The following is a 57,671-nucleotide window of genomic DNA, read 5'->3' on the forward strand; positions in this document are numbered from 1 at the left end:
CTCCGACTCTTGGCACTTCCCATAGGCGTATTGCCATAGTTTGCAGTTGCTCCCGCTGTACGTAAGCAGCCAAGCGATCACGTAGTTTCCCCAACCCACACCCACGGTGGGTTGGGTCGTAACCACTAATTGAATCATCCCCAAGCCTCCGCCCCGGCTAGACCGGGGTGGTTTGCTTGGGGACTCATTTTCGCTTCCACTTTATTTTACTCATTAGGCTTAATAAGGCTTTATCGTGGCTTTTCCGAAGTCTCACTCTGTAGTGTCTTCCATTTCCTGAATAGTTTGTTGTTTATTGCCTCGTTTATTGAGGCTATATCTCTCGGAATGTCTATCAAGACCTCCTCATTCACGCACCTCGTGAACCTCCTCCCATAGATCAACCTCGCCAACCTACAATCACTAACCCTAACCGTTGACTTGTTCCTCCAAGCCCTGTAGGCGTTGGTTATGAATGACCTTATCGTGTCCGTGACCCTAATGCATATTGGGTGGAGCACCGCATCCAGCGCATTGCCCCTTTGCTTCGCGTAGTGTATTAGGGCTATGTAGGATAACTGCCACTCACTGTTTCCAACATAGTAGTTGCTAAATAGCCATGAGTAAATGGCTAGCTTGATGGCTGCCATTTTGATGAACGGCGTGTAGTCGCCGAAGGTTGGTGCCAACCTCAACTCAACAAGGCATGCCGATTTACCCCTCAAGTCGTGGATCAATAGGTCAGGCGAGCCGCATATCACCGCCCTCACCTCATCGATATAGGCGCAGAACTCCGTGAGTGATGGAATAAACCTACTCGATCTCACGCCCAACGCGGTTTCCTTGAGGAGTGCGTGGGCTGTCCTCGACAGTATGGATTCAATGGTTGATGGCCACCTATGGCCTTTCACATGCACAACACCCATTATCCTACTCACGGCATTACTAACCCTCCTGTTTATGGCACTCTTAAGCACGCGACTAGGCACATCACCATTAACTAGGTAATCAACAACCTCATTAATAATCGAGGATAGGAAGCCATCAACACCCGCAATGCAGGGTGAGTTCTCAACCACCACAAGAACAACCACACCAAAATATAAAACCTCACCTCGTAAAGTTAGGCACAGCCCTCACCAACCAAGGACTAAACGTGGTAGAAGAAGAGCCTGGCGATGGCACGCCTAAACGACTCACTCTTCAAGTCACAACACGCCCTGTATGCCTCAAGGAGCAACCTCGCGGGCAGCTTCTCGGTAGCATATGCAACCCCCATGAGTGCGTGTGCCTTGGCTAGTTCCTCGTTACCATCAATCAATGAATAAAGCATGAAAGCTAACTGAGCCCTTGGGTCTATGGGGGCGAGTAGTTGGACTAGGGACTCACAATCAAGCCCGCTTACTAACTTCTTAAATTCGCTAACCAAGGCATTATCATCAAAACCAAGTCCCCTAAACCAGCTTGACTTCTCTATTCTTAAGATTTGTTCACGAAAATCATTAATTAACTTCCTTCTTAACTGCTCAACGGCGGCACTATCTCCCTTGGCTGTCAAGACGGCATCTTTATAGTTCTCTTCCCCTGTTGAACCCATAACTGATTTGCACGCATTTTCCGCATTTTCAAGCCCCATAAACCTAAAGATAAAACTTGATGCGAACTCACTATCTATCCTGTCTTCAAACGCCACGATTAACTCCCAAGGCTCAACAACTAGCACATACTTAAGCTCACCGCCTAACTTATCCTTTGGACTAAGTAGGGCATTGAGTGTTAGCCTGGTCAGGACAGAGACCTCGTAATCAGTCTCCAGCACTTGCCAATGCTCCTTAAGCAGTTCGTGGATCTTCTTAACGTCGTTGATTAGGGCTAGGGATACGAGGTAATTACTAAGTATAAGCGATGCATAACTGAGGTATATAACCGTGAGTCTGAAATGCTCTTTACTAAAGGTCTCCTCGTACAATTGCTGAAACTTCTTAACCAACTCATCGCCAACCAACGAGCCCTTAATCGCCTCAACACGCAATGTCCAATTACGACTAGCTAGGTAGTTTTCATAGACACCGATTTCTCTATCCTCCTTGGCTACCTCATTAAATAGTCTCGCCGCTTCATCAAATTCATCGTTATTAAGTTTATAAAGCGCCAATGCGTGCTTAAGAAACAATGCAGCATCAAGGATTGCAGCCTCGATTGACATCTTAACCGCCCCCTCATTCTCCTCGTCAGTCCTTATTGACCTAGACTCTACATAACTCATGAAGACCTTATCACTCATTAACTCCCGAACATTTCCCCTCATCTTGTTTAGTTTCTCAAGGACCTCATTAACCTTATTAACCTTACTAACCACATCAACACTTAGCCCCCTCTCCATAAGCTCCCTCACATTCTCATGCACTAATGCTGGGGCTAACGCAAATGCCCAAGCAATGAAGCCTAGGCTGGGACTGAGTCTGCCCAACTCATTGAGTATATCAACAACCCTACCAGCCATATCCCTAACCTCCTCTCTATCGAAATACAAAAGATACCTCCCAATCAGGTTGCTGTAGGCGCGTATCGCATATACCATAGATGGGGCGTACTCCTTAACACTATTGCCGTAATTGTTTATGATTGTATTTAACTCATTAAGTATGTGCTTAACCGTATTACGGTCGAGGTTCTCTATATCCGATGCCAGGGCTAGTAATTCAAGATACCTCTGTGGTGCCTTACCGCGCAATGGCTCTAAGGCATGTAGTATTGATTTAACATAGTCTCTTGATGTGATAAATCGCATAGCGAATGATGCTAAGCGTAATGCCGCATCGGCATCAGCGGACTTGATGGGCTTGCCTGACTTAACGGCCTTGGCTATTATTGAGGCTAGCCCAAGACCATAAAACGCCTCAGCACCACTAATGCCCCTACCTCTGGCGGTGTCACGAACTCTACTCACCTCGTCAACAACCTCATCGTACTTCTCGATGAATGCCTCGGTCAAGTCACGTACATAATTATTCTTGATTAGGTACCATATTAGTAATGAGATTTCGTTATCGATGAGTAGGTAATCATCAATTTCACACCCATTTAAGGCATCACCGAGGGACTTAGCAACATTCTCAAGTAGGTCCTTAGGCAAGTCTTCGGGCTTAGGTACTGAGTCATATCCAGCCAGGGCGTGCCCAATGATTAATGCGGTTCTTTTCCAGCAGTTTGTGTATGGTTTTAGGGCGTTTTTGAGTCTCTCGCTAACGAAAATCAACAAGTTACTCTCAACCTCTTCAGGCTTTACCTCACGGCCCAATCCCCTAACCTCCTCTAGGGCCTTTTCATAACCCCAATCCAAAGCCTTAATGAAATCCTCAAATCCATGGCCGATGTACTGCTTCCTCGCCCCCTCTCCACGCAACCCAACCAACTCCTCAAGTGTCTCCTCGATCAAGTCCTCATGCCTTGTCGAGAGCCACTTGGCGATTGACTCTAGATCAGCCTCCCTCAAGTCCTCCAACTTCGACTTAGCTAGCCTATCCCTATCAATGAGTTTCCAACCCCCACCCTCAATCCCAGCCTTCGTTATGTACGTGATCCCCTCGGGTATTGGCCCGAAGGCTGCGTGGAGGATTAGTGATACAGAAACCCTCCTAGCCAGGTCCGTGCTCTTCCCGAGTATTGTGTTCCATACGTAGTTTGCGAAGAATAACTTGGGCTCACCAGCACTCTCCCTCAATGCCTCATTAACTTCCTTAATCTCGCACCTCCTCTCGCGTAGCCAGATGCCGGCGTACTTGGCAACAAGGGTGTAGGAGTCAAAGCCCATGACCCCCTTAACCAAGTCATCACTCACGTCATCACACCCGGAGTACTTCTTGATGACCTCCTTGAGGAACTCCTCATCCCTAAGGTTCATATCGATTATGTAACTTTTAATCTCATCCAGAATATTCCTTAACTCCTCACTCTTCGAAACCTCATCATAAAGCTCCTTCGGAAGGACCACGATCACCCATGTATTCCTTATCTTCAGGAGTTCCTTCAATGTCTTCATGATGCTCTTAATATCATACCCCGTCTCCCCCATGGATTCGGGCTCTATGTAGGCCTCGATTGGTGATGGGTCGTAAATCACTACAAACCTCCTACCAGTGGCCTCAACCAGGTTGTTTAACTTCGCTGCACTTATAGGGTTTAATGAGTCGACACGTATCACGGCATCCATCGACTTATCAAGAACCACGCTACCCAAACCACCGAGGAGTGATCTCCAAGCCACGTACGTGGCTAACGTCGACTTACCAATCCCCCTAGGACCAATAAGCACAACCCTACCATCCCTAACCAACCTACTGAACACGCCCTCGGCAACCTCACGAAACCTACCAACATCGATTAAGTCAGTCACTAGCTCATTTTTAGCGGTGCCCAGCAGGGTTTTAATCCTCGGGACCCCACCCTCAACAATGAAGTTGCCGTAGAGTAAGCCGTTCTCGACATCATTAAGGAAGAAGATACCTATGCCGATCTTTGAACCCTCAATCTTACTCTCAACCTTACGTAGTTTCTCTTCAATGTTCCTCTTGATATTCTCTAACTCCTCCTCAATATCCTCCAGCGCCTCCTCAATCATCTTCTTGACCTCGTCCTCGGTTACGGATTTGCCTGCGGCAGTCTTTACGAAGCGCCTGAAAGTGTCAACGTCCCAACCCCACTTACTGGCTACCTCCTCAACAACGTCCCTAAGCCCCTCATCATCAATGTACCTACTCGCCTCCCTAGCTGCGTTAACTATGTCCCTGAGGCACTCGATGGTTTCATTCTTAGCAATGCCCCACCTCTCCAGCAACCGCCTAAGCAATTTACTAACCAATTCAGCAATACCAGCACCCACTAAACTGCCAATGGGGCCGACACCAAAAAGACCCAGCAAGAAGGCGCCAACACGCTTATCAACCACACCACCAACAACACCCCCCAAATCAAGCAACCCACCCAAGCAAAGACTATTGGGACTAAGTTTTTGAATAGCCTTCTTAGCCTCCTCTAAATCCACGGTAGGGCCTTGCTGATTAGTCACTCAATTGCCGAAAACTCCTGGAGGTTAAAATGCTTAGTGCTGGGGGTAAGGAACGGCACAAACAACCCCGTAGGTACGCTCTCGATGTCTCACTAAAGAAATATAGGTAATGAGTCGAGCATAAAATACCTAGTGCATGAAATCATGCCCATGGCAATCTAAAATCCTTCAGTAATTCCATAAAAATTCATGATGAGTATAATGAAACACGTAGAGTAAGGGAAGGGATTTAAAATCATGATGCCCAACTCATTATAATGAGTTATGAGGAATTGTTCGTTAGACTACTGCTTGAGAATTTGAGGAATAAGCCACGCCAAGTCTCAGCCATCGCCTTCCAAATCTCCTCAGCATACATGATAGCATACGCATTTAGCAGCATTAAATCACCATATATGAACATACTCGTATTACCACTAACGATAGCGTTTTGGATGTGTACCTTGGTCTCTAATTGGTGGTTATTTAATAAAGTCTCGATTGATGAGGTTGCGAAGGACGTAGTCGGTATGTTGCCCGAAGTCATTAAGGAACTTAATGAAGATATCTCCATTGGGGCGTTCATTAATAGAGTTATTGAAAAACTAACATCACCCAACAATAAAATTAGTGTTGGGAAGGCCTTTGCATTATTTGCGGCTATTGCAATTCCTTACATGCTTGCCCTGGTATTCACCCTCCTATTTATTGAGCGTGTGCTCGACTTACCAATAATGAATTTGCAAGGTATGTATTTGGCTATAGCCGTATTCTGGATAGCACTTACTTGCGAGATCCTCAGTGCTTCACGTGAAGCTGAGGTGCGCGGGGGCATTATGGGTATTGCTAAACGTGAGCTTGTCAATAACGTGTTTGATGTTATTATGCCAAGGTTTACTACGTTGGCATCAATAGTGAAAGGAGCCTTTGGACGTAAATTGTCGAAATTTGGGCGTAGATTGTCGAAAATACTTATGATAATAGCGATAGTGATTAACGATTTACTTACACCATCGCCAATCATCAGCTTATTAACCCACGAAAATGAGAAGGATAATGAGACATCCATGGTCACAGCTTTAATTCCCTGTAATGAATTGGTGATTAAAGACAGTAGAGAAAACAGTGTAGACGCACTCGTTAGCGAGCTTATGACGCAATGCATCAAAAACCTACAAACAGCACTCTCAAGCCTTGGGGCTCAACCGCTTTGCGTGGATGAAGCAGTTATAGGTCGTATAGTGAATAACCTGAGGACAATACTGGGGAATTGCTTGGGGAAATGCCCAAATAGTATAAATGTGCGTGAAGAGGCTTGCGATGTCCGTGATGTTGCCGGTGTACCCCAACTCCTCAGCGCCAGGTTACTCCAATGCGTTGCGAAGGCGCTAATCGAATTTCCAGGTTGTATCGAAAATAATGGCTCATTAATAGTCCTTACGCTTTTAATGAAGAACTACGAAATTAAATACCAAGTTTCGAGAAAAATTAAGGTAAAAGGGTACATTTGTAAGCCGCGGAATACAGATACATTAAAGATCCCTATTATAGTGGCCACAGGAATCCACAGGATAAACCTAAATCTCATACTGGCAAAACAGCTCATTGCTGATCAGGCACAAGATGGTAATGCCGATAATGCGCGCAATAGTACTAAAGAGCGGATACAACCACAGCAAACGCCTAATACAACAGCACGTGCCGAGGAAAATAATGGAGAAACTACCGAAAATAACGCTGGCGTGATGACCAACAAGCCACCATAAGAGGTCCCGGGTTCGAATCCCGGTCCCAGAATATGGTTTTAATGTTGATTCTTCTTCTTTAATTAATGTTTGGCTAGGTGATTGATTGTTGGTGGTGTGTTATATTTGTTAGTCGTGGCACTCACTGTTTATGACATCGATTATTATTTTCATTGCGGTTTCGAAGTCTTTGGGTTTGGTGGTGCCTAGCCCTATCCTTATGCCGTTGTCTTTGCCGAAGTATTTCCCTGGGACTACCAGTACATCCTTAGTAAGTAGTTCCTCAGCGAGTACCGTCCCTGTTAGTCCGCGGCAATTTATCTCTATGTAAGTTATTGGCATGTAGTTGCTGTAGTGGGCCTTGGCCTTATTGCCTAGGGCCTTGGTGAGGTTTCTCAGTGTCTCGGCGTTGGGCATTATTATGTCCATGTTCCTCTTCCTGATCCATTCCCTGTTTCTGATTAGTATTGCTGCGTAGCCTAGATCTAGGTTTAGAACTAGGGGTGTTACTAGGTCTATTATTCCGTTAATCCTCTTGATTATGTCTTCCTCGCCTATTACCCAGCCTGCCTTTAGCTCGTTCATTGTGTAGAATTTCGATGTGCTGAATGTGTAGACCATGTTCTCAGTAGGTAGTTCCCTGAGGTCTTCATCCACGAATTCAAGGAATATTGAGTCTAGCACGGCATAGGCGTTTTTGTGCCTTAATATGTCGCTCAATTCCCAAAGCAACTTCTTGTTTAGGTACATCCCTGTTGGGTTGTTTGGGTTTGAGATGAAGAGGACGGTGCCCGGCTTGACATGGTTGAAGGTTTCGGTTAGGGATTCGTGAATCCCAACCTCGACCTGCCTCAGGCCTAGGAATCTTGGTAGGGCCCTTATTGGTTCGTACTCGGGTATCACCGTCACAACCTCCTCAATGCCCAGCTCCTTTAATGCCGATAGCGCCGCGAAGTTTCCCTCCTGGGTGCCGTGGGTTAATGCCAGGTTTCCCCTATCAATGGTGTATAGGCTTGTTAATTCCTGAACCAGATCACCTGGCTCGCCTAGCTTTAATAATTCGTCGAGTGTTATCGGCATCACGCCGCTGCTCGATAAGTTGTATTTGGCGGTGTGTGTCCTAAGCCATGTGAAGTGCCCAATCTCCACGGCATATTCCATGGGTGGTCCTTATTAAGGAGTACCCGCCATGATTTAGGGTATGAATCACGAGGACGGCTTTGTCTTAGTGATTGATCAGGGCACCACAGGAACAAGGGCTGCGCTGGTTTCCCATAATGGCTCAATTGTTGGTTTTGCTTATAGTGAGCATTCCCAAATCTACCCTAGGCCTGGTTGGGTTGAGCATGACCCATTGGAGATCTGGGAGAAGGTGATGTTGGTTATTAAGGAGGTTATTGAGAGGACTAAGGTGGATCCTAGGGAGATTGCTGCAATTGGCGTCACTAACCAGAGGGAGACGACTGTTATTTGGGATCCAAGGACTGGGCAGCCCATTTACAACGCGATTGTTTGGCAAGATAGAAGAACAGCCCCTCAAATCGATTACTTAAGGGCCCATTATATGGATACCATAAAAACCAAAACTGGGTTGGTTCCTGACCCCTACTTCTCAGGGACTAAAGTTTGGTGGTTGCTTGATAATGTACCAGGACTTAGGGATAAAGCTGCCAAAGGTGAGGTTATTTTTGGTACGATTGATACTTGGTTGATTTGGAATTTAACGAGGGGTAGCAAGGACGTACTTACGCCGGAGAGGGGTGGTGCTCACGTCACTGATTATAGTAATGCATCGAGAACCATGATATTCAATATACAAAGGCTTGATTGGGATGATGAGCTGTTGGAAATAGAGGGTAGGATACCCAGGGACATCCTACCTTTACCTAGGCCATCAAGCGATAGGAAGTTTTACGGTTATACAGGGCCTGAAATATCAGCCAAACTATTCAATGGCATATCAATACCTGTCTGTGGTGACGCTGGTGATCAACAGGCAGCCCTATTTGGGCAAGCAGGTTTTGAGGTTGGTGAGGTTAAATCAACATATGGGACGGGAAACTTCATACTCCTAAACATCGGCAAAAGCATCACATACTCAAGGAGTGGCTTACTCACCACTGTCTTTTACGCCACCGAGGAGAAGACTGCGTATTATGCGCTCGAGGGTAGCGTATTCATCACGGGCGCTGCTGTTCAATGGCTTAGGGATGGGCTTAAGATCATAGAGGTGTCTGACGAAATAGAGCCATTAGCTGCGTCAGCAAGCGATACGGGTGGCGTATACTTCGTTCCAGCATTTGTTGGTTTGGGCGCACCCTACTGGGATCAGTATGCGAGGGGCTTGATAATTGGTATTACCAGGGGTACCACGAGGAGGCACATAGCTAGGGCTGTCCTGGAGTCAATAGCATACTTAACGAGGGATGTTCTTGAGGCGATGATCAGCGATGCGGGGTTGAGAATACCGAGGATTAAGGTTGATGGCGGTGCAGCAAAGGACAACTTCCTAATGCAGTTTCAGGCCGACATAACAGGTATAGAAGTTTGGAGACCAAAGGTGTTTGAAACAACATCCCTAGGTGCAGCGTACCTCGCAGGGCTTGCAACGGGATTTTGGAACAGTCTCGATGAAATAAGGAATAATTGGGCTCTAGATAGGGTGTTTAAACCAACCATGGACCCTGAAACCAGGGAGAGGCTCTATAGGGGATGGAAAGCGGCAGTCCAAAGAGCCCTAGGCTGGGCTAAGGAGGTTCCCTGGGCGTACGGTATAGACTAACCATGATATATAATTTATATACTTATAGTCCTTAAATAGAATATAGTTAGGCATTTTTGGCATGGGGCGTCAATATTTACCTAAAAGGAGTACGTACACTGTGCTATCCGCAATGGGTTACTTCCTCGATGGTTATGACTTAAGCGTAATAAGTGTCTTTACATACGCGCTGCTTCAATATAAATTCTGGCCTTACACATCGTTTGAACTAGGTTTCGTTAGTGGTGCAGCATTATTAGGCGCCATGTTTGGTGCGTTAGTATTTGGTCATTATTCGGATAGGCTTGGTAGGAGATATTTGTATGTTTGGGATTTATTGTTCTTTGTTGTTTTTGCTGTGCTCAGTGCCGTGGCTACTAATATGATCGAGATGATAGTGTTTAGGTTCTTTGTCGGTTGGGGTGTTGGTGCTGATTACTCATTAAGCCCTGTGTATGCCACTGAGATGTACCCAACAGGGAGGCGTGGCATGGGTTACGGTTGGGTTTGGTCATTCTGGAGTATTGGCGCCCTCGTGTCCTTCTTAATTGGTTACTACCTATACATATGGAACCCCATAATTGGATGGAGGTGGGCGCTGGGTCTTGGTTCAATACCCGCATTAATAACTGTGCTTCTTAGGGCCACCATGCCTGAATCATCTCGTTGGCGTGTTGCTGTGCAGGGTACTGAGGATGCTGTGAGTGAGGCTAAGCGCTTGTCAGTAGTAACTGGTTTATCCGAGGATGAAATATCAAAGCTTATCCAGATTGAGCGTGAGATGATGGCTAACGTAAGACCTGGGGATTGGGGATGGTTATTTAAGGGTGATTTCAGAAGGAGGACCGTGATTGTTTGGACGCAATGGATATTGTATGATATTGGTTCTTACGGCTTTGGATTATATGCACCAGCGATATTGGCAATGCTTGGCTTTAAGGGCGCCTTAGCAATCTTATTATCTTCACTACTTTACATACCTGGATTCCTGGGCGCCCTTGGAGCTGCATACTTAAATGATGTGGCTGGTAGGAGGGTTTTGCAATTGATTGGGTTTGGTGGATCGGCGTTGGGTATGGTTTTTGTTGCCATAGGTGCATACTTAGTTGGCTTGGTGGCTGTTATTATTGGTGTTATTGGTTTAATACTTTGGTATGGTATTGGGAATTTAGGTCCTGGAAATACGATGGGTCTATATGCAATTGAATTGTTCCCAACTAAGCTTAGGTCGACGTCGATGGGTTCGGCGACGGCAATAACTAGGTTCGTGTCCTTCCTCAGCGCATTTGAATTCCCCTACATAGCGCTTACGCTAGGTAAGCTAACGTTCTTCGAGTTCCTAGTCATAGTCACATTCATAGCGTTCATATGGACCCTCTTCTGCACGCCTGAGACTAAGGGAATACCTCTTGAGTTGATTGCAGTAGCAAGAACCAAGTGTCCAGGTCTTCATCCAAAGCTTGAGATAAGTGCCGTGGGTACTGAGAGGGGGAGGTGAAGCTTTATTACTTATTTAAAATGAAATAGGTGATTTTATATGGTGCTTGTTTTTGGTCATAGGGGTGCCATGGGGTATGCGCCGGAGAATACCATTCCGTCCTTTAGGTTAGCTGTAGAGATGGGTGTTGATGGTGTTGAGCTCGATGTCCACATGACTAGGGATGGTGAGGTTGTTGTCATTCATGATTTCACCGTGGACAGGACCACCAATGGTAATGGTTATGTTAGGGATCTAACTCTTGAGCAAGTCAAGAGGTTAGATGCTGGTGCCAAGTTCGGTGGTAAGTGGCGTGGTGTTTCTGTGCCGACGCTTGAGGAGGTTTTTAGGGAGTTTGGTAGGAGGATTAAGTACAAGATCGAGATTAAGAGGGGTAGTGATTACTACCCTGAAATTGAGAGGAAGGTTGTTGAGTTGATTAGACGTTATGGGGTTGATGCCCAGGTGATATCCTTTGATTATGATGCCTTGAGCAACGTTAGGGCTATAGATAGGGACATAGAGGTAGGCATAATATTCATAGGCAGGATAAGCTGGTTCATCGACGTAGCGAAGAAATTGAACGCTCAATGGCTGCACCCATCCCAAGACCTAATTGATGAGAGAGGTGTTGAGTTGGCGCATAGGCTTGGTCTTAGGGTTGGTGCGTGGACTGTGAATGACGAGGAGCGTGCGAGGTATCTAATGAGTATTGGTGTTGATGATATCACAAGTAATTACCCAGATAGGATTTTACGGGTTACCAGAGCTGGAAAGGTGATTTAGGTATGGGATTTGATGTCGTTGTAGTTGGTGGTGGCGTGAATGGATTATTCACAGCCTTGGACCTCTCCCTAAGGGGATTTAAGGTACTTCTCCTTGAAAGGGGCTCTGTAGGTAGTGGCACAAGTGGTAGAATGCATGGTCTTCTACATAGTGGTGCTAGGTATGTTGTAACTGATCCAGGGGCTGCCGTGGAGTGCATCGAGGAGAATAGGATTATGGCTAGGATCGCCCCGCACGCTATTGAGGATACCGGTGGCTATTTTGTGGCTATCGATAAGGATGATCTTGATTTCCAGGAGGAGTTCATCAGTGGTTTAAGAAGGGCCAACATCGATTTTCGAATTGTCGATGTTAGGGAGGCACTTAGGGAGGAGCCTAACCTTAACCCTGAGGTTAAGGCTGTGGTTGAGGTTCCGGATAAGGTTGTTTTTGCGAGGGACTTATTATTTGGCGTGGCTATTTCCGCATATAGGGAGGGCGCATTGATTGCGCAGAATATGGAGGTTGTGGGTTTTGAACTTAATGGCGATAAAATTGCCAGTATTAAGGTTAAGGATGGCTATACCAATGATGTTAGGAGGGTTGAGAGTGATGTTGTGGTTAATGCAGCGGGGCCCTGGGCTGGTCATGTGGCGTCTTTAGCTGGTGTTGCTGTGGATGTGATGCCGACTATGGGTGTCATGGTTGTTTATCAACGTAGATTAACCAAGAGGGTAATCAATAGGATGAGGAAGCCGTCGGATGGTGACATACTCGTGCCTTACGGCTCAACATCAATAATGGGCACAACTGCGGCCATAATAGAGGATCCCGACAGCGTATCTATTTCCGACGAAGACGTTGAGTTTCTAACATCAGAGGGCTCCCAAATGGTCCCATTGCTCGTTAAAACAAACGTTATTAGGGCATACGCCTCAGTTAGGCCCCTCATCAAGATACCTGGCGTGGATACTAGGGAAGCCACTAGGGACTTCATGGTTATTAAGCATGAGAAACCCAGCAATATGGTCACTGTCATTGGTGGTAAGTTCACCACAGGTAGGTTGGTTGGTGAGAGGTTAAGCGATGAGGTGGCTAAGATGCTTGGTTCTGCTAAACCCTCGATTACCAGGGATTATAAACTATTTGGGGCTAACTTATATGAGGATCTAGGAGAGCTTGATGGGTCTCTACGTAGCTTAGCCCTGAGCTTCAGGGGCAGTATTGATGAGGATAGAGGTAGAGTAGCCGTCCTAACCCTATTAATGGGCGAGGTGGCTAGGGATAGTAGGAGGAGGCTTGGGTGGTTATGATGTCTAAGGAGCTTCGCTATAGTGGGTCGTTTACGGTGAATAAGCCCAGGGAAGAGGTTATGGACTTAATAACGGATCTGTCAAGGGCTGTGGAATGCATACCCAATGTGGTTAATCATGAGGTTTTGGATAGAAATAAGGCCAGGGTTAGGTTTAGGGTTGACCTAGGTGATGAGGTGCCGATAGCGGAGCTCAGGAGAATAACTACGGACGCTACAATAGAGATCGTGAGCGCGGCGAATGATGAGGTTAGGTATAAGGTCGATGGTAGGGCTGCGGGTAGCGCAATAAGTATTTTATTAGTAATAAGGGTCCTTGATAAAGGTGGTTCATCGCAGATTGATTGGGATGCCACGGCCAACTTAGGCAAGTTGCTGCAGATGATGGGTAGGTTCATTAATATTGATTCATTAGTTAAGAAGATATCGGAGGATACGATTAATGGTTTCATTAATTGCCTATCGAGGTGATATATAGTATATTTACATGAACTCTTTAAAACATTGGCAATAATTAACTAACCACATGCAGAGAATTGAGGATAGGGTTTCGCTGGCTACGGGCATTAATGCCTATTATAGGTGTTGGTTGGCGGATAAAGCCATGGGCACGGTTGTTGGTGTTCACGGCTTTGCAGAACACAGTGGTAGGTATAATGATTTTGGTGCGTTTCTGGCGAGTAATGGTTTTTCGCTATGTATGAGTGATTTAAGAGGCCATGGATTAACGGCGAGCCCTAAGGACCTTGGTTATGTTGATAGTTTTGACCTATTCATTAGGGATCTTGAGGAATTTATAGAGTTCGTGCTTAGAAGGACCGGGGTTAGTTCAACCATACTGTTTGGGCATAGTATGGGTGGGTTAATAGTGCTTCATTACCTAGGTAGGGTAGGTAGGGGTATTCACGCGGCTATAACCAGTGGTGCGGCAGCTATTGTTGAGGTTGGTAGGAGTTCGAGGTTCTTATTATCATTACTGAATACATTATCGCCAAGGTATAGGCTCAACCTCCCCATAAACCCGAACTACTTAACTCACGATGATAGTATTGTGAAGAATTACATAAATGATCCGTTAGTTTTTAAGAAACCCACGGTTAGATTGATGTATGAATTAGTTAAGGCGTCAGAATCGGTGTGGAAATATATCGATAATATATCGGTACCAATAATGATGATTCACGGTGCCGAGGATAGGGTAGTGCCACCAAGGGCTACCGAGGAGGTCTTTAATAGGTTAAGGGTTGGTGATAAGGTTATGAGGATTTACGAGGGCATGTACCATGAAGTACTAAATGAGGTTCATAGGGACATCGTTTATAAAGACATACTTAACTGGTTAGCAAGGCATACCCAATGAACGCCATACTCGATAAGGCATGAATATACTACCTCCTAGCAAAGAGTTTGCGCGCCTCAACCCTATGAAAAACCCTGCCTGCACCATGTAGTGGTATATTCACCTTACCGAAGTCGAAGCCCCACTCATCAGCTATGCCCGGCCTGACCTTGACCTTCAATACCTCAAAGACAAATAGTGTTGATTCACCAACATCTAGCCTATTCATGACCCTGGTCTCATAGACGGCTATCGCGCCCTTCCAGGTCGGTACCTTAACCACATCGCTAGGCACTAACTCCAGCCTGAATTCCCTAACCTTATCTACGTCCTTACCTGAGACTGAACCTAGTTTGTAAACTAGGTCTACACTGTCAATGTTGGGCACATTTATTGTAGCCTCCGGGTGGTAATTGAGGCATTGGTACGTGTATGTTTCCCTGTACACGGCAACGCCTATGGTTGGTGGTTCCTCGGATATTGGCATATTCCAGCTCGCTGGCATCACGTTGACCCTACCGTTTGGGCACTGGGTAATCAATAGAATCGTTAGTCTCGGATGAAGCAGTCTGTAGAAGACTCCCTTGTACTCGATGAACTGCATACCGTATAAGTGCAATACCGGTTACTTAATAATTCCCACCTTCATGCCTCAGTAATATTTCGATATTTCATGTGGATTACTCGTTATTGTAAGTATATGTTAGTTTTATCTCGTAGGGTACCGATTATTGATGAGCGATTATGTAATTAATTGTGGGGAGGTTGATGAATCAACCCTCGTCGGTTCATCGATTAGGGAGGCCGTTAAGTGGGCTGTGGATATGGTGGGTATGGGGAGGAGGGCTTTGGTTATTATGGGTGAGCCTGGTAGTGGTAAGACGACGGCGTTACTACTAATAATGAGAAAATTGAGGGGATTGGGGATACCTACAGTCTACATAAACGCTTATAATGAACTCGGCATTAAGTCCGTAAAGCTTGTTGGTTGTGATTATGATCCAAACGCGAGGGTTCTGCTTATTGACGACATTGATGCGGTATTCACAGTGCCTCGTATTTCCCAGGGCTTTGTTAATAAGGTCTTGAATTTTAATGGTTCTATCATTGCGTCACTTACGGTGCCGCTGTTAGTAGGTAATGATTTGGAGTCGTTAGAACACCTAATAAAGTTCCTGCATTCCGCACTAAGGTTCAGTATTGTGTATCGGGATGATGAGCTCAAGATGTTTGCTCAAAGGATTGGGGTTAACTACAGCAATGCGATTATGAAGACCCCTGGAATAATACTTAGGAACTTTAGGAAATGGGGTAATAGGGATACGGTACTAAGTAATGTGCTGAGTGATGGTAATGTGCTCCTGTAACGTTACATCACAGCAATCCTCGAAACTCCTCCCTCATTCTATCAATTAGTATTTTTGAGCAATCGAGTATACTCGTACTACCCATATCTATCAGGTTTATGTTTACCCCATTTATCCTAAATGCCTCCATATCTATCCAGTCGACCTTAAGAAGGTCAGGATTCAAGCTTCCCTGGATAAATGAAGCCGAGAGTACACGGCTCTCGTTTATTACGTACTCAATCGATCCACTCTTCTCGTCAATTCTAACATCGAAGTAATCCCTAAGCGCCTCAAGGTCCTTCCTCAATATGTACACCCTAATGTAGTTATCGCTGAGCTTATTCTTACTTATGAGGTACTCGGCGGCGTCGGTATTTGTTGGTATTCTATTCAGTCCCTTAGTGAGTAGGTATATGTACGTGTCCGCAAGTATGTCAAGACCCAGGTGCGTCGGGTTAATTACGAAATAGAGTGGTAGAGTTATTAGGCCCTCTATTACTACGTTTGTTGGGTTTTCAAAAATTCTTTCAAGGGGGGTTAGTTGCTCGTTACCCACGGTCTTTACCCTAACATCAATCCCATGCTTCCTCATCAATATCTTATCAATATAGGTAACTCTCTCGCCCTCACGTATTGATTTATCCTTACACGTGATTGTCAAAGTTCCCTCACTCGTGCTTATTGATAGGCAGTCGTTGTACTCTGCGTATTTAATATTGTCTACGGTCCAATTATTGATTTTTGCCAGGTCAGCTAGGAGTGTTACGGAGTCCTCAGTCATTACGTAGTCCAGATTCTTGCCATCGACCCTATAGTCATAGGCATTGTATGGGTATAGGTTAATTATATCCTCAGTGCCTAGTGAGAGTATGGAGTCCTCCTTAATAGCCTTTATAATGAATGCCTCCTTGACCATGTCCTCGGTTATCCGCTTAATTCTAACGAGTATTTCCAGCGTGTTCATCTCATTAATGATTGAAATTATAAACTTAAAAACTTATTAAGTACTTTTTCATCGTAATTACGAAAACGGATCACCAGCGTAAGAATTAGTATAACTTATTTAAATAATTGCTTACTAGGCATGTACGTGGATCTCCTGGAGATTAAGGAATTCATGAGGAGCAATCTTGATAAGATATATGAAGTATTTAGCGCGTATGAGCCGTTGATTAGGGTTTCTACCGATAAAGCTGTGATCATAGGCGACTTACATGGTGATGTAGACACATTACTGCAAATAATTAGGGCATACCCACCGGATAGGTGGTTGTACATAATGCTTGGTGATTACGTGGATAGGGGTGAGCACCAAATCGAAACGTTGTACCTGGCATTTAAGTTATTCCTGGACCATAGGGCAACCCTACTGAGGGGTAATCATGAGTCGCCAATAACGAATTACGAGTATGGGTTCTACATGGAGTTATTGAGGAGGTTTGGTCCCTATGACGGAGATCCATTATATGATAAGTTGAAAGATATATTCTCCCAAATGCCCATAGCCGCAATCCTCAATAATGAGTACTTTCTGGTTCATGGAGGCTTGTCCATAGAGCACGTGAGTATAGACAACATAGCTAAACTACCCAAGCCTGATGAGTTGCCAAGCAATGAAACGACATTCCAGTTACTATGGAATGACCCATCAGATTATGTAAAAGAGCATGAACCGAACATAATGAGAGGTCCGGGCACCTACGTCTTTGGCCAGGCGGTGACGGAGAGGTTCCTTAATGAGAGTGGTCTGAAAATGATAATCCGTGGGCACGAGTATGTGCCTCAAGGCTTCAAATGGAACCACGGAAATAAGGTCCTGACAGTATTCACATCCAAGGCAGGACCCTATACGGGCACCAGGACAAGCATTGCAGTGCTAAGTGAGGGCTCATTGAAAATAGTGAACATCGGGTCAGAATCATAAACCATGAACACTCAGTCTGGGGCTGGCACGGTCATTAATCCCCATCAGAAGTGGTCATCACCCACTCTTCCAGTAATGCTGTATGGTAATCCGTATTTTTAAACCCTGTGGGCTACGGGGTGGTGATCGATTAGGTGTATACGAATGATTTATAAAGGGGTTGTTTTATTGGTATTGCTGTAAGGCGGTTACTACGTCCGAATCCGAGAGACCGAGAAGGAGAGGTTTTCAAAGGGGTAGGGGTAGAGGTTCACGGGGTCCTAAGCCAGTCAATGTTGGCGATGTGCTCGAAGTGGAGATAGTCGAGACATCAAAGAGGGGCGATGGTATAGCGAGGGTTAAGGGCTTCGTGATCTTCGTACCAAATACGAAACCCGGCGATAAGGTTAAGATAAAGATAACCAGGATAGGTAGATCGTACGCAGTCGCTGAGGTAACCCAGGGAGGCGAGTCAACGGCACAGCAGGGTACGACTGCCGGCGAAGAGACGGGGGAAAGCGAAGGATTTGAGGAGGAGTCTGAGGAGTAGCGATTACGTAAATTATTAAATCTACAGTATTAAAAATCAGGTTAGGGTTTTCCTCATTATCACAGTGAGACCCTTAATCAATGATGATTTCACCATGGACTTGATGACTTGGGAGTACCAAACTCTACCGCTCATTACATTTTTAATCAAGTTGCCCGTGCCATCGATGGAGAAGGCGCTCATGTCCAATCTTCCCATGATTAGGTTATCAATACCGTAGGTACCCAGGGATACGTAGTAAGCCAGTGATAAATTCCTAATTAGTGGATTAACGAGGTTTAGGTAATTTCTTGAGAAATCCTGTGGACTACCTGACTTTCTTAATGCAAGGGCTGCCAATGCGCCCGTGTACATTGCGTAGAATATTCCCTCACCTGTTGTTGGGTCTGCAAAACCACCTGCATCGCCTGTTAATACGATGCGTTTTGTGGTTAGGATTTTACGGTGCTTGATAGGTATCGGGTGACCTAATACAACTCCCTCCCTTAATCCTAGTTTATTCACGTAATTTATTAATTGAGTTCTATAGTTGCCCCAGTGTATTGAGCCCATACCAACATCGTACTCACCATCACCCCTCGGGAATACCCAGGAATAACCCCACTTGATTCTCGTCATATCTATTATGCAAGTATCATCAAAGTAATTACCGTGGGCTATCGTCATGAAAGCAATCGCCGTGTTAGCCCTAATGTCGTTACCAAGCGCCTTAGCTATTACGGAATTGACGCCATCAGAAGCTATGACATACTTACCAATGTAAGTATCGTTAACACTAACTATCTTCACAGAATCCTCATCATAGCTGATCCTCATCACCCTATCAACAACATAATCAACCCCCTCATCCAACGCCCTTAATAGTAGGTAGTTGTCGAATTCATCCCTAGAGACAATACTTATTATTGGCCTACTATCCGTAATAACGAAGGAACCAGCATTATTCACAACCACAACCTTACCGCAGTAATTACGAATAACGGGTTCAGGATCAATGCCCACATTCTGAAGTAGCATTATTGACTTTTGAGTTAACCCACCACCACACGGCTTAATTCTCGGGAAGCGAAACCTATCAATTATAAGTACCTTGAGACCGAGTTTTGCTGCTACGTATGAGGCCATCGATCCCGCGGGTCCTGCGCCAACCACCACAACGTCATAGGCCCTACTCATTTATAACTTCGTACATACTTCTTCCCTCTTTAAATTAATGCCTGCTTAGTTCTTGAGTTAACGTGCGTATGCGATTACGAACCTTAATCCATAGGCCAGTATTGCAATAATGCTGATTATGTATGGTATTGTGATTATTTGATTATTTAGAATTAGTATCACAATCGTGATTATTATTATCGGTATTAGTGATAATTCATGAACTAAATCCCTCAGGGATGTGGATCTAGGATTAATGGGTCCCTTGGGTGTTGATTTCCACTCCCACTCATCCGTTACCAGGGACTCAAGCGAATATACAAGCATTGGAAACGACATCACTATCATCAACAACGCGCTCCTAGTCATCTGAATTACAGAATTAGGTATGCTATAACCAACGTGCTTACCCAATACTAGTAATACTACGAATAATGAAAGCACTATAATGGCATTTAGGAGTTCAAGGAATAATATTGGTGCTGGCGGTATGAGTACACCAATTATTGATAGCACCAGCGTTATTAGCATTGACAATGCGGCGAAGGATATGCTGGGGAATTGAAGCATCCATAGAATACCATCAATCTTCTCCCACGTGGTGACTTTCCCTGAGGTTAATAACAAGCGTAGGTTATGTTTCATGTTCCATATGCCATTAAACAGCCACCTGCTAAACTGTTTCTTCAGTGATGGGTATGTAGACGGTACCTCACAGGCAACAAACTCGTCAATGAGACCCACCCTATAGCCCATTGCCCTTAACTTAATGCTCAGGTCAAGGTCCTCACCAGTACATCTACAAAAACCATTTACCGCATTGAGAACCTTTCTCCAAATAACAATATTATTACCACTAATCGCAGGAAAACCATTGCTCAAAAACCTACCCCTAATGAACACCTCATTGTACACGTCATACATGAACTTCATAAGTCTCGAGAAGGCATTATCGACTGTGTAATAACCCCTCCAAACAGCCGTGACTGCATCATACCCCATCATTAATTTATTAACGGCACTTAGCAGGTAATTACTTGGTGTTATTGTATCGACATCGAATATCGCTATTACATCACCCTTAGCATACCTAAGCCCGTAATTAAGCGCACCACCTTTATACCCTGAATTATCGGTTCTATGGATCACCTTAACATTAATACCGAGCCTATGTGATAGATTGTTCAGTATATTGATAATGCTGTTTACGTAATACTCAGGATCATCACTTATATATATCACCTCAAACAAATCCTTTGGGTAACTGAGTCTAGCTATGTTTTGTAGGCTTCTTTCTATCGTTAATGTACTTTCACCCTTTATGGGAATTAATATTGTTACGAAGGGTAACCTACTCGTTAAAGCCTTATTGCGTTGATCAACGGCACTCTTCACCTCCCTTAGGTATCCCAGGCTTTTTATGCCGTACTTAGTAAGGACTATTATTTGAAGTAGGCTTAGTATCAGCATTGCTATGGTTATAATGTACGTAATTAGCAATACAGCTTGGGAGATGGGTGTTAGGGGTCTTGTTATTAGTCCCCAGGGGTATTGGTTCATTATGTACTGCTGAATTAATTGCTTAGTTAGTTCCCTAACCTCAATACTTATTGGCTCATTCACGCTCATTCGGTAATGCCTAACCCACCGCGCTTAGTCTTTATTTGGTTTTCTCTCCCTCTCAATCAGTTCCTGAAGCCTCAATAAGGCATGGTCATAATCCATGGAAAGCACCAACAACTCAGAGTCGCCATACTTAGTTATTAATTCATGGTTCAGCAAATCAATTATACAATCCTTAATGGGCTTCCCTGTTACGAATGAGTATATGGCTATGACCCTTTTAGCCTGGGCTGAGATGTCCATATCGAGCATGTCGCGATAGAGCTCCGACATTTTCTCGATCATTCTCACGACATCATCAAGCCCTAGAGAATCCCTTATTCTAATTTTAGAACCCTCAATCTCAGCGTTTATTCCCATAATATGCATAGCATCGATTACTATATCTATCGGCATTGCAGCCTTCAACCTAGCCTTATTTAGTATTAGCGATATGTCGTATGTTCGAACACCATACCTACCCCTCATCATCCTAACATCATTGTATATCCTCCTGATTTCTACGGCATAAAGCTCAACCTCATGGGGCTCGCCCTGTATGGAAACATGAACCCTGATGCCACCACTAACATCGTATTTAATGAGTAATTCCTTGCTCTTAATCCTGCTCGTAACAATCTCCATGAATGTCAACGCCTCATTTGTATTGTTGAACGTGAACACCAACTCCCTACGCACAATTAATCATTGCATCAAATAAAATTGGCTTAATAAGCTTAGCCAACCCTAGCCCTGTTTAGCATTGGGTGTTTCGTTTATTGGCAGTACCGAGACAATAACGTGGTGAGGCATGCTGTACGCCTTAGCTATCTCACTTTCTATCTCAGTTGCAACATTGTGCGCAGTAACAACGTCAATACCCGGTGGTAAATAAACCAGTACCCTCATAACATCAACACCATGAACATTAATCACCTGCACATCACCCACATAACCACCATACTTGGAACTAATGGCGTTAGCCAAATCCTTAATTTCGTTGACGTTGATCACGCTCTTATCAGGCTCCACGTGAACCCAAACCCTTGCGTCAGGAACCACACCCTTGATGCTACTCTCTATCTTCTTGATAGCACGATCAACATCCTCCAATTTGGCATCGCTTTTTATCACAGCATGCATACTAACCACAACACCACTTGGTGAATTAACTATATTGAGTTCATGAACATTCACTAAGACTGGATCCTCAACCCCCGCAAGTGCCTTCTCAATTCTTTCACGAAGCATTGGTTCGATATGAACCATCACCATGGACGAGCCAACATCACGCTTAATGGCGGACTCAACATTATCGGCTATCCTATGAGCGTCGGACACGTCTAAATGGTCTGAAACGCCTATCGTAATCTCTATATGGGCCATGGACCCCACCCTCCTCGCCTTAACATCCTTAACCGCCAACACGCCAGGTACGGACATGGCAGCAGTCGTAGCCCTTCTTGCTAGGTCTTCGGACGTCCTATCCATAAGCTCATCTATCGAGGTCCTTATTAATCGAACACCAATTATTGAGAAGTAGATGACTATGCCGAATGCGAGTAGGGAATCGAGAACTGTGCCCCATATATTAAATAGCCCTGGGCTCAATAAATCCATTAACTTACCCATAATTATTAGAGCAATAACCGATGCTGATATTGCCACATCACTCATGAAGTGGTAGGAATCAGCTTCAAGGGCCCTACTATTCCACTTAATGGCAGCATTCTTCAGCGCCCTTGACCTATTTAGGTCTATTATTATGGCTATTACCATGACCACGGCAGCCACAGGGTCTGGACTGAATGGAACTCTCATTATTAAACGCTCAGCGCTCTCATAACCAATGAGTATGCCAGTAACTATTATGAATAATGAACCAAACAAGCCGCCAATACTCTCAGCCTTACCATGACCGTAAGGATGCTCCTTATCGGGCGGCTTAGATCCCACACCCACAGCCACAAGGGTTATTGTTGTTACTAGGATATCTAATGTTGTGTGCATGGTTTCGGCAAGCACAGCCAAAGAACCCGTTAATAGCCAAGCCACCGCGTTCATTATTGTTATGGATACAGATGCGAGTAGGGATAGGAACGCTATCCTAGTCTTCTCATTCCTCATTATCGATGAAACCCTCCCCATTTCTTCCAACTTTACTTCACTGGGGTCATTAATTAGTCTATGGGTTTTCATAATTTCCGATATCAAAATTGATATTGAATTTTTAAATCTTACGCAATCCAGGACGCGAAGGGTTTATTAATCTCGCACTTTAGGGTTACCCTAATGATATTGGCACGAAATGGTCTATCGACAATGATTAATATGGTAATTATGGGAGTAGCACTTACGATACTGGGGCTCGGGGCATTTAATATAAACTTCCTACTACACCCACCTAGTCAACTAACGGTTGGTGAGATATTGATAGTATCCTTATTTCTAGGCATGCTTCATGGCATAACACCTGACGAACACACATGGCCCATAACCTTCAGTTATGCAGTTGGTGAGTACAGCACCAGGGGTGGTATAAAGGCAGGCTTCCTATTCTCACTCGGTTTCACAATACAGAGGGCATTCTTGACGACACTCGGTTTCATAGGCTTGGCGTACTTCTACATGAAGTATAATTTAGACGGTCCCGTGTACTTCATAGTTGGTTTAGTAATGGCGATAGCCGGTTCGTACATACTAAGGGGCAGGTATATACACATACCCTTCGATGTGCTACTCGGTGGGCATAAACACCACACCAATGAGGCGAGGAGGGTACCGCTCCATGAGGCTCACCCGAGGGAGGTGCCAATAAAGATGACGATAGTTCACGGCTTAATAGCGGGGTTTGGGTTTGGGGCCTATGCATCGATAATAACATTCGTACTTGCGCCACAAATGCCAAGCATTTGGTATGCACCGTTACCTGGGCTAATGTTTGGTATTGGTACCATGATAATGCAGGTAATACTTGGTGCAGTGTTTGGTGGTTTGTTAAGGGCTAAGAAGCTTAGCGAGGAGGAGATTAAGTATGTTGGTAGGAAGACGGCAGGTATTACGTTGTACTACGGAGGCATCGTGTTCGCGCTAGTTGGGCTCATAATAATCTTTCTGCCGCAGATAGATGCTTGGGCGATAAGTACGGGAATACCGATACCAAACCTGGACGCAGTTGATATTGGTTTCTTGCTCGTGATATCCGTTGTAGGCATAATAGGGCTCTATGGGATAATAAAGTCCTATAGGGAGGCCGTAAAATTACATGACATGAATTCAAAATGAGGTAGTTTTAACCTAATTAATCCATCCTGGAGGTTTAAAACTAAGCCTTGGATTCGGTCTTTATTAGTGCCAGAGCCTGAACAACCCTCTTAATTAATTCTAAATCAGACTTTATCCTCGTATAAACATCCTCAGGAACCTCACCCTTAGCTTTGTTCTCCTCGAGCTCCTTTATCATACCATCTACTTGGTCTGTGGTTAAGGTTGTGACATCCATAGATCTAAACCAATGTTCCTTAATGCCCTTATCTATCTCATCAACCTTCGACTTAGCCTCCTCATACATGTTCGATAACTTGGTTAGCGTATCTGTCAGTTCCGCGGATGTCTTTGAGTACCCCTCCTCATCAATTAGTCCTAGCTCCTTCCTAACCTTGAGCATGTCTAGCTCCTCGCGTATTGAGTCTATGCTTGCCCTGAGTTCATTAATCCTAAGCATAAGTAGTACGTTGTCGGCGTCCCAATTCCTCTTTACGTTACTTACCGCCGACTTATAGTCAGACCACATGTTATTTAGGCGTTTAACTTGCTCGACATAACTATCATAAACCCTATTAATTTGCCTTAGTAATTCTTCATATATCTTCAGCATCTCGTCACTCATGATATCACCCCCTCAATTTCCGCCTTGAGCTTCTCGTAAACCTCCTTACTTATTTTACCATCCCTATACATCTCCTCTAGCTTGGCCAGGGATAGCTTGAGTTTGCTCACCTCAGGCGTTACGGTGGTTAGTAGTAGTCTCCTGTAGTGTTGATTTATTGTGTTTTCTATCTCTTGGTATCTTGCGTTCAGTTCTTTAAGCTTATTATCAACCTTATCAAACCTCTTCTGAATACTATCCTTAAGCTTATTGTACGTGTCATCATCTATCAAACCCATACTCCTCCTAAGCTCTACTTCCTTAAGGTCATCACCGTACTTATTGCGTATCCTCTCAAGAATCATAATGTACCTCCTTAACTTAGCCTTCTCAGTGTCCCAATTCTGTCTTGCGGATTGAACCGAACTCTCATAATCCTTCCACTTATCATTAAGTGCCTTAGCATTACCCTCGAACCTAGCTATTATGGATTCACTGCTCCTTATCAACTCATCCTCAGCCTCCAATGTTGTCTCAGTACGTGTAGTAACCACCGTGGTGGTTGCGGTCGCGGTCACGGCTTGTTGGGTTTGCTGTTGTTGTAGTGGCTGAATGGTCTGTGCAGGCTTGGTCTCAGCCTTAGCCTGGGCACCCCTACTTCTCATGTACTGAACATATATTGGGCATTCATAATAATCACCAAAGCAGTACCATTGGAATGGATTAATTGATCGTTGCGCATATGTGCATAGGTATCCACTGGCTGTTCTTTCAAGACCTGGACAGACAGCCCTTGCCATTGTTACTTAGTCCTGTATTTCATTACTTATATATGTTGCGTTCATTGATACATGGGCAATTATCAAAGCAACGCTGAAACGTAATCACTATGTACCCCAAGATCCACATAGTAACCACCATCATCCACATAAACCATAACCCTCCTTCCGAGAGCCACCAATCTCTCTATATACCTATTCATATCCAGCCTCTCCCTACCCAACCACTTTATCGTGAACCCCCTCATTACGTAGATACCAGTGACTATCGGCAATGTTATTTCCGGCTTTTCACGCCAACCCTTAAACTCACCGTTCGGCCCAATATCGAGAACGCCATACCTAGCCGTTAATTTATACCTCACAGAAACTATCGTAACATCAGCACCACTGGATCTATGCAACTCCAATGCCTTAGGAAGGGATATATTTGTTAATACATCGCCGTTAATGACCACTACATCATCTCCATCATTAACGTAATCCCTAACATACCATAATTGACCAGCCGTGCCCAATAATTGATCCGCAACCACAAATTTAACATCACGAAGTACATTGCTGAGGAATGAAACTACCTTGTCGGCCATGTACGCTGTTACCACAATGACATCACCATACCTCAACCCCTGATACTTAAGCCAATCCAATATTCGCTCTATTATTAAGCCATTGCGCAACGGTAAGTAGGGCTTGGGAACGAGGTACGTGAGCGGCCTTAATCTCTCCCCAAGACCAGCCGTCAATATTACAGCCTTGATTTCACCGAAATCTGTGGTGGCCACAATCATAATTATAAACCAGGATTTATTAGGAATTAGGTGCTTAACACGTATGTGGCTTAACCAATTAGGTCTTCACTCAACACCTCGGTAATAAGGTAAGATACTCATGAGATTTCAAGAACACAGTTAGCGTTATAACTGTTATGGGTTTTGGTGATAAAGGTTCTTATGAGTTATAAAGGTCATAAATAATTCTTTGACCTTCTATATCTACTTCAAAATGTACGTATGTACTGTGCGTTACTCATAATCGAGAGCGTTAGGAGCGCTGATAAATTGTTTTTAGGGTTAATAAGGTATTCATGTGGATTTTCGAAACCTTACATGTAATCCTTAAGTCCTAACTTCTTAAGGTGTTTATTTATTACGGAAGCCTGTTTATCGAGTTGCTTTGCCTCCTTAACAATGTCCCTCTCCTTAATCTCCATATTCCTTAAGTCGAGCAAGCACCTACCGTCAGATGCCATCACGTGCGCATCACAAACCGCGTATTGACACTTGTAACCAATGCACACACCGCCAAACAACGTGCATTGAGTAACGACCTTATTGCCCTGCCTAACTATCTTTAGAGCCTTCTTTGCGCATCTGAGGTATTGGAAGTTGCACCAGGTACCGTCGCAGTACTTAACCTTTACCTGAACATTAGTCCTGGACACGTGAATCCCCTAACTCCTAAATAACCTAGCACACCCATCATATATAAGTTTTTTCCATTGCATTAGTTAATTATTTCAACCTACCCAGAACCTCCCTAGCAAGTTTTGCATAGCCTAGGGATTCGAGGAAATCGATGACCTCACCAATCTTAGGCGATGACCTAGCACCTCTCCTGGTTACCTTGAGCGATGCGGCTGCGTTTGCAAAGACCAACTTATCTATTGGGTCTAGGTCCAGTATAGTGGCTGTGACGTAAGCCGCCGCGAATGCGTCACCGGCGCCCGTGGTATCCACGGGAGATACCCTAAAGGCATCAGAGTACTTAACCTCGCCGTCCCTAAAGAGTAATGCGCCGCGTGCTCCCAACGTAACAACCAACTCCTTAACCCTAACCCTACTCACTATATTCTCAGCAGCCCTAACGAAATTCTCTGAATGACCTAGCTCCCTAGCCTCGAAACTGTTCATAAACCATATATCAACACCATCAACAACATCCTTAACAATATCAAGGCCCTTCCGTGCAAGCGGTGTTCCACCATCAACAGAGACCATTAAACCCATCGACTTAGCAATACGCTTAGCAACCTCAATAATCTCGGTTCTACCGAGTGCTATATGCACGTGCGATACCCCATCAATGACATCCTTAGTAACGTCATCAGGCGTAAGCCCTAGGTTGGCACCAGTATACCTAATCATTCTCTTTGACCCATCGAGACCAACAATCACTATTACGGTACCCGTTCTCTCATGACTTACACGTTTAATGAACCGTGTATCGACACCCTCGGACTCCATCTCCCTAATGAGCATTTCGCCGAATTGATCATTACCAACAGACCCAAGGAACCTAGAACCAAGCCCAAGTCTTGCTATGGCCACTGAGAAGTTGGCGGCAGAGCCACCACCGCCCATGTATGTTTCATAGGCGTCGATAGACTCATCAGGCCTTGGTATACCGTCCGTCTTTATGTAAATGTCGAGGTTTAAGTTGCCTATTGATAGTACTACGGCTCTATTATTCACGCGTAGCTTTATTAATCGGGTTTATTAATTTTTGACTGTGGGTAGTCCTGGCATTGACGTAAAGAAATTACTTGAGTTGAGGGATAGGCTTGAGGGTAGGATTAAGGAGCTCCAGGATGAGCTTAACCTCCTCAATGAGATTAAGGAAGTCCTTGATGGTGTAATTAAGTCACAATCAATAGTGCCAGCCACGGAGTTGGTGGCTAAGCCGCAGGACTTGGGCAGGCTTGTTGAGACTAGAGAAATTAGGTCTAGAGTTGGTAATGAGTTGTTGGGTACCGTCGAGATTTACGAGGGCGGCGTCAGTATAAAACCTGTGAAGCCGTTTAACAAGGATAATTCAGCATTTAGAAGGTTCTTTAGGGATAAAATACTCGAGGGATTTAAACAGGAGGATGATAAGTTGGTCAAGGATGGGCAGTTGAGGAGGGAGGAGGCCTTTAGTTACGAGATCAGGCTAGATGGTGATAATGTCGTTGGTATAGTGATTAGGAATTATAGGTCTGATGAGAGGCTTAGGGAGATAATTAGGGCTATTAGGTGGACGCTTGAACGTGTTTTGAAGGAGGAGGCGGAATAAGTCCATCATGGATTAGCTGACTCCTCAATCTTAACCTTCTTCTGCTCCTTATACATTTCAAGTATCTCATCAACCGTTGTTGCCTGTTCAGGCGATTTATCGGTCCTATAACGACCTGTGAACCTCGGGAATCTTATGGCCAAGCCCACATCAGGCCTTATGGAACCCATGCAGCAGGTGTGCAGTGGGCTGAGTGTTATCTCTGCACCGATTATCTCAAGTACAACGGCAGGTACAAACCACACGTCAGGCTCCATCTTCGAAACAACCCTGGGGTGCCTATGCGGTATCCTGTACTGATCAAGCAACTGCCTTAACTTAACCAGGTCCTCGTCTGTAAAGCCGCTACCGACCTTACTGACTGTATAGAATTGGTCAGTCTTTGGATCGTAGGCTGCTATTAGGAGTGCGCCGTAGGTTCCAGCCCTCTTCCCACGCCCCCAGAATGCACCAACAACCACCAGGTCTAGGGTATCTGTTAACTCGCTTCTATAATCACGCTTATACTTTATCCACAACCAACCCCTGGCACCCATCTCGTATATCGAGTCAGCCTTTATGGACTTGCACATGACTCCCTCGCAACCATCACTTATGGCCTCATGGAAGAACTTATCCAGCTCCTCGGCATTATTAATCACTCTCCATGTGGCTAGATGAACATAATCACTAGGCTTGAGTATCTCGAGGAGCTTCCTCTTCCTATCGATGAGAGGTAGGTTCGTTAGGTCCTGGCCATCTACGTACATTAAATCAAATAGGAATATGTTGACTGGATACTCCCTCATGGCCTCCTTAACATCATGCTTCCTCTTCCTATGCATCAATTCCTGGAACGGTCTAAACTCCCCAGTGTCTGGATCAATTGCTATTATTTCACCCTCTACTATGTACTCCCTAGCATCTATTGCCTCCTTAACATACTCAGCCACATCAGGGTATGCGTAGGTTATGTTCTCAAGCCTCCTACTGAATATCTTAACCTCACCATCCCTTGTCTTATGTATCTGGGCTCTCTCACCATCGTATTTATACTCAACCATAGCGATGCCACCCAACTTAGCCAATATCTCGGCCGCCGTACTCAACCGCTCAGCTAGCATTGGTTGTATCGGTACACCGGGCGTAACGTGTATCTTATCCAACGCCGCCTGACCGCCCTGGGCGATTAGCTTGGCTATGTAACCAAGGTCTGGGTATATGTGGTAAGCCCTCTCCAGTCCATCCCTAGAAACCTTGTAGGCATCGGATAAGGCATCGAGTATTGTCATGTCGGCAACCCCAAGCCTCAACCTACCAACAACAAACCTGGCGATGTACTTAGCCTCCTCAGGCTTTGCCTGGGAGAATAGGTAAGTCAACAACTTAACCTTCGTGTCCTGGGCACCCTCACCGCTTGCCTTGGCTATGGACATGAGAGTATCGTAAACCTTACCCATCGTTAATTCCTCACCACCCCCACCGCCGAGGAACTCAAGTATTGATTTACCACCGCCCTGTTGCGTCTTCGTACTCATAATCCTCCTAGCCGTCTCACCAACATCACCAAGCCTCTTGTATAAGTCCTCAACCTGCTTTACAGGGGCGCCTGAGGCGTTTGATAATGCCTTAAACGTTAATTTCTCAGCAACCCCAAGCTCCACACCTTCCCAGTCAGGCCTTAATTGGCCGAGTATGAAGTAGATGACTTTATCAATAACGTTTGGTGGCGTCTTCTTCAATAGGGAGGATAATAACCTGGACATCACGGTCCTCTGGGTTGTTGCCTCAATACTCTCCAGTACTTTAACAACCTCCATGAACTTAATGTCAGCACTACTCATACTCACTCAATACCTATTAGCCCCTAGTTAATAAATTCCTTTATGCACATAATACATGGGTACTACCCATAATTACAGTTATAGGCTACATTAAAACTTAATAATGCAACCACTATGGGGCTTCTAATGTCAATAAACCCGGACTCCATACTGAATGATGTACTGGATATCGTTAGAGCACATAATAGGTGGCGCCGTCTCGAAACAATAAACCTAATCGCGAGCGAGAACGTGATGTCCCCCCTAGCCGAGTACCTCTATATAAACGATATGGAGGGTAGGTATGCGGAGGGTACGTTGGGTAGTAGGTATTATCAAGGCGTTAAGTTCATCGACAAGCTTGAGGGCGTAGTTACGGAATTAATGAAATCCTTGTTCAATTCAAAGTATGCAGACGTTAGGCCAATATCCGGTACCATAGCCAACATGGCTGTGTACGCTGCATTAACACAACCAGGTGACACGATATTTTCAATACCCATAGGTGCTGGCTCGCACATAAGCCATAGGGTCACGGGAGCCCCTGGTATCTTGAAGTTGAAGGTGGTCAACCTACCGTGGGATAATGAGGAGTTTAATGTGGATGTTGACGCAAGTATTAAATTAATTAAGGAAAATAAACCGAAAATAGTAATACTAGGTGGTTCGGTATATCTATTTCCGCATCCCATTAAGGAGCTCCTTGATGCGGTGCATGAGGTTGGTGGTTATTTAATGCATGATTCAGCCCACGTACTGGGTCTCATAGCAGGTAGGGCATTCCCAAACCCACTTGATTTAGGTGCTGATTTAATGACATCATCAACGCACAAGACCTTCCCAGGACCTCAGGGCGGTGTTGTGTTTACGAATAATGAGGAATTATTCAAACAGGTACAGAAAGCGGTCTTTCCCGGCTTAACATCCAACTACCATCACCATAGGTATGCTGCCACGGCAATAACCGCTATAGAGATGATGAAGTTCGGCGAAGCCTATGCAAAGCAAGTAGTCAGCAATGCCAAGGCACTAGCGGAGGAGTTGCACGCACTCGGCTTCAGCGTTGTAGCCGAGAAGAAGGGATTCACGAAGACCCACCAGGTTCTTGTCGACGTATCAAAGTTGGGTGGCGGTGCTAAGGCTGCTGTGAGGCTTGAGGAGGCTAACATAATAGTTAGTAAGAGTGCACTGCCCTGGGACAAGGCGTTTAGGGAGGAGGTTGGTGGTTTAAGGCTTGGTGTTCAGGAGATGACTAGGTTTGGCATGGGTAAGGATGAGATGAAGGCTATTGCGGAATTCATGTTCAGGGTTTTAGTTAAGGGTGAGGATGCGGCTAACGTGAGGAGGGAGGTTATGGAATTTAGGAGGGAATTCACCACGGTTAGGTATGGATTAACCCCAGAGGATCTCGGTATAGGGCAGTCAATAAAGATGATAATGTAAAATTATAATTCACTGACCCTGAACCTGGGTAGTTTCTTTAGGGGGTGTGATTGTCACAAGGGGCTTTTCTCGACCTATCACAAATAAATAATCAATAATTGTCCTTACCTCCTTACCATCCTCAGTGACTATAACTGCAGTGCCCATTCTCCTAATGTGCGTTTGTATAATCTCTGTTATCTTCCCATAATAACCAACGTTTCTCCCATCAACCACAAGCCCCAGGGCACCCACCTCAAGCCTTACTGAGTCCAAAACCCTATTTTCCTCAAGATCCACCAAGACCGAGTCTAATGTCGAGTACTTACTGCCTTCCTCATAGGGTAATTGTATGTTCCTACCATCATGCAGATTAAGTTGTATCTGGCCTCCCTTAACCATGGTCTTATTCTCAATCCTACAAAGCTTATACCTAGCCTCCTCCTTACCAATGGGTATTGGCCAAAGGAACTTCGTTGGATGCGGCACCATCCTGTAAACCTCGCCCGTCGGCACAATCTCGATAACGTCCATCAAACCCACCGGGAACTTGTAATTCCTCCTAACAACACCATCAACCTTAATCAAGCCCTTACCAATCACGTACCTAGCCTCCCTAAGCGTCTTAGCGTACCTCAACACATCCCTAACCAATATCGCCAAGGGTAGTGATGAACCTAAGGGATGAGGCCCAGGGCTGGGTCTAACGGCCCAGGTAGCCTCCTTCGTAGATATTGGCCACCACTCAGGTGCTTGATAACGCCTAAGGTGTCTTCTCGGCATTGATCATCACCGTGGTTACCCCTTATTAAAGGCTTTTCTCATTTTCTACTCCCTGCCCACTACTCCGTTGCTCGCTACCACCCTGACCAACAACAATAACCTCAGGCTTACGAACAGCCCTGGCCTCCTTAGCCTCCTCAAGCCTCTTGAGGTACTCCTCGCGTTGTTTCCTAGCCCTCTCAATAGCCTCAAGCCTCCTCTTATCGCTCGTGTCCAGCTCAACAATCATTACCTTAGATGGGTGTATTGGGTAGTAAACGGTTTCACCGCTCGGTTTCTTTGAGGTGGCTCCCTCAACGTATATCCTCATCCTCCTTAAATCAACCTCAGTAACCTTACCCCTAACACCCTTGAAATCACCCCTCAGTATGAGAACCGTGTCGCCCTTTCTAACAGGCAGCCTCTTAATACCATACTGCCTCTGCAAATCCTCACTAAGCCTAGCCGTCAACAGCCTATGCCTAACATGGAGTGGCGCATTATACAGCGCCTTCCTCTGCTTCCTAGGCTGCCTAGACCTTGTTAATGTAACCATGCAAGAAACCCATGACACCAATCACTTAAAAAGTTTAGCCTATATCGAGGCTAGGTAAATTCCCAAGAACATGACTGCGGAACCCACAAGCTCCGGCGGTGTTGGTTTAATCCCGAGTATTAGGTAGTTGAGGGCCATGGTTAAGGCTGGCACGGTGAATATGTACGGCGTGGCATTGGAGACGCCAATCGTATTGACCATTAGATACCAAACCAGGAATAACACGGCACCGCCAATAACAGACGTACCTAACAAATTCTCAATAAATGCGATGGTCCACATGATATGCAACATGCCTGCAAAGCCGTTGATCGCCAAATCCATAAGCGCCAACAACACTGCACCTAGTATGAACATGTTAGACACAACAATTAGGCCATCGTAATTACCCAACTTCCTAAAGTAAATACTATACAACGCCCAAAACACGGCATTCACTACGGTAAGTATGGCGCCCACCAGGGACACACCCTCCATTATTGATGAAATACCGTAAATTGACACGCCAACAAAACCGATAAGGGCACCAACAACATTAAGCGTTCTCGGTTTCTCGTGGATCAACACCATTGATAAGGGTATGGCGAATAAGGGCATGGTGTACCCAAACACGGCTGAGGAACCTGGATCTACCAGGACTAAGCCATAAGCCCACAATGCGGTGCTTAGCGATGAGAATAGGCTCAGTAACAATAAATCCCTGTTAAATACGAAGTAGTACTTACCACCGTTCATGATTGACGATGTGATTGCCAAGGCAATGCCAGCCAACAGATACCTAATCGCCATGTAACTCAATGGCGTTGCATAACGAAGTCCGAACTTCACGAAGAAGTAATTGAGGGATGCGGATACTACGTAAATCGATAAGTAACCAATGAATGCACCTCTCCTCATCAATTTGCTCGACATTTAGTAAGCTTAAAAAGCAATCATCGAATAGTTTAGAGCCAAGTAAGGTATTAATTACGCGGTTAGACCCTAAACTGTGCATTATTACGATAAGGAACCCACATTTAAGGAACTGAGGGTTAGGAAGATTAGGACCATAATTAGGGGCATACCACTGACCCTAGTGCTAGCCCCTGGTGTCTTCTCGAGCGAGCACGTTGATGAGGGAACTAGGTTGTTGGCTGAGAATATGGTCATAATGAGTGATTGGGATATCCTAGACATGGGCTGTGGCTACGGTGTTCTAGGTATAGTGGCCGCGAAACTAGCACCAAAGGGTAGGGTTGTCATGGTTGACATCAATAAGCTAGCCGTTAAACTCGCCATGATGAATACCAGGATTAATGGCGTAAGTAATGCGGAGGTTCGTTGGGGTGATCTCTACAACGCCGTAGTTGGCGAGAGATTCAACACGGTAATATCAAACCCACCAATAACGGCAGGCCTCGAGCTAAATAGGAGATTAATAATTGGTGCCAGGGAGCACCTGAAACCCGGTGGGTTACTGCAGATTGTTGTTCCTAAGAAGTTAAGGTCTAGGTTTGAGGAGATTTTGTTTAAGAATTACGATGTTGTAGAGAGGGTTGCCAAGTCGGGTAGCCACGTAGTTTTTATAGCTAAGTTAATGCATTAGCCCTTGAACTCTAGCCTATCCAGCCTATCCATCAACCTCCTCTGCTCCTCCCTAATCCTATCAATCTCCTCCCTTAGCCTCGCATACTCAACACCCCTCTGCAACTGATCCCTAATCCTCCTAGCCACATCCCTTGCATAACGCCTAACCCTACCATCCAAATCCCTCACCGACAACTCATCGAGCACATCGAGGAACCTCGGATCAAGAGCACCCTCCACAGCCGCTATGGCCGCAAACCTAACCCTAAAGTATGGATCCTTAAGTAACATCCTCAACCTATCATAAACCCTCCTATCACTAACGAACTTGCTGAGGGATTGCACAGCAGCAACCCTAACGGGGGTTGGTTTACCAAGCTCGGTATAACTCAACAATGTACTCACGGCATCCTCAGAACCAAGCTCAGCCAAACCCTGCAATGCACCCTGGGTTATGACGTAATTATGGCTCGGGTAATCAAGGGCCTTAACCAGGTACTTACCGTACTCGGCAATCCCGACCTTGCCAAGGGATTGGGCAGCCCTATACCTAGCGTAGTAGCTCTCCCTGGTGTTCTCAAGAACCTCGACCAACGCCTTAGCCGCCTCAACCTTACCCCTAAAGTTACCTAGGGCTTCCACAATTACCTGCCTAACCCTCGGGTGCTGCTCAGCGATTAATGCGTTAATTAGCACCTTCAAGGCCTCGTCGGTACCAACCCTACCCAATGCCCTTGCCGCCTCAGCCCTAACGCCCCAGAACTTATCATTACGCAGCGCACTGCTTAACCCCTCAACAGCCCTCGCGCTACCGACCCTGGCCAGGGCATCAATGGCCTCCAACCTACACGGCAAGTTACCACTTCCTAACTCAGCCAGGGCCTCCTCGACACCCTTATCCGCATTCACAGCCTTAACACCAACCTTAAACTGTGGATCAAGGCATACGTACTGCGGTTTCTCGCTGGCTGGTATGTATAGCGTAGCATCCCTCTCATTAAGCTCGAACCTAAACGTCTCAGTCCTACCGCCGGAATAACCGATCTCGAGCTCGAGCGGCAGCCTATAGATCGGGTATGAATCCTCACCCTGGGTTTGGCTTATACTCAACCTAATCATCCTGATACTCGGGTCATAACTCCACGAATACTTAATCACGGGGTGGCCTGCCGAGTATACGAATTGTGTGAAGAACCAGTCCAGCGGCTGCCCAGAAGCCTCCTCGAGCGCCTTCCTGAGGTCCTCCGTATCAGCATTGCCGTAGGCATGCCTCGTTAGGTATAGGTTTATGCCCCTTCTGAATGCCTCATCGCCGAGCAGGTTACGTAGGGTGTGGAGGACCAAGCTTCCCTTCTCGTACGTATGCCTATCAAACGTCTCCTCGGGATCCCTATACAGCCTAGTCACGATAGGCCTCGCGTACCTATTACCATACTCATTTAGGTACGACCTAAGGTTTTGGTAAAGCTCGTAAATGAACTCATCACGGCCCTTGGCATGCTCGGTATACATGGCCTCGAAGTAGGTCGCGAACGCCTCATTAAGCCAGATATTGGCCCAATCCTTAGTCGTCACATAATCACCAAACCACTGATGAGCCAGTTCGTGAGCTATTAATCCATCTGAAGTGAAATCCTCCATACCTGGACAGGGGAATTTACCGCCAGGGCAGTGGGCGTGTTCATCGTGCAGTGTTGTGTCTGTTATTATCGTTATTGTCGTGTTCTCCATACCGCCATATATGAATTCGCTGACTGCAGCATGCTTGTAATTCGGCCATGGGTATTTAACGCCTGTGTACTCGCTGTAGAATTTGATCATATCGCAGAGCCTATGGAACGTGAACCTAGCCCTATCAACCATGCCCCTCGGCACGTAATTCTCTATTGGCACGCCATCACAATTATCCCTAATAACCTCAAACTCGCCGGCGGCGAAGGCTATTAGGTAGGCTGAGTGCGGTTTATCGAGTTTCCAATGCCACAAGGTCTCATTGCCGAGGTCCTTACTCTCCACTAAAACGCCATTGGACACTGCAATCCAGGTCTTCGGAACAATGATCTCCATCTCGCTGGTGAACTTGGCATTGGGATAGTCAGGTAAGGGCATCCAGTAATGATTATCCTCACTCTCACCCTGGGTCCAGACCATGGGAACCCTATCCCTATAATACTCATCAGGCATCACGAAGTAGAGGCCCTTCCTGGGCTTGGCCTCGTACTCCACCGAGACCACGTGATCGCCAGAACCAACATAGACCCTCAGGGATTTACCATCATACTCATACCTAGCCTCGGTTCCATCAACCCTCACCGATTTAACCCCCATCTCTGCCGCATCAAATTCTATGTAGCCCCTCTCCGTGGTTACATTAATTGAGTACTCTACATGTCCATTAATCGACTTATTACTAGCGTCGATCCTCACCCTAATCCTTACATGCCTAACCGTGTAACCGTAATACCGAGGAAACTGGGGCCTATAATCAGTATATACGAAACCACGCCCGATTAGGTAACCAGGCTTATCAAAGGACACATCAACGGGCTAAACCACAGCCTAAAATGCATTACCTCCAGGCCCATTTTACGCCTAGAAAAGCCTCACCTTCAGTACGGAAAGCATGTACGTTTTACCCTGTGAGCTAGTCTTAACAACCCTCTGTCCAAGCAATGGGAACAGTCTCTTCAGGGTTAAGAAGCACTCCTCATCATCAAGCAGGAACGTTATTACGGAACTAACCGGCGCATCCCTAAAGTGCTGTATAGCCAATGTACTACCGTATGGGCAACCCACGCCCCGTAAATCCACCGTCAACTCCCCAACCCTCACAACAACCCATTAATGGCGCAGCTTAAAGTGATTGTTTTCTATGCATTTTTTTGCATTTTATATTCCCATGGCATACCGCAATCAACATTTACGTAAGGTTCATAAACTCTAACCATTGCTTGCTACACAATGTCTGCCGGTAGGGATTTCGTGAACCAAGTACTTACAGAGATCGAGAACTCAATACTAAAACCCCTCGAGGACATTGAGAGCAGTGTTGAAGGTATCCTTGAGGGAATCGCTGAAGGAATGAACATAGAGAAACCCAAGGTCGTAGCCACAATAAACTTGGTTAACGAGTGCGGCGAATTCGTGGGTGAGGATAAACGGTGTCAGGGCATTGCGGGTAGGTACTTACCTGAGGAAGCAACAATACTAATCAATTACAGGGTGGACATGAACACAATAATACACCTACTAGCCCATCACATACATGCCGTGGAGATCGGTAGAACCAAGTATGCGCAGGTTAGGAAGCTTGAGGAGTTAAGGCTACCCTGGGAATTAAGACCAACAGAGGTTATTGCCATGTATAGGACTGCGTTGTTAACCAGGACGTTGAGCTCCAGGGCTTGGAGGACGTATAATGAGGAGGTTAAGCCCAGGATTAGGGAGATTGATGAGAAAATAAACAATGCAAGGCTCATGGTTAATTACCTCGAGAGGCATGCTGAGTACGTATTCAGTAGTAGGAAGCCTATTTGACATTTATCCGGTGTAATTCCACACTTTAATTAGATCATTGTAATACTTTATGATTATCAGTTAAGAATATTGTGATAAAACTTAATTAGGAGTTTATTTAAAAAGTGAGGCATCTATGTCCGTAACCTGGGCTCTACCCTTCAAGGAAAAGTTAACACCCGAAATCGGTAAGGAAAGAGCCGTAGATCCTGAGGAATACAGAAAGATACACGAGGAGAGCCTCAGGGACATTGAGGCGTTCTGGTCAAACGTAGCAAGGGAACTTGAGTGGTTCAAGCCCTGGGACAGGGTGCTCGTTGCGGATCCACAGCCACCGTTCTATAAATGGTTCGTTGGTGGTAGGTTGAATGCCTCATACCTAACCCTGGATAGGCACGTTAAGGGTGGGCGTAAGAATAAGGTTGCCATAATCTGGGAGGGCGAGCCTGTCGATCAATCAGGCAACCCCACGGAGGTTAGGAAGCTGACGTACTACGACCTATATCGTGAAGTGAATAGGCTAGCCTACGTACTAAAGAATAAGTTCGGTTTGAAGAAGGGCGACACCATAGGCATATACCTACCCATGATACCCGAGCTACCCATAGCAATGCTCGCAGCAGCCAGGCTAGGTGTAACATTCACAGTGGTCTTCAGCGGATTCACAGCCCAAGCCCTTGCCGACAGGTTAAACGATGCAGAGGCTAAGCTTGTCATCACGGCCGACGGAGGCTATAGGCGCGGCAAGGTGATTAGGCTGAAGGATATTGTGGATAAGGCCCTTGAGCAGTCGCCCACGGTTAAGAACGTCATTGTTTACAGGAGGGTTGGGTTAACGGACATCAACATGGTCAAGGGCAGGGACTACTGGTGGCATGAGGTCATGGTGGACGTACCAATGAACACCTACGTCGAGCCAGAGCCGGTGGAGAGCGAACACCCACTATACATACTGTACACATCAGGAACCACAGGCAAGCCCAAGGGCATAGTTCACGATACGGGAGGCTACATGGTGCTACTCCACGCAACAATGAAGTGGGTCTTCGATGCCAGGGAGGATGATATACACTTCTGCACAGCCGATATAGGGTGGGTGACAGGCCATAGTTACATTGTATTTGGACCACTACTCGAGGGTATGACCACAATCATGTTCGAGGGAGCCCTGGACTACCCGAACCCAGACAGGTGGTGGGCAATTGTCGAGAGGTATGGCGCGTCTATTCTTTACACAAGTCCAACAGGCATTAGGACGTTGATGAGGTTTGGCGATGACTGGGTTAAGAAGCACGACCTATCCACAATAAGGCTCATGCACTCAGTCGGCGAACCCATAAACCCAGAGGCCTGGCGCTGGCTTTGGAAACTTGCCGGTAGGGAGAAGGTCCCGTTTGGATCCACGTGGTGGATGACGGAGACGGGCGGAATTTTGATATCGCATGCGCCAGGCCTCGCCCTAGTGCCGCTGAAGCCGGGTACGAACGGCCCACCATTACCTGGTATAGATGCTGATGTAGTTGACGATAACGGTAAACCAGTGCCGCCGGGGCAGAGGGGTTACCTAGTGATTAAGAGGCCGTGGCCGGGCATGTTACTGACCATATGGAAGGACCCAGATAGGTACGTGAGGACGTACTGGAGTAAGTTCCCGGGGATGTTTTATGCAGGTGATTACGCGGTTAAGGATGAGGAGGGCTACTTCTGGATACTTGGTAGGGCTGACGAGGTCATTAAGGTGGCTGGGCACAGGCTTGGGACCTACGAGTTGGAATCGGCATTAATACAGCACCCAGCGGTGGCTGAGGCGGCGGTTGTCGGAGTACCGGATCCGGTTAAGGGTGAGATCCCCGTGGCGTATGTCGTGCTTAGGCAGGGCGTGCAACCGAGCGATCAATTAAAGGCTGAGTTGAATAATACGGTTAGGGAGCTTGTGGGTCCAATAGCCACGTTGTCGAGCATATTCTTCGTAACCAAGCTACCCAAGACCAGGAGCGGCAAGATAATGAGGAGACTAGTAAAGGCTGTCGTGACTGGGCAACCACTCGGTGATGTAACCACGTTAGAAGACGAGGCAAGTGTTGAGGAGGTAAAGAAGGCTTACGAGGAGTTCAAGGCAGAGATCGAAAAACTTAGTAAGCAAGGGTGATTTTATGACGGAGAAACTGCTAATCCAGCACCGCTTGGTCTCTCTGGTTTTGCATTAACCACATTGGTGCTCAGCCTATTTAATGCCCACATAATAACGGCCGGCTCAGACGTGGTTATAGGGCTTGCGGCATTTTACGGAGGACTCGCCCAACTATTGGCTGGGATTCTCGAGTGGAGGGCTGGTAATACGTTTGGCTACGCCGCATTCTTTACATATGGTGCCTTCTGGGAGTGGTACTTCATAACAGTCCTGCTTGCCTATATGGGCTTAATAACCATTAGCCCCGCCGGCCTGAGCGCCGTGCTTGCCGCCTTCGGGGTCTTCACATTCATCTTCTGGATCTACACCTTTAGACTTAACTGGGCCCTATGGTTTGTATTCCTTACATTATGGTTAACATTCTTTTTATTAGCCGCTGGGTTAACAATCGCCGGCGGCTACATGGGGATAATAACGGCATCCCTCGCTTGGTACACGGCATTCGCATTAATCGCCCAAGAGGTCTTTAACAGACCAATACCATTACTAACATCACCACCAATCAAAGTTAAAAGTGAAACCGCAAAACATTAATAAATGCCATTACATATCCATCTCAAAATTACTCCTCATTTTACTATAAGTAATACATTAACGTACATGTTTCAACTTTCAACAAATTACGGCATTTAGGAATAAATATTAACTAAGCTAAATTGCACCTACTAGGCTGAGCCCTTTAAATCATTGATTATCAACTCCGCAACCCTCCTACCACTAAGCAACATGGAGCCGAAGATGGGGCCCATCCTTGGTAATCCATAGACGGCAGCTACAGCCATGCCTGTAACGTAGAGTCCCTCGACAACCTTACCCGTATACTTAACAACCAAATCCTCGGCGGTGCTCGCGAAAGCCGACTTCTCGCCACGCAATACTATGCCTAGCTCAGGGGTTTTCCTAGAGGCTACCGCGGCGACCTCAGCGTCATGCCCTGTCGCATCGACGACAGCCCTTGCCTCTATGAATATTGGGTCTGTGTGAATACCTGCCATCTGTACTGTTGACCAAATGATCGCCACACCAGCAACCCTGGGTGGATTATCCCTATATATCACATCATCAACATGCACACCCAATAGGAACTTAGCCCCAGCATCAATGGACTTGGTCGCCAGTTTCGCAATCATCTCAGCGGGGTCGACAACGAACAAGCCATCACTGTACTCAACAAGCCTAACACCAACCTCCCTCAGGATCTCGGAGGCTGGGTACTCAACAACAATCCTAGGCAGGTGGTTCGCGGCGCCACCAATACCACCACCGAAACTGAACCTCCTCTCAATAACCAAGGTCTTCAACCCAGCCTTGGCCAGGTAGTAGGCTGCAGTCATGCCCGAGGGACCGGCACCAACGATTAAGACATCAACGTTTGAGTACTCATCCAAATCCTTCAGTGCATACCTCACTATAGCCCTTGTTATCTCAGATTCGGTTATTGGTGATTTAGCCATAAACAATCACTTGGTTATGGGTTAATAATTATCCATTTATAAGCATTTTTTAGACACACAAAGCCTGGCATGCCCATAACCTTTAAATATAACATTGTTATTGATTCATTATGCCATTCTTATTGAACACAGGGACGGGGCAGGTTAGGTGCACTTACTGCGGTAAGGTAATTATTGGACAACCCATAGTGGTTAAGACATGCTGTGTAAATAGACCCTGGGTATTTTGTTCGGAGGAATGCTATAATAAGTTCCTGATGCAGTGGTTAAGGAATCAGGAGGCCCATAGGGGTAAGGGCGTACTTAGGAGGGATGTGTTGTAGTTCCATAATACCTCCTTTAATAAATGCGTGGCTTAAAGCCAGAGTGGGTTATTAATCTCCGTGCAGAGACTTGGGTTGGGTATGGTTAACATAATTAGTCCGAGGGTTATGTTGGTGTTTACGTGGGGTGGTGAGGAGTTGGTAGCGGCAATGACCGACGTTGTCTATAGGGCCTATAGTATCGAGGATGCCCTGGATAGGGTCAGGAAGAACCCAGACATTGTTAGGCGTAGGATAACCAATTTCCTCAGGGATGGCCACCACAGCGTGTTGGAGTTCATGGGTGCGTCCTGGTTCATTGAGGGTAGTAGGGCGTTTACGCACGAGTTGGTTAGGCATAGGGTTGCTTCGTATTGGCAGGAGAGCCAGAGGTATGTGGACTATGCCAAGGGGCAGTTGCGATACGTCTTACCACCCAAGCTAGCCAGTGAATTGGGGAGTTACTTGGAGAATGTGGGTCATGCTTACGTGGGTGCCAGGAGTTCCATGGAGCCTGAGGACGCTAGGTACATCCTACCAAACGCAATGGCTAGCAGGGTTTGGGTGCAGATGAACGTGAGGGAGTTCTTCCTGAACTTCATTCCCCTTAGGACGGGCTTGGGAGCGTTCCATGAAATCAGGCTCATCGCGTGGCTAATGTTCAACACACTACTCGATAAATTCCCCATAACAGCCAGGTGGGTATGGGACAACCTACCAAAACTACACCCTGATTATTGCCGTAATGTAGACAAACTAAAGACTATCTATGGTACCGAGGACTGCAGAGTAATAAGTATCAAGGACGCATTCGAAAAATGGGGAATCGAGATACCAACACCGCTCAGGGAACTCATCAGCAGTTAGTTTTTAGGTGAAAAACGCTGATTCGCTCATCTTTCTTTAGATTGAAGATAATATAATGCTGACGTCCTCATTTATTGCCTTAAGGAATTTAATGAGTCTCTTATCTATCGTTAGAAAGTTTAGGTTGTTATCGTGAGCTACCACGTAAAGCATTAGGTCAATGATATCGTTAAATCCCTGCCTCCTTAATTCTATTGCCTTAAGTATTGCTGAATCCTTGGATCATAAGCTCTCCTACTTAGTATCCATGAGATTTCGAGTAGGTTCAATTCCGTATAGTATATCTCAACCTCTCTATTCCTGAATTTAACCCATAATCTCTTTAGCAAATCATCGACGTCACCCTCAACCTTAACACCAACTATTGGGAGGAGGAATGATGTGTCAAGAAGAATTTTGAGAGCCTTCATTCATAAACACCCGTTGCTCTTCCTCGCTTATCTTCTCAATCTCATCAACGCTCATGCTAGCGAACTTGGGTCCCTTTAGCGCAAGCCAGAAGGGGTCTGGTATAGGTATCATAACGAGCTTATTATCCTCAACAACCAACTCCAGGTACGTGCCCTCGCTAATTCCGACTTTATCCGCGATCTCCTTGGGTATGTATATTGTGCGTTTCTTACTAACTCTAACGATTCTTCTCGGACTCATAATTAAACTCAGAAATTAATTAAAGCTTAGCCTCTTTTAAATTTTCTGAGATAATCATCATACATCTAGTTTAGACCGGCCTCCTTGCCGTTTTGCGGTTTATCCGTGCTTTCCCTTGTCCGCCTTGGTTAGGTGGTGGTTCATGGGCGTTTAGGGCCGGCGCAACGGGACTTTTTCAAACTGAGGATTGCCCTTTAGTTCTAAACCTTCTCCACAGGCCCCAGAGGGAGCGGGCTTACCTTCATTATTGGCACGGAGTAAGGAGGAAATTACTGAGATGGGGTTGTGAAGGGTTTTAGTAGTGGTTTGAGTGGCTTGGGTATTTGGTTGAGTATGGTTGTTGGTAGTGGCTTGGTCATGTAGGCTATGGCTGTGGTTGCTATGATCATTATTAACTGCACCGTGGGCCAGGTGATTGGTGCGTCCCCAATCGGTAGTGGCCATGATGATGCTAGTGTTAGGGCTAGGGCTAGTCCTACAGCCAGCACGGCCTTACTCCTCAAGCTCCACCTTTCAAGTGTCCAATAGGCTATTAGGGTTATCACGTTGATTATGTAGATACTAACCACAGCCATGTAGAGGCCTAGGCCGTGCAATGCCACGTACGTGGCAATACCCACACCCAACCCAACCAGGTTGTTCATCACAGCATACCAACCACGACCAACGACCCAGTAATACGATGAGTAGACCGTGACTGCCACGAAAAGCGGTGCTGAACCAAACAGGGCTGAGGCGTAGGGTATTGATTGAATGTAATCACCATTAACTATACCCAACCTAGGCAGAATAGGCAACGCCAGCACTACTAATTGAGCCATCAACGCGGAGGCTATGAAGGAGGGTATGGCGAAATCCCTAAAGACCCTACCCACGTTAACGCCAACGCCAATACCATGAGAAACCCTACTACTCAAGACAGTGGATACCGCCGGCCCCATTGCCGTTACCGAGCCTATCATGGCGAGGGCCAGCCCATAAATCGCCGTGGATCCAGGGCCCAGGTACCTATAGACCAGGTAGGTCATCACACTGGTTATTAACGTACCAACGTAACCAAGAACCCACGACTGAAGACCAAGCTCGAGAAAACCCTTAATGCCAGATAGAACAGTCCCCAACCCCCTAATCGGGTTTGGCATGAAACCAACGTTAACTAGGTAATAGAACAATTGGGCAAGCGAACCAAGCAGTGTGGATATTGCTATGGCATAGACATTACGCATGATTACAATTAGGGCAACCTCGAAACCCCTAAGCACAAGCATACCTATGGTAGCCCCAGCACCCTGGGTCGCAACCCTACCCACCAACCACAGGTAAAGCCCGAGGGCGCCAGCAAGGGATTGGGCAATCACTGCCCCTATGTATACATAGACGGTGCCAAGGAGCCAGGGCGGTATACCATTACCCAGGTATATCGGTACAGCGGCAACCAGGGCTACGGCATATATGACCGACATAACCAATGACATAAAAACCGAGGCAGCAAAATAGGGCCTGGCATCACGACCCCTGGCAAACTCTATGGCACCCTCCCTAGCAATCGCACTGTTAATCCCAGGTATTGGAATCACGGCACCAATCGTATTGACAATCGCAAACAACGCATTGTAATAACCATACTGGGTCAGGGGTATGTACCTAGTCAAAACAACTATGTACACAATGGCTAACACGTAATTCGCCGCCGTAGGCAGGTAATTCAACAAAACACCAGCAACAGCACCCTCACGCCTCATCGAATCACAAAACCACTAAAAACAATACAAATTTAAATATTAAACACACAACACCAAACACCAACCCACCAATAAACCCCTCACAACCTAACTAACAAACCCACGCAATCTACACACCACCCAAGAAAACCCTCATATAAGAAACGGTAAATCTTAACAATGCTCCCGCCCATTCCTCCCCGCCCAGCTTTAGCCGGCATGTAGATTTGTATGTTGAGTGTTACTGTACCTCCATTCCCAGCAACATAACTGACGTCTAGGTGGGCTTCGTACTATATCGACGTGAGGGATAGGTTACATGGAGGCTGCCTCTACGGGTTAACCTACGAGGAGGTGGAACATAGACCATTAATAGATATGGCTTAGGAGTACGTGGAATTGATTGAGAGGTTACTGAAGCAGCGTCGGGGTGAATAATTGATTGCGAATACGCCTCACTCAATGTATTATTTTAAATTTAAGGTATTTAGAGATGGATTAAAGCTTCGAGACCATAATAGCTTAACCTTATTCCTCATGTCCTAGTAGCTGGTATTCTCAGTAATTACGACCACCAGCGGTGATGTTCAGTAAAGGGAGCACAAAGCTCTTGATACCCTCTAGTGTTTAATGTACAGGACCCCTCATTTCAGGGCGTTGATTTGTGTGGTTTTGTGTTTGTGGGGTGTGGACTAAAGCCTTATTAATGCTTGGGTGTGTTTTTGTTTTGATGGTGGAGTCGATCGCCACATCCGCCATTGACAAAGCCCTAGAAGCTGTCTTGAGGAAGGTTGGTGAGGGCAAGAAGTTATCTACTGAGGATTTGGTTGTGTTGATGCTTGGTTTGTTTCGGGAGATTAGGAAGGATGTAACCGAGACTAACAAGAGGATTGACGCACTCTATGAAATGATGAGTAGGAATTACGAGGTACTGAATAGTAGGATTAATGAGGTTAACGGCTCATTAATTAAGAAGATCGACGAGATAAACAATAGGTTGGTTGAAAAGATTGATGAGACTAATAAGAGAATTGATGCAATAAACGACTCATTAAGCAAAAGGATTGATGCACTCTATGATCTAGTGGGCAAGAATTATGAGGTATTAAGTAGGAAGATTGACGAGACTAATAAGAGGATTGATGCGATGAATAATGAGTTGATTAGGAAGATTGAGGAAACAAACAAGAGAATCGATGAGACTAATAAGAGGATTGATGCCCTCTACGATTTAGTGGGCAAGAATTACGAGGCATTAAACAGGAGAATAGAGGAGACGAATAAGAGGATTGATGAGGTGAATAGGAGGATTGATGAGACTAACAAGAGGATTGATGGGTTGGTTAAGGACGTGAACGAGATGAGGGAGAGCATAAACAAGAGAATAGACAACCTATACGACCTAATGGGCAAAATATACGAAGCACTGATAAAACAAGAAACAACACAAAGACAATAATGGGAACAACCACACCCATGACCAAACCCACTATAATGCTTAAAAACGTTAAATGCAACCCCACCGCTAATGTCTAATTCACTATGCCTCAGCGGTTCCATCACCATGAGGATTTTAGAGTTAGCCGACTCCCTTGGGTTGAGCCCCGAGGACCACATAAACGCACTACTGGAGAGGGCTATACCTAAGCGTAGGGTTGATTTGATGCTAACTACTGGAGCCGCTGGAGATTGTTGCTAAGGCTGCTGAGACATACCCCTGAGTCAAATCTCCTGACTTCCCTTCTAAACATTTGATTAATAGAGGAGACCACCACGCTCAGACACAACAATCATGCCATTAATAACGAGCCCCCAATCGAGAACATGCCCAACAATCTCCATAGACACCACAACATGAAGACCCAGAACCAAAACAACCAACAAACCCCACCAGCAATACAACATCAACGTACCCATCAGGTCAACACCAATACCTACGTACTCCCTAGGCTTGACGCTGCCATTTACAAACTCACCACCAACCTCAAGAACACCACCAACGCTCATGAAGAACAGGACAGAGACCCCCGCATTAAGTCCTCAATAGCAATCATATAGCCCTGCCCCTTATTGAAATTTCTGCCCTCCTTATCGGCCTTATTAATGCCTCAAAACAAGCCCCTCCCAAGGCACTCCTTATGTTGTTCTTGTTGAAAATAGTGAGGGTTCAAGTCCCGAGGACTTCATACCGATGATCACCGAGTCAGGGCTTAGGTTTAAGGGAACCATCAAACCAAGCTCAGACGATGCAATATACGCACTTAAGGTTTTTAGCACCATACAAATACACACTTAATTAACGTTAATGTTGGTGTATTTTTATCACCTCACTAGGTCACCCATTTTCCTAAAATCACCGAACACAATACTTAAGCATACACCAATCCCCTCAATTAGGCGGTACATAAGGGATATGCAAAAGTTTTACTTCATATGGAGCAGCAAGGACTAGGCATTACCCAACACCGAACCATGAGACCCAAACCTAATAACAAAAATTCAATGTATACCTCAACCAAGTACCACCGGCGCATTTTCTCATTACCTCAGCGACTAGACAACCAGTGGCGCTTAACATATGTAGAAACGCTATAAGCATTAGCTTACTTCCTGATGCAGTGTATGAGTGCGCCATTTTTATAGTCCTTTATTTTATAGCCCCTTACCTCGCATTTGTAGTCCCTATTTAATATAACCAGTAAATCATCCAACCTATTAAACCCTGGATAGTGGTACTCGAGGATTAACTCCCTGAATAGCCTAACGTGCTCGTAATCATTTGGTATTATGTCGAATTCGCAGCCTTCACAATCTATCTTAAGCACCGCATCGCTAGGGTTAATATTGAACCTATTGATTAATTCTCCGAGCGTTACCGCTGGGACGGCGTTGGGGCAATCACCAGGCCCATGGTATATGAAACCGGTCGCATCAATACCGACATTATTAACGCATACCTTGCCAGGCTTGCTAGCCAAGCCAGCATTGACCGGTATAATCACACCCTCCATGTTATTTAGCCTAATGTTATCGAGCATCTCGGCAAAGGCGCCGGAGTGTGGTTCAACAGCAACAACCCTTCTAGCACCCCTAAGGGCGAAGTAGACGGCTGAGTCGCCAACGTAGGCGCCGATGTCGACAACAACCCTACCCTCAACATTCGATGGTTCGTACTCGCCGCAGTCAAAAACCTGGTATATTGTCCAGTGTATTTGTTTAAATCTCACGTTATTCTTAACATAGCAATTGCAGGACTTGTCATACACCCACACACCCTGATACTCATATCTTTTACCATTTATGTACAACTCACCATCAACACAACTAATCTCAACCGCTCCATATGAAGCCCTAACCGCAAGACATCCAAAAACCTCAGGGCTTAACTCGAAGGTACAATCACCAACCCTAGCCATGAGCCTAACATCGAAGCCAAGCCTGGTTAAGGCGAACCTAATCAATAACGAGAGCCAATTATCAAATACGTAACGACTATACAAAGCTCCCTTAATAATCATTAACGCCTTGGTAACACGTGATGGCATTCCTGATTGTGTAGGAGTTTACCTTAAAATGCTTAATCTCACTCCCCATGTATTGGCGGTCAATGTTTTCTATGACCGTAACTTAATCATTCAGCAAGGAGTCACTTCTGTATCAACCATCCCTGTAAGTATATAACCTACTTCCTGGTGCAGTGCATAATTCCGAGGATCTTGATGCCCCTCACATCGCATCTATAGTCCTTGCTTAGCACCTTAAGCAATTTATTTGCATTTGAGTGGTACTCGAGGATTAACTCCCTGAATAGCCTAACGTGCTCGTAATCATTGAGGATTACATCATGCTCGCAACCCTCACAATCCATCTTAAGCACGGCGTCATTGGGACCAATACCGAACCTATCCATCAACTCACCAAGTGTTACTGCTGGGATGGCGTTGGGGCAATCACCAGGCCCATGGTATATGCCGCTAGTAGCTTCAACACCGATATTCCCAATACATATCTTACCAGGCCTACTGGCCAAGCCGGCGTTGATTGGGATAATCACGCTCTCTAGATTGTTTAGCCTGATGTTATCGAGCATCTCAGCAAAGGCACCAGGGTGAGGCTCAATCGCTATTATCCTCTTAGCACCCCTAAGGGCGAAGTATATGGCTGAGTCGCCAACGAAGGCACCAACATCAATCACTATCTTACCCTTAACATTCAATGGCTCGTAATCACCATAATCAAAAACATAGAAAACAGCATCGTGTATTTGCTTAAGTTTTACGTTGTTTTTAAACCAATATTTATTTACTGGATCATAAACCCAACCGAGCACCCTAGCCCAGGTCCCCACATTGTAAATTAAATCATTGATACTGTCGACCTCAACACCATTTATAAACAACCTACCATTAACACGCTCAATGGATTTAAATAAACCACGCGAAAACCTACCGACAAACCTCTCAAAGACTTCAGGACTTAACTCAAGGGTACAATCACCAACCCTAGCTACGAGCTTGACATTGAAGCCAAGCCTGGTTAAGGCGAACTTAATCAATAGCGAGAACCAATTATCAAATACGTAACGACTAGCCAAGGCCGCCTTAACCTTTGTTAGTATATCAGTAATATATAATGACACCTTAATCACGCAATAAATAATTACTCCGTTTTAAATATTATGCGTAATCACACACCTAAAGCCTTACTGAGCATAACATGATTCAGTACTATTACCTCAATGCTAATATTATGAGTAAAGCCGTACTCAGCCAAGTAATGTTTAACGCCAGCTAATGATTAATCGCAAGACATGGGCTACTTCTGTATTAACCATCCTTGTAGGTATATTGCTTTGAAGCCGCCGAGGGCGAAGCTTTTTATTGCGTCTTGTGGTGTTTCTACTAGTGGTTCTCCTGCTAGGTTGAAGCTTGTGTTTAGTATGATTCCTTCTCCCGTCACGTCCTTGAATGCCTTTATGAGCTCATACCAAGTCTTGTTTTCGTCCTTGTTTACTGTTTGTGGTCTTGCTGTTTGATCTACGTGGCATACTGCCGGAACAACCTCGCACATGCCCGGCTTGTACTTGTACATCAAAATCATGAATTGGTGAGGCACCGGGTCTATGAAGTACTTGTTCGCATCCTCCTCAAGCAGTGATGGTGCCAGTGGCCTCCACCACTCACGACCCTTAATCCTATTCACAACACCCCACATATCCCTCCTCCTAGGATCAGCAATGATTGAGCGGTTACCAAGAGCCCTTGGTCCAAGCTCAGCCCTACCCTGATACCAAGCAACAACAAAACCCTTGACTACTAAGTCAACGACCTCATTAACATCATCACCAACATACCTCGCACTCCATCCTCCCCTCTCAACAACCTTCCTAACCTCCTCGTCGCTATACTCAGGACCCAAATAAACAGTCCTAAGCCTCCCCCTCTTCATCTTTCCGCCAAGTACGTGCTCATAAACGTAGGCAGCGGCACCAATAGGCGTACCGGCATCATTGGCTGCTGGGAATATGAACATGTCATTGAACAACTTGGAGTAGTGAATAACCATGTTAGCCTTAGCATTAAGAGCAACACCACCAGCGAGACCAAGCTTATCCTCACCCGTATGCTCCCTAGCCCACCTGGCCAAATGAAGCATTGTTTCTTCAGTCACGGACTGAACAGCCCAGGCAAGACCAACAGCATCAGGATGCAAATCACCATGAGGATCCCAAGAAACCCTACCACCAGGATAGAGAGAGTTAGCAATGAATCTATAGGGTTCAAAAAATCGCCACCCTTAACCCTCCACCTACCAGGGACAACAAACCTAAACGGGTAATCCCTATCGTCAAACCTTATGAAGGACTTGAGCTTCTCATAGTACTTGCTTGCCTTACCGTATGGTGCGAGGCCCATAACCTTACCAGGACCCTCGAGAAAGTCATAACCAACCTTGGCACAAACCTCCTCATATAGAAAGCCGAGTGAACCATAGACTGTGGGTATTGAGGCCACCTTCTCAAACTCACCATCCCTCACCCTCCAAACAACAGTAGCCTCAAACTCACCAGTGCCATCTACAGTCAAGACAGTCGCGTTATTGAAACCACTGAAGTAGTAGGCAGAGGCAGCATGGGTAAGGTGGTGAGGGACAGGGATTATCCTAATGTTATCGGGAACATCCTCACCAATTGAGTGAATAACAAACCTAACAAACCTACGGACAAAATCGAGGTAATCACCACGAAGGTAAACAAAACCAAGCCTCAGGGCACCAAAACCCTTATTAACAAGACCACCCCGGAATATATCAAATAGATCAATGCGAATTCTACTTTTCACGAAGGATGTAAATGATATTAATGCCAATTCACGTCTCAATAATGATGCCATAAGTCTTGGATCCCAATGCACGGCGTATGCGTCTATGTCCTTCGGCTTTATTCCATACCTCCTCTTTAGGAATTGGAGTGCTTGCCTTAGGGCATTTATTGGCAGTTCCTCTGGTGAGTGTTTGTGCCTCGTCCACCTCTCCTCCTCACTGGCAAAAACCAACTCACCATCAACAATAACACCAACAGCATTATCATGCCAATCAGGCCAGTTAAAACCAACAACAACAGTCATCGAAAACCAAGGAAACAACAAAACAAATAAGCATTACTATAACGACCACACAATGCATCCTGGGCTATATGTTAATCGCTATATTGATGCCAGCAAAGAATTAACCATGAAGTAATCCCTATCAACTCAGGATTATAAACCAACAACTCCCATAAGAGCCATTAACACGAATTCCTTAAAAGTAATGCCCCGATTCTGTCTTGATGGTTAGGGCTTCACTGATTTGGCTCAATTACAACAGCTCAGGCTTCATTGACATAGCCCTGAGGTCGATAGAGTCAGCCCTGAGTCTCGACTTCGATGATTACGGGGTGATAGTAGTCGATAATGCGTCGGGTGATGGTAGTTTCGAGAGGATTAGGAAATTCATCGAGGAGAAAAAATCAAGCAGTGTTAGGGTTAAGTTCGTTAGGAGCGATGCGAATAGGGGCTATGCCGGAGGCATGAACCTTGGTTGAGAGGCAAGGGATCTGGAGGCTAAGTACGTAGCCCTCCTAAATAACGATAGTATTAGAGCCAAACTCACTGAGGGAATTGATTGACTACATGGAGGGTGATGATAAAATAGCCGCAGCGAATGGGTTGATTTACCTCGGTGATGGTGGGAGGATATACTCAGCAGGTGGTTATGCAACAGACCACTGGGATTTTGGTAGTATTTGTTGGGATAGTTTTGAGTATGAATGTCCTGGAATAAACAAGCCGCACTACGTAACCTACGCAGACGGAGCATACATGCTAATTAAGGCTGAGGCAATACGGAGAACCTGCCCAGACGGCAAACCATTCATAGACGAAACATTCCTATACATAGACGACGACTTACTAGGATTAATACTATGGAACAGAGGATACAAGGTAGCTTACATACCCATAAAATCCGGCTATCACTATGCTAACTTAACGGCAAAGCCTGTGATCAATTATTACGGTCTTCGTGCTAACACGGCATTAATTATGCTTTTAGATACACGTTTTTCATGGGTTAAGCCATTTTACCTGTTTAGGCGTGATTTTGGGTATAAGGTTCTGTGTCTATTTAGGGATGAGTATTGCAGAGCGCATAGGGGTTTTCTGGATGGGAAGCGGTTAGCCAATGTTGTAAGGGAGAGACTTGGGTTTCGCCTGGATCTTTATAGGGCGCCTCATGTGAGGGTGAAAATCACTGATCTTATCCTGCTTAATTATCTTATGCTTGATAGGGTATTTAAGGCGTTGAATAAATCATTATTCATAACGCATGAAATGCTTACTCAACCGAAAATTTCTTAATCAAGTCAATTACTTGCTTGGCAACTAAATCCCACGATGTATGGAGCCTTATGAAATCCAGTAATTCCTCATAATGCATAAGCCTTAGATAGTAATCATAGTTCTCAAGCACATGCGCAACCATTAAAGCAAAACCCCTAACATCAAACTCCCTAACAAACAACACACCAGGCGAATCACCAAATATGGACTTAGGGCCAGGAATATCATAAGCAACCACAGGAGTTCCAAGAGCTAACGACTCAAGGATCACTAGGGAGAACCAATCACTATGCGATGGGTAAATGAGGACTTTAGCTTTAGCAACAATTTCATGTTTTTCCTCCTCGCTAACGAAGCCCAGATACTCAATATTATTCTCCACACCATACCTCCTCACGAGACTAAAGAATACGCGCCTAACACCATCATTTGGGAATGCACCCATAACCTTAAGCTTAACATCCCCATCGTACTCATCCCTAAGTACTTTAATGATCTTAGGTAATTCGAAAATTCCCTTTTCAGGGTGCATTCTAGCGTAAAAAACCAGGTAATCATCCTTCCCAATACCCCTATGATTAAGCAGTTCGGGATCAATAGCATTGGCAGGATTAAGAATGAAGTAGGGAACGCCCCACCTATCAACACCTAAAACCTCAGCCTGGCCCTTACTTAGCAAAGCCACAAACCTCGGCTTGCCATGCACTTCCATGAGCCTTCTCATGTGCATATTCATTATTGATGGTGGTATCTGGATTGCTAGGCCATAGAGTGAGATTGCGGGCCATGAGTACCTTAGATACTTCCAGAGGCGGCCAATTAGGTACCTAGATGTTAAGTTGCTCTGGTGAGTGAATCCGTATTTTCCATTGCTTAATTTCTTACTAAGCATTATTATATCGAGGTCATTGAATATGGGGTCGAATAGTATGTCGAGTTTTTTGTTTATTCTTGAATATTCATTGCTTAATTTCTTATTAAAGCCTAATGTAATAGCATTACGTGCCTTCTCTACGTAACTCATAATCCTGAACTTGCCTAATAAGTCATCGAATACTTCAGGTACTTCAAATCCTAGCCTTCTGTATTGGTCAATAGTTCTTAGTACTTGTTCTTTATCCGCTTCATTGTTAAAGATTAGGAATGTGTCCGAGCTTGGGAGTAATACTACATCGTTAAATGTTCTTACTAATCTAATTAATATTTCATGGGCGTGCCGAGGTCCACCTCCGTATTTGGGTGGGTATATTGGGCATATAATCCCTAACCTTATGTCTTCAATATTCCTTCCCATTGTAATGCTCATTTCCTTAGGGAAACGCTTTAAGTTGTAATTAAGTTTAAAGTCTCTACGCCTTTATTATGATATCTGTAATCATGACAACATACAATGCAGGAAGAACCGTGAAGAAGGCGCTAGATAGTCTATTACCTGTGCTTGACGAATTGGGTGTTGAGTACGAAATTGTGGCTACCGATAATGAGTCGCAGGATAATACTGTGGAGATTCTTAGGAGATTTGATGCTAGGGTTAGGGTTATGAGGTGTACCAGAGGCTTGGGTAGGCATGTGGCCGTCGGAATGAGTAAGGGTAATCATTTATTATTTTATGATGCTGACGCGTATGCAAATAGGGATTTGCTATTTAATTTTTTGCAAGTCATCATTAAGAATAAGATAGACTTCTCATTAGCGCATACTGGAGTCTATTTAATCTCTCGAAAATGCTATAGCCTTACTGGCGGCTTCATGAATCTTAATTTTGGCGAGGACGTTCATTTTTGGGCGCGGGCATTTACAATGTGCAAATCTATTTATTATCCCGTTAGGGTTGCCTGTAATGCGCCGAGGATATACTCTGTTAGAGGTTACCGTGGAGAATACCGATATATAAGGAATCCCTTACGTTTTATTTTCAGGGAGGTTAAGAATGAGGTTCATAGATTAAGAGGCTTGGCATTAAGACCAGTCGAATTGATACCTGTCATTAAAAGTGGTGACCCTTTGATGATTAGCGGTATTTTACTCTTAAGCCCATTATCAAACATTCTTGGAAGTAAAATTTCCAAAGATTTTTCAAATCTTGAATTAGTTTATTTGCAGGAGTTAAGGAATATGGGGAATATTGAAGACATTACCTATGATGGTAAGTACATAGTCCAGGATATATATTTCGTAAGGGATTGGTACAGCATTTTTAGGGAGTTTCTTAAAAGGTTAAGATCGTATGAGCCCAAGGTTATAGAGCATAGATATGCGAGGATAATATATACACCGCCAGATTTAGACTTATGTCCGCCACCTTAATAGATCGTGAAGCATTCTTTCGGTTCAGTCTATTTATATTTAAAAAGTAAAATATTAGGTACCTATTCTTTTTACGTCGATTATTACTGATATTACCGCTAACATCAGCAACATATACGTTGGTATGTTTCCGTAGGCTGGTGTTAGGTACCAGGGTATCGTTATTGGTGGGTATTGCCCTGGTACGTAGGTGTTTACCGTTATTGTGAGCCTTGCTGGTATTGTTTGGTTTGTGCTTATGCTCAATGTTTCCCAGTTCATTTTGCTTGTTAGGTTTGTTTCGTAGGTTATTGTTAGTTGTGTTTCTCTTTGTGTGTTTATTGTTATTGTGTTGTTTAGTAGTGTTATTGCTATTTCTGTGTTTATGTTTGTTGTTTCTGTTGGTTCATTTGTTGTTATTATTGTGTTTAGTGTGCAGTTTAGTTGTTGTAGTTCTTCGCCGTTGTATAGCATTGCCTTTGGTGTGTTTGGTATGTATGTGCAGAGTGTTTGCCACTCTGTTGGTGCCTGGGTTATTATGTAGTACGTGCCTGGCCTTAGTGCTATCCCTGGGTTTACGGTTATTGGTGTTGCCCATGAGTGCGGTTCGCACCACCATGGCATTGGAAATTGCGTTGCCCATATTATGCTTGTCTGTGTTGGTATTGGTGCCATTGAGAGTGCTACCTCTCCGTTTACTAGGTTTGATGTTCCTGATCCAAATATTGTTATTGTTTCTATGGTTATTGCTTTATTGAGTGTTATTGGTTGTATTAGGTATTCATTTGGGTTCATTTGTGTAAAGTAACTTGGTATTGTTCCGCATGCTGTGGTTTGTGGTTGTTGGGTTATTTGTGGTAATTCTTCAGTTGTGTATTGTATTGTCTCTATTGGTGTATATTGAATGTTTAGTTTCACGGTTGTGGGTCCGTTTGGTATTAGGGCTATTGTGTATTGGTGTGTGCCTGGGGTTATTGGTTGTATTGTTATTGTTGTTGTGTAGTTGAAACTATGAAGCCTAATGACTGGTCCGCTGTAGTTTTTTGCGAGTAGCCATGCTCCGTCGTTGAATATGTATGGTTCGTATTGCCCTAGGCCTGGGTTGTATGGGTACCCTGTGGGTATTAGTGGTGAGTATACTACGTATTGTGTGTAGTTGTTTGGTCCGAAGAATGGTACTCCGTGTTTTCCCCATCCGTACCTGGTTAGTGAGTACCAGGGTACTGCTGTTGCTGGTGTGGCTACGGGTGTGTTTGGTGGTATGTGGTTGTTTAGTTGTATTAGGGCTAGGTTGTAGGGTGTTGTTGCTGGTTTTAGGGGGTTTGGTATTGCGTCATTGAAGTATATGCTTGATAGTGGTGATAGGCTGTTTAGGAATAGGAAGGATATCGTTGTTGCGATCAAGATTGCAATAAATACCCTTTTCCTTACGTTCATGTTTAACCTTCTTAGTGCCCATATTGCTGGTAGTATTATGGCTGGTGCCACCAGTGCTGTATAGTAGACCCACACTGTGTAGTATGGTGGGAATGTTGTTTGTAGTGCTGCGTAGAGCCATGGTAGGAGTAATAGGTTTTGTGGTTCTGCAAGGTTTAGGAATAGTACCGGTGCCATTAGGAGCACCACGGTCTGCACCTTAGTATTGAAGCCGGTCATTACTTTATTCATGAGGGTTATCGCCACGTTTGTTATGTTGATTGGGGTTTGGTGGTTGATCACATCGTTTGTTTTTGCCTGGCTTGCGAGGTGGAATAGTGCCTTGGCTATCGTGTTACTCATGCCTATTAACGGCCCCGCCAGGGCTGATCCCCATAGGTTTTGGAATATGTTTATGGTTCCGTGGCTGAAGTAGTAAACTATTAGGAATGCCGTTATTAACCATGCTATTGAGTACGTAAGGGTTTCTGTGCTGAGTGCGATTCTTTGTTTTGTTTTTAACCAATCAAGTTTTATCACCAATATGTATAGGGCTAGGAATATGCCTATTATTGGTGAGAACTCTATGGTCAT

General features: G+C 45.2%; 55 protein-coding genes and 1 pseudogene (1 of these 56 running past the window's edge). 24 read left to right on the forward strand and 32 right to left on the reverse strand.

Features of this window, described 5'->3' with window-relative positions; translation table 11 throughout:
• Nucleotides 1–230: 230 nt before the first annotated feature.
• Nucleotides 231–1,073 carry a hypothetical protein gene (locus tag B7L70_RS01765; protein WP_081226186.1) on the reverse strand — a complete coding sequence of 281 codons (843 nt, stop codon included), beginning with the start codon at nucleotides 1,071–1,073 and terminating at the stop codon, nucleotides 231–233.
• A gap of 56 nt (nucleotides 1,074–1,129) precedes the next feature.
• The gene (locus B7L70_RS01770) at nucleotides 1,130–5,047 is read right to left on the reverse strand and encodes an ATP-binding protein (RefSeq protein ID WP_081226187.1); all 3,918 of its coding nucleotides are present in this window, start codon (nucleotides 5,045–5,047) and stop codon (nucleotides 1,130–1,132) included.
• Between the two features lie 257 nt (nucleotides 5,048–5,304).
• On the opposite strand from B7L70_RS01770, the gene B7L70_RS01775 reads away from it, so the two are divergent.
• Nucleotides 5,305–6,792, forward strand: coding sequence for a hypothetical protein (locus B7L70_RS01775; RefSeq protein WP_081226188.1), 1,488 nt, complete (start codon nucleotides 5,305–5,307; stop codon nucleotides 6,790–6,792).
• A 108-nt stretch (nucleotides 6,793–6,900) separates the two neighbouring features.
• Here the strand turns inward: B7L70_RS01775 and B7L70_RS01780 are convergent, their stop codons facing one another.
• A complete protein-coding gene (locus B7L70_RS01780; protein ID WP_081226230.1) occupies nucleotides 6,901–7,920 on the reverse strand; it encodes an aminotransferase class I/II-fold pyridoxal phosphate-dependent enzyme in 1,020 nt (339 codons plus the stop codon).
• A 52-nt stretch (nucleotides 7,921–7,972) separates the two neighbouring features.
• Between B7L70_RS01780 and glpK the strand changes: the two genes are divergently transcribed.
• The 6 genes from glpK (at nucleotide 7,973) to B7L70_RS01810 (ending at nucleotide 14,446) form a co-directional block, all read left to right on the forward strand.
• A complete protein-coding gene (glpK, locus tag B7L70_RS01785) occupies nucleotides 7,973–9,553 on the forward strand; it encodes a glycerol kinase GlpK (RefSeq protein WP_081226189.1) in 1,581 nt (526 codons plus the stop codon).
• 61 nt (nucleotides 9,554–9,614) lie between these two features.
• Nucleotides 9,615–11,030, forward strand: a complete 1,416-nt coding sequence (locus B7L70_RS01790) for an MFS transporter (RefSeq protein WP_238376040.1) — start codon at nucleotides 9,615–9,617, stop codon at nucleotides 11,028–11,030.
• 39 nt (nucleotides 11,031–11,069) lie between these two features.
• Entirely contained in the window at nucleotides 11,070–11,795 is a 726-nt protein-coding gene (locus B7L70_RS01795) for a glycerophosphodiester phosphodiesterase (protein ID WP_081226191.1), read from the forward strand.
• Between the two features lie 2 nt (nucleotides 11,796–11,797).
• On the forward strand, nucleotides 11,798–13,087 hold the full coding sequence (locus tag B7L70_RS01800) for an FAD-dependent oxidoreductase (RefSeq protein ID WP_081226192.1): 1,290 nt from the start codon (nucleotides 11,798–11,800) through the stop codon (nucleotides 13,085–13,087).
• Nucleotides 13,087–13,557, forward strand: coding sequence for an SRPBCC domain-containing protein (locus B7L70_RS01805; RefSeq protein WP_081226193.1), 471 nt, complete (start codon nucleotides 13,087–13,089; stop codon nucleotides 13,555–13,557). The genes B7L70_RS01800 and B7L70_RS01805 overlap by 1 nt, the downstream gene beginning before the upstream one ends.
• Nucleotides 13,558–13,612: 55 nt before the next feature.
• On the forward strand, nucleotides 13,613–14,446 hold the full coding sequence (locus tag B7L70_RS01810; RefSeq protein WP_081226194.1) for an alpha/beta hydrolase: 834 nt from the start codon (nucleotides 13,613–13,615) through the stop codon (nucleotides 14,444–14,446).
• A gap of 28 nt (nucleotides 14,447–14,474) precedes the next feature.
• Here B7L70_RS01810 and B7L70_RS01815 read toward each other — a convergent pair whose 3' ends face one another.
• Entirely contained in the window at nucleotides 14,475–15,029 is a 555-nt protein-coding gene (locus tag B7L70_RS01815) for a flavin reductase family protein (protein WP_081226195.1), read from the reverse strand.
• A 130-nt stretch (nucleotides 15,030–15,159) separates the two neighbouring features.
• Here B7L70_RS01815 and B7L70_RS01820 point away from each other — a divergent pair, with 130 nt between their 5' ends.
• On the forward strand, nucleotides 15,160–15,792 hold the full coding sequence (locus B7L70_RS01820; protein WP_081226196.1) for an AAA family ATPase: 633 nt from the start codon (nucleotides 15,160–15,162) through the stop codon (nucleotides 15,790–15,792).
• Nucleotides 15,793–15,799: 7 nt separating this feature from the next.
• On the opposite strand, the gene B7L70_RS01825 is transcribed toward B7L70_RS01820, so the two are convergent.
• Nucleotides 15,800–16,738 (reverse strand): hypothetical protein, encoded by a 939-nt coding sequence (locus tag B7L70_RS01825; RefSeq protein ID WP_081226197.1) that lies wholly within the window; start codon nucleotides 16,736–16,738, stop codon nucleotides 15,800–15,802.
• Nucleotides 16,739–16,864: 126 nt separating this feature from the next.
• Here B7L70_RS01825 and B7L70_RS01830 point away from each other — a divergent pair, with 126 nt between their 5' ends.
• Both B7L70_RS01830 and B7L70_RS01835 read left to right on the forward strand, forming a co-directional pair.
• A complete protein-coding gene (locus B7L70_RS01830; protein ID WP_081226198.1) occupies nucleotides 16,865–17,698 on the forward strand; it encodes a metallophosphoesterase in 834 nt (277 codons plus the stop codon).
• Nucleotides 17,699–17,858: 160 nt separating this feature from the next.
• A complete protein-coding gene (locus B7L70_RS01835; protein ID WP_081226199.1) occupies nucleotides 17,859–18,227 on the forward strand; it encodes a TRAM domain-containing protein in 369 nt (122 codons plus the stop codon).
• A gap of 36 nt (nucleotides 18,228–18,263) precedes the next feature.
• Here B7L70_RS01835 and B7L70_RS01840 read toward each other — a convergent pair whose 3' ends face one another.
• Genes B7L70_RS01840 through B7L70_RS01855 form a run of 4 tightly spaced genes read right to left on the reverse strand, consistent with a single transcriptional unit; the run spans nucleotide 18,264 to nucleotide 23,183 of the window.
• Nucleotides 18,264–19,403 (reverse strand): geranylgeranyl reductase family protein, encoded by a 1,140-nt coding sequence (locus B7L70_RS01840; protein WP_081226200.1) that lies wholly within the window; start codon nucleotides 19,401–19,403, stop codon nucleotides 18,264–18,266.
• Between the two features lie 57 nt (nucleotides 19,404–19,460).
• A complete protein-coding gene (locus B7L70_RS01845; RefSeq protein WP_081226201.1) occupies nucleotides 19,461–21,011 on the reverse strand; it encodes a glycosyltransferase family 2 protein in 1,551 nt (516 codons plus the stop codon).
• A 24-nt stretch (nucleotides 21,012–21,035) separates the two neighbouring features.
• Nucleotides 21,036–21,683 (reverse strand): DUF2067 family protein, encoded by a 648-nt coding sequence (locus B7L70_RS01850; RefSeq protein ID WP_081226202.1) that lies wholly within the window; start codon nucleotides 21,681–21,683, stop codon nucleotides 21,036–21,038.
• Nucleotides 21,684–21,731: 48 nt separating this feature from the next.
• A complete protein-coding gene (locus tag B7L70_RS01855; protein WP_081226203.1) occupies nucleotides 21,732–23,183 on the reverse strand; it encodes a cation diffusion facilitator family transporter in 1,452 nt (483 codons plus the stop codon).
• A 141-nt stretch (nucleotides 23,184–23,324) separates the two neighbouring features.
• On the opposite strand from B7L70_RS01855, the gene B7L70_RS01860 reads away from it, so the two are divergent.
• Nucleotides 23,325–24,269 (forward strand): hypothetical protein, encoded by a 945-nt coding sequence (locus tag B7L70_RS01860; protein ID WP_081226231.1) that lies wholly within the window; start codon nucleotides 23,325–23,327, stop codon nucleotides 24,267–24,269.
• Nucleotides 24,270–24,309: 40 nt separating this feature from the next.
• Here the strand turns inward: B7L70_RS01860 and B7L70_RS01865 are convergent, their stop codons facing one another.
• From B7L70_RS01865 to B7L70_RS01885, 5 genes are all read right to left on the reverse strand, one after another.
• A complete protein-coding gene (locus tag B7L70_RS01865) occupies nucleotides 24,310–24,873 on the reverse strand; it encodes a hypothetical protein (RefSeq protein WP_081226204.1) in 564 nt (187 codons plus the stop codon).
• On the reverse strand, nucleotides 24,870–25,652 hold the full coding sequence (locus tag B7L70_RS01870) for a hypothetical protein (protein WP_081226205.1): 783 nt from the start codon (nucleotides 25,650–25,652) through the stop codon (nucleotides 24,870–24,872). The genes B7L70_RS01865 and B7L70_RS01870 overlap by 4 nt, the downstream gene beginning before the upstream one ends.
• Nucleotides 25,653–25,714: 62 nt before the next feature.
• A complete protein-coding gene (locus B7L70_RS01875) occupies nucleotides 25,715–26,416 on the reverse strand; it encodes a nucleotidyltransferase family protein (RefSeq protein WP_238376042.1) in 702 nt (233 codons plus the stop codon).
• A 320-nt stretch (nucleotides 26,417–26,736) separates the two neighbouring features.
• Complete coding sequence (locus B7L70_RS01880; RefSeq protein WP_081226207.1) at nucleotides 26,737–27,075, reverse strand: hypothetical protein; 339 nt, start codon at nucleotides 27,073–27,075, stop codon at nucleotides 26,737–26,739.
• Nucleotides 27,076–27,145: 70 nt separating this feature from the next.
• Complete coding sequence (locus B7L70_RS01885) at nucleotides 27,146–28,105, reverse strand: carbohydrate kinase family protein (RefSeq protein ID WP_202908661.1); 960 nt, start codon at nucleotides 28,103–28,105, stop codon at nucleotides 27,146–27,148.
• Between the two features lie 37 nt (nucleotides 28,106–28,142).
• Between B7L70_RS01885 and B7L70_RS01890 the strand changes: the two genes are divergently transcribed.
• A complete protein-coding gene (locus tag B7L70_RS01890) occupies nucleotides 28,143–28,685 on the forward strand; it encodes a hypothetical protein (protein WP_238376043.1) in 543 nt (180 codons plus the stop codon).
• A gap of 5 nt (nucleotides 28,686–28,690) precedes the next feature.
• Here the strand turns inward: B7L70_RS01890 and B7L70_RS01895 are convergent, their stop codons facing one another.
• Complete coding sequence (locus B7L70_RS01895) at nucleotides 28,691–30,493, reverse strand: ATP-dependent DNA ligase (RefSeq protein WP_081226234.1); 1,803 nt, start codon at nucleotides 30,491–30,493, stop codon at nucleotides 28,691–28,693.
• Nucleotides 30,494–30,634: 141 nt separating this feature from the next.
• On the opposite strand from B7L70_RS01895, the gene glyA reads away from it, so the two are divergent.
• On the forward strand, nucleotides 30,635–31,930 hold the full coding sequence (gene glyA, locus B7L70_RS01900) for a serine hydroxymethyltransferase (RefSeq protein ID WP_081226208.1): 1,296 nt from the start codon (nucleotides 30,635–30,637) through the stop codon (nucleotides 31,928–31,930).
• A 9-nt stretch (nucleotides 31,931–31,939) separates the two neighbouring features.
• Here the strand turns inward: glyA and B7L70_RS01905 are convergent, their stop codons facing one another.
• The 3 genes and pseudogenes from B7L70_RS01905 to B7L70_RS01915 all read right to left on the reverse strand — a co-directional run bounded on the left by B7L70_RS01905 (nucleotide 31,940) and on the right by B7L70_RS01915 (nucleotide 34,124).
• Nucleotides 31,940–32,692: a 30S ribosomal protein S4e gene (locus B7L70_RS01905; RefSeq protein WP_081226209.1), complete on the reverse strand. Its 753-nt coding sequence runs from the start codon at nucleotides 32,690–32,692 to the stop codon at nucleotides 31,940–31,942.
• Nucleotides 32,693–32,858: 166 nt separating this feature from the next.
• A pseudogene (rplX, locus tag B7L70_RS01910) lies at nucleotides 32,859–33,227 on the reverse strand (50S ribosomal protein L24); the annotation flags it as partial.
• Between the two features lie 39 nt (nucleotides 33,228–33,266).
• Nucleotides 33,267–34,124 carry a DMT family transporter gene (locus B7L70_RS01915; RefSeq protein ID WP_081226211.1) on the reverse strand — a complete coding sequence of 286 codons (858 nt, stop codon included), beginning with the start codon at nucleotides 34,122–34,124 and terminating at the stop codon, nucleotides 33,267–33,269.
• A 91-nt stretch (nucleotides 34,125–34,215) separates the two neighbouring features.
• Between B7L70_RS01915 and B7L70_RS01920 the strand changes: the two genes are divergently transcribed.
• Nucleotides 34,216–34,812: a class I SAM-dependent methyltransferase gene (locus tag B7L70_RS01920; RefSeq protein WP_081226212.1), complete on the forward strand. Its 597-nt coding sequence runs from the start codon at nucleotides 34,216–34,218 to the stop codon at nucleotides 34,810–34,812.
• Here the strand turns inward: B7L70_RS01920 and B7L70_RS01925 are convergent.
• Nucleotides 34,809–37,331 (reverse strand): M1 family aminopeptidase, encoded by a 2,523-nt coding sequence (locus B7L70_RS01925; RefSeq protein ID WP_081226213.1) that lies wholly within the window; start codon nucleotides 37,329–37,331, stop codon nucleotides 34,809–34,811. The genes B7L70_RS01920 and B7L70_RS01925 overlap by 4 nt on opposite strands.
• Before the next feature lie 54 nt (nucleotides 37,332–37,385).
• Nucleotides 37,386–37,625, reverse strand: a complete 240-nt coding sequence (locus B7L70_RS01930) for a hypothetical protein (protein WP_081226214.1) — start codon at nucleotides 37,623–37,625, stop codon at nucleotides 37,386–37,388.
• Between the two features lie 129 nt (nucleotides 37,626–37,754).
• Here B7L70_RS01930 and B7L70_RS01935 point away from each other — a divergent pair, with 129 nt between their 5' ends.
• The 3 genes from B7L70_RS01935 to B7L70_RS01945 all read left to right on the forward strand — a co-directional run bounded on the left by B7L70_RS01935 (nucleotide 37,755) and on the right by B7L70_RS01945 (nucleotide 41,034).
• Nucleotides 37,755–38,330, forward strand: coding sequence for a hypothetical protein (locus B7L70_RS01935; protein WP_081226215.1), 576 nt, complete (start codon nucleotides 37,755–37,757; stop codon nucleotides 38,328–38,330).
• 115 nt (nucleotides 38,331–38,445) lie between these two features.
• Entirely contained in the window at nucleotides 38,446–40,458 is a 2,013-nt protein-coding gene (gene acs / locus B7L70_RS01940) for an acetate--CoA ligase (protein ID WP_081226216.1), read from the forward strand.
• A 63-nt stretch (nucleotides 40,459–40,521) separates the two neighbouring features.
• Nucleotides 40,522–41,034, forward strand: a complete 513-nt coding sequence (locus B7L70_RS01945) for an acetate uptake transporter (RefSeq protein WP_238376044.1) — start codon at nucleotides 40,522–40,524, stop codon at nucleotides 41,032–41,034.
• 131 nt (nucleotides 41,035–41,165) lie between these two features.
• Here the strand turns inward: B7L70_RS01945 and B7L70_RS01950 are convergent, their stop codons facing one another.
• Nucleotides 41,166–41,954 (reverse strand): sulfide-dependent adenosine diphosphate thiazole synthase, encoded by a 789-nt coding sequence (locus B7L70_RS01950; protein ID WP_081226217.1) that lies wholly within the window; start codon nucleotides 41,952–41,954, stop codon nucleotides 41,166–41,168.
• A 110-nt stretch (nucleotides 41,955–42,064) separates the two neighbouring features.
• Between B7L70_RS01950 and B7L70_RS01955 the strand changes: the two genes are divergently transcribed.
• Both B7L70_RS01955 and thyX read left to right on the forward strand, forming a co-directional pair.
• Complete coding sequence (locus B7L70_RS01955; RefSeq protein ID WP_081226218.1) at nucleotides 42,065–42,277, forward strand: TRASH domain-containing protein; 213 nt, start codon at nucleotides 42,065–42,067, stop codon at nucleotides 42,275–42,277.
• A gap of 81 nt (nucleotides 42,278–42,358) precedes the next feature.
• The gene (thyX, locus tag B7L70_RS01960) at nucleotides 42,359–43,123 is read left to right on the forward strand and encodes an FAD-dependent thymidylate synthase (RefSeq protein ID WP_238376045.1); all 765 of its coding nucleotides are present in this window, start codon (nucleotides 42,359–42,361) and stop codon (nucleotides 43,121–43,123) included.
• Nucleotides 43,124–43,314: 191 nt separating this feature from the next.
• Here thyX and B7L70_RS01965 read toward each other — a convergent pair whose 3' ends face one another.
• The 3 genes from B7L70_RS01965 to B7L70_RS01975 form a co-directional block, all read right to left on the reverse strand.
• Nucleotides 43,315–43,533 (reverse strand): hypothetical protein, encoded by a 219-nt coding sequence (locus B7L70_RS01965; protein WP_081226220.1) that lies wholly within the window; start codon nucleotides 43,531–43,533, stop codon nucleotides 43,315–43,317.
• Nucleotides 43,508–43,774 carry an AbrB/MazE/SpoVT family DNA-binding domain-containing protein gene (locus B7L70_RS01970; protein ID WP_081226221.1) on the reverse strand — a complete coding sequence of 89 codons (267 nt, stop codon included), beginning with the start codon at nucleotides 43,772–43,774 and terminating at the stop codon, nucleotides 43,508–43,510. Before B7L70_RS01970 ends, B7L70_RS01965 begins: the two co-directional genes overlap by 26 nt.
• 269 nt (nucleotides 43,775–44,043) lie before the next feature.
• On the reverse strand, nucleotides 44,044–45,516 hold the full coding sequence (locus tag B7L70_RS01975; protein WP_081226222.1) for an oligosaccharide flippase family protein: 1,473 nt from the start codon (nucleotides 45,514–45,516) through the stop codon (nucleotides 44,044–44,046).
• Nucleotides 45,517–46,225: 709 nt separating this feature from the next.
• On the opposite strand from B7L70_RS01975, the gene B7L70_RS13675 reads away from it, so the two are divergent.
• Together B7L70_RS13675 and B7L70_RS13160 are read left to right on the forward strand one after the other, a co-directional pair.
• Nucleotides 46,226–46,954 (forward strand): hypothetical protein, encoded by a 729-nt coding sequence (locus B7L70_RS13675; protein ID WP_202908662.1) that lies wholly within the window; start codon nucleotides 46,226–46,228, stop codon nucleotides 46,952–46,954.
• Nucleotides 46,955–47,023: 69 nt separating this feature from the next.
• On the forward strand, nucleotides 47,024–47,194 hold the full coding sequence (locus B7L70_RS13160) for a hypothetical protein (RefSeq protein WP_162009066.1): 171 nt from the start codon (nucleotides 47,024–47,026) through the stop codon (nucleotides 47,192–47,194).
• Between the two features lie 56 nt (nucleotides 47,195–47,250).
• Here B7L70_RS13160 and B7L70_RS01985 read toward each other — a convergent pair whose 3' ends face one another.
• The 6 genes from B7L70_RS01985 to B7L70_RS13685 form a co-directional block, all read right to left on the reverse strand.
• A complete protein-coding gene (locus B7L70_RS01985; RefSeq protein WP_081226223.1) occupies nucleotides 47,251–47,502 on the reverse strand; it encodes a hypothetical protein in 252 nt (83 codons plus the stop codon).
• Nucleotides 47,503–47,631: 129 nt separating this feature from the next.
• The gene (locus B7L70_RS13165; RefSeq protein ID WP_162009067.1) at nucleotides 47,632–47,775 is read right to left on the reverse strand and encodes a hypothetical protein; all 144 of its coding nucleotides are present in this window, start codon (nucleotides 47,773–47,775) and stop codon (nucleotides 47,632–47,634) included.
• Nucleotides 47,776–48,098: 323 nt separating this feature from the next.
• Nucleotides 48,099–49,040, reverse strand: a complete 942-nt coding sequence (locus B7L70_RS01990; RefSeq protein ID WP_081226224.1) for an FkbM family methyltransferase — start codon at nucleotides 49,038–49,040, stop codon at nucleotides 48,099–48,101.
• 137 nt (nucleotides 49,041–49,177) lie between these two features.
• The gene (locus B7L70_RS01995) at nucleotides 49,178–50,134 is read right to left on the reverse strand and encodes an FkbM family methyltransferase (protein WP_162009068.1); all 957 of its coding nucleotides are present in this window, start codon (nucleotides 50,132–50,134) and stop codon (nucleotides 49,178–49,180) included.
• Nucleotides 50,135–50,310: 176 nt separating this feature from the next.
• Entirely contained in the window at nucleotides 50,311–51,207 is an 897-nt protein-coding gene (locus B7L70_RS13680; RefSeq protein ID WP_202908663.1) for a carbamoyltransferase C-terminal domain-containing protein, read from the reverse strand.
• Nucleotides 51,162–52,121 (reverse strand): carbamoyltransferase N-terminal domain-containing protein, encoded by a 960-nt coding sequence (locus B7L70_RS13685; protein ID WP_202908664.1) that lies wholly within the window; start codon nucleotides 52,119–52,121, stop codon nucleotides 51,162–51,164. Before B7L70_RS13685 ends, B7L70_RS13680 begins: the two co-directional genes overlap by 46 nt.
• 203 nt (nucleotides 52,122–52,324) lie before the next feature.
• On the opposite strand from B7L70_RS13685, the gene B7L70_RS02005 reads away from it, so the two are divergent.
• Both B7L70_RS02005 and B7L70_RS02010 read left to right on the forward strand, forming a co-directional pair.
• Nucleotides 52,325–52,579: a glycosyltransferase gene (locus B7L70_RS02005; RefSeq protein WP_081226225.1), complete on the forward strand. Its 255-nt coding sequence runs from the start codon at nucleotides 52,325–52,327 to the stop codon at nucleotides 52,577–52,579.
• Between the two features lie 88 nt (nucleotides 52,580–52,667).
• On the forward strand, nucleotides 52,668–53,393 hold the full coding sequence (locus B7L70_RS02010; protein ID WP_101940211.1) for a glycosyltransferase family 2 protein: 726 nt from the start codon (nucleotides 52,668–52,670) through the stop codon (nucleotides 53,391–53,393).
• Here B7L70_RS02010 and B7L70_RS02015 read toward each other — a convergent pair.
• On the reverse strand, nucleotides 53,371–54,681 hold the full coding sequence (locus tag B7L70_RS02015; protein WP_081226227.1) for a glycosyltransferase family 4 protein: 1,311 nt from the start codon (nucleotides 54,679–54,681) through the stop codon (nucleotides 53,371–53,373). The two genes, B7L70_RS02010 and B7L70_RS02015, sit on opposite strands and share 23 nt — an antisense overlap.
• A gap of 71 nt (nucleotides 54,682–54,752) precedes the next feature.
• On the opposite strand from B7L70_RS02015, the gene B7L70_RS02020 reads away from it, so the two are divergent.
• A complete protein-coding gene (locus tag B7L70_RS02020) occupies nucleotides 54,753–55,682 on the forward strand; it encodes a glycosyltransferase family 2 protein (protein WP_162009069.1) in 930 nt (309 codons plus the stop codon).
• Nucleotides 55,683–55,736: 54 nt separating this feature from the next.
• On the opposite strand, the gene B7L70_RS02025 is transcribed toward B7L70_RS02020, so the two are convergent.
• Nucleotides 55,737–57,671: part of a DUF2079 domain-containing protein coding region (locus B7L70_RS02025; RefSeq protein WP_081226229.1), annotated on the reverse strand (this coding region is incomplete at its 5' end). Its footprint extends 632 nt past the window's final position; the window shows 1,935 of its 2,567 annotated nt.

The sequence above is a fragment of the Vulcanisaeta sp. EB80 genome (genome assembly GCF_002078205.2).

What these genes read in the sequence shown, in the direction of transcription:
- B7L70_RS13675 (WP_202908662.1), top strand. Translation starts at nt 46,226, where the DNA reads ATGGTGGAGTCGATCGCCACATCCGCCATTGACAAAGCCCTAGAAGCT.
- B7L70_RS01840 (WP_081226200.1), bottom strand. Translation starts at nt 19,403, where the DNA reads ATGAGTAGGGCCTATGACGTTGTGGTGGTTGGCGCAGGACCCGCGGGA.
- B7L70_RS01805 (WP_081226193.1), top strand. Translation starts at nt 13,087, where the DNA reads ATGTCTAAGGAGCTTCGCTATAGTGGGTCGTTTACGGTGAATAAGCCC.
- B7L70_RS01790 (WP_238376040.1), top strand. Translation starts at nt 9,615, where the DNA reads ATGGGGCGTCAATATTTACCTAAAAGGAGTACGTACACTGTGCTATCC.
- B7L70_RS01935 (WP_081226215.1), top strand. Translation starts at nt 37,755, where the DNA reads ATGTCTGCCGGTAGGGATTTCGTGAACCAAGTACTTACAGAGATCGAG.
- glpK (WP_081226189.1), top strand. Translation starts at nt 7,973, where the DNA reads ATGAATCACGAGGACGGCTTTGTCTTAGTGATTGATCAGGGCACCACA.
- B7L70_RS01990 (WP_081226224.1), bottom strand. Translation starts at nt 49,040, where the DNA reads ATGCCATCACGTGTTACCAAGGCGTTAATGATTATTAAGGGAGCTTTG.
- B7L70_RS01845 (WP_081226201.1), bottom strand. Translation starts at nt 21,011, where the DNA reads ATGAGCGTGAATGAGCCAATAAGTATTGAGGTTAGGGAACTAACTAAG.
- B7L70_RS01795 (WP_081226191.1), top strand. Translation starts at nt 11,070, where the DNA reads ATGGTGCTTGTTTTTGGTCATAGGGGTGCCATGGGGTATGCGCCGGAG.
- glyA (WP_081226208.1), top strand. Translation starts at nt 30,635, where the DNA reads ATGTCAATAAACCCGGACTCCATACTGAATGATGTACTGGATATCGTT.
- B7L70_RS01905 (WP_081226209.1), bottom strand. Translation starts at nt 32,692, where the DNA reads ATGCCGAGAAGACACCTTAGGCGTTATCAAGCACCTGAGTGGTGGCCA.
- B7L70_RS01950 (WP_081226217.1), bottom strand. Translation starts at nt 41,954, where the DNA reads ATGGCTAAATCACCAATAACCGAATCTGAGATAACAAGGGCTATAGTG.
- B7L70_RS01810 (WP_081226194.1), top strand. Translation starts at nt 13,613, where the DNA reads ATGCAGAGAATTGAGGATAGGGTTTCGCTGGCTACGGGCATTAATGCC.
- B7L70_RS01870 (WP_081226205.1), bottom strand. Translation starts at nt 25,652, where the DNA reads ATGGCAAGGGCTGTCTGTCCAGGTCTTGAAAGAACAGCCAGTGGATAC.
- thyX (WP_238376045.1), top strand. Translation starts at nt 42,359, where the DNA reads ATGGTTAACATAATTAGTCCGAGGGTTATGTTGGTGTTTACGTGGGGT.
- B7L70_RS02005 (WP_081226225.1), top strand. Translation starts at nt 52,325, where the DNA reads ATGGTTAGGGCTTCACTGATTTGGCTCAATTACAACAGCTCAGGCTTC.
- B7L70_RS02010 (WP_101940211.1), top strand. Translation starts at nt 52,668, where the DNA reads ATGGAGGGTGATGATAAAATAGCCGCAGCGAATGGGTTGATTTACCTC.
- B7L70_RS01865 (WP_081226204.1), bottom strand. Translation starts at nt 24,873, where the DNA reads ATGAGTGACGAGATGCTGAAGATATATGAAGAATTACTAAGGCAAATT.
- B7L70_RS01820 (WP_081226196.1), top strand. Translation starts at nt 15,160, where the DNA reads ATGAGCGATTATGTAATTAATTGTGGGGAGGTTGATGAATCAACCCTC.
- B7L70_RS01855 (WP_081226203.1), bottom strand. Translation starts at nt 23,183, where the DNA reads ATGAAAACCCATAGACTAATTAATGACCCCAGTGAAGTAAAGTTGGAA.
- B7L70_RS01975 (WP_081226222.1), bottom strand. Translation starts at nt 45,516, where the DNA reads ATGAGGCGTGAGGGTGCTGTTGCTGGTGTTTTGTTGAATTACCTGCCT.
- B7L70_RS13160 (WP_162009066.1), top strand. Translation starts at nt 47,024, where the DNA reads ATGTCTAATTCACTATGCCTCAGCGGTTCCATCACCATGAGGATTTTA.
- B7L70_RS02015 (WP_081226227.1), bottom strand. Translation starts at nt 54,681, where the DNA reads ATGAGCATTACAATGGGAAGGAATATTGAAGACATAAGGTTAGGGATT.
- B7L70_RS01915 (WP_081226211.1), bottom strand. Translation starts at nt 34,124, where the DNA reads ATGAGGAGAGGTGCATTCATTGGTTACTTATCGATTTACGTAGTATCC.
- B7L70_RS13165 (WP_162009067.1), bottom strand. Translation starts at nt 47,775, where the DNA reads ATGGTGCTAAAAACCTTAAGTGCGTATATTGCATCGTCTGAGCTTGGT.
- B7L70_RS01800 (WP_081226192.1), top strand. Translation starts at nt 11,798, where the DNA reads ATGGGATTTGATGTCGTTGTAGTTGGTGGTGGCGTGAATGGATTATTC.
- B7L70_RS13685 (WP_202908664.1), bottom strand. Translation starts at nt 52,121, where the DNA reads ATGACTGTTGTTGTTGGTTTTAACTGGCCTGATTGGCATGATAATGCT.
- B7L70_RS01815 (WP_081226195.1), bottom strand. Translation starts at nt 15,029, where the DNA reads ATGCAGTTCATCGAGTACAAGGGAGTCTTCTACAGACTGCTTCATCCG.
- B7L70_RS01970 (WP_081226221.1), bottom strand. Translation starts at nt 43,774, where the DNA reads ATGAGTCCGAGAAGAATCGTTAGAGTTAGTAAGAAACGCACAATATAC.
- B7L70_RS01965 (WP_081226220.1), bottom strand. Translation starts at nt 43,533, where the DNA reads ATGAAGGCTCTCAAAATTCTTCTTGACACATCATTCCTCCTCCCAATA.
- B7L70_RS01825 (WP_081226197.1), bottom strand. Translation starts at nt 16,738, where the DNA reads ATGAACACGCTGGAAATACTCGTTAGAATTAAGCGGATAACCGAGGAC.
- B7L70_RS02020 (WP_162009069.1), top strand. Translation starts at nt 54,753, where the DNA reads ATGACAACATACAATGCAGGAAGAACCGTGAAGAAGGCGCTAGATAGT.
- B7L70_RS01775 (WP_081226188.1), top strand. Translation starts at nt 5,305, where the DNA reads ATGAGTTATGAGGAATTGTTCGTTAGACTACTGCTTGAGAATTTGAGG.
- B7L70_RS01860 (WP_081226231.1), top strand. Translation starts at nt 23,325, where the DNA reads ATGGGAGTAGCACTTACGATACTGGGGCTCGGGGCATTTAATATAAAC.
- B7L70_RS01955 (WP_081226218.1), top strand. Translation starts at nt 42,065, where the DNA reads ATGCCATTCTTATTGAACACAGGGACGGGGCAGGTTAGGTGCACTTAC.
- B7L70_RS01985 (WP_081226223.1), bottom strand. Translation starts at nt 47,502, where the DNA reads ATGAGCGTTGGTGGTGTTCTTGAGGTTGGTGGTGAGTTTGTAAATGGC.
- acs (WP_081226216.1), top strand. Translation starts at nt 38,446, where the DNA reads ATGTCCGTAACCTGGGCTCTACCCTTCAAGGAAAAGTTAACACCCGAA.